At 75.3% G+C, this 57671-nt stretch carries 38 protein-coding genes (2 of these 38 running past the window's edge); 11 read left to right on the plus strand and 27 right to left on the minus strand.

Features of this window, described 5'->3' with window-relative positions; translation table 11 throughout:
* Positions 1–285 carry the final stretch of a TetR family transcriptional regulator gene (locus ACF9IK_RS30870; RefSeq protein WP_395297348.1) on the plus strand. 333 nt of this gene lie to the left of the window's left edge, so the window shows 285 of its 618 coding nt (coding positions 334–618); the start codon falls outside the window, past its left edge; its stop codon occupies positions 283–285.
* A 114-nt stretch (positions 286–399) separates the two neighbouring features.
* Here ACF9IK_RS30870 and ACF9IK_RS30875 read toward each other — a convergent pair whose 3' ends face one another.
* The 3 genes from ACF9IK_RS30875 to ACF9IK_RS30885 all read right to left on the minus strand — a co-directional run bounded on the left by ACF9IK_RS30875 (position 400) and on the right by ACF9IK_RS30885 (position 4296).
* Positions 400–1122 (minus strand): transglycosylase SLT domain-containing protein, encoded by a 723-nt coding sequence (locus ACF9IK_RS30875; RefSeq protein ID WP_395297349.1) that lies wholly within the window; start codon positions 1120–1122, stop codon positions 400–402.
* Between the two features lie 566 nt (positions 1123–1688).
* Positions 1689–2660 carry an EI24 domain-containing protein gene (locus tag ACF9IK_RS30880; RefSeq protein WP_395297350.1) on the minus strand — a complete coding sequence of 324 codons (972 nt, stop codon included), beginning with the start codon at positions 2658–2660 and terminating at the stop codon, positions 1689–1691.
* 175 nt (positions 2661–2835) lie between these two features.
* Positions 2836–4296: an amino acid permease gene (locus ACF9IK_RS30885; RefSeq protein ID WP_395297351.1), complete on the minus strand. Its 1461-nt coding sequence runs from the start codon at positions 4294–4296 to the stop codon at positions 2836–2838.
* Between the two features lie 296 nt (positions 4297–4592).
* Between ACF9IK_RS30885 and ACF9IK_RS30890 the strand changes: the two genes are divergently transcribed.
* Positions 4593–5795: a metallophosphoesterase gene (locus ACF9IK_RS30890; RefSeq protein WP_395297352.1), complete on the plus strand. Its 1203-nt coding sequence runs from the start codon at positions 4593–4595 to the stop codon at positions 5793–5795.
* A gap of 93 nt (positions 5796–5888) precedes the next feature.
* On the opposite strand, the gene ACF9IK_RS30895 is transcribed toward ACF9IK_RS30890, so the two are convergent.
* A complete protein-coding gene (locus ACF9IK_RS30895; protein ID WP_395297353.1) occupies positions 5889–6113 on the minus strand; it encodes a hypothetical protein in 225 nt (74 codons plus the stop codon).
* 180 nt (positions 6114–6293) lie between these two features.
* Here ACF9IK_RS30895 and ACF9IK_RS30900 point away from each other — a divergent pair, with 180 nt between their 5' ends.
* Positions 6294–7406, plus strand: coding sequence for a Ku protein (locus tag ACF9IK_RS30900; protein ID WP_395297354.1), 1113 nt, complete (start codon positions 6294–6296; stop codon positions 7404–7406).
* 53 nt (positions 7407–7459) lie between these two features.
* On the plus strand, positions 7460–7741 hold the full coding sequence (locus ACF9IK_RS30905; RefSeq protein WP_395297355.1) for a hypothetical protein: 282 nt from the start codon (positions 7460–7462) through the stop codon (positions 7739–7741).
* A 112-nt stretch (positions 7742–7853) separates the two neighbouring features.
* Here ACF9IK_RS30905 and ACF9IK_RS30910 read toward each other — a convergent pair whose 3' ends face one another.
* The 7 genes from ACF9IK_RS30910 to ACF9IK_RS30940 all read right to left on the minus strand — a co-directional run bounded on the left by ACF9IK_RS30910 (position 7854) and on the right by ACF9IK_RS30940 (position 13559).
* Entirely contained in the window at positions 7854–9242 is a 1389-nt protein-coding gene (locus ACF9IK_RS30910) for an NADP-dependent succinic semialdehyde dehydrogenase (protein WP_395297356.1), read from the minus strand.
* 263 nt (positions 9243–9505) lie between these two features.
* The gene (locus tag ACF9IK_RS30915) at positions 9506–9790 is read right to left on the minus strand and encodes a DUF6158 family protein (protein WP_395297357.1); all 285 of its coding nucleotides are present in this window, start codon (positions 9788–9790) and stop codon (positions 9506–9508) included.
* A gap of 205 nt (positions 9791–9995) precedes the next feature.
* Entirely contained in the window at positions 9996–10589 is a 594-nt protein-coding gene (locus ACF9IK_RS30920) for a dihydrofolate reductase family protein (protein ID WP_395297358.1), read from the minus strand.
* A gap of 65 nt (positions 10590–10654) precedes the next feature.
* The gene (locus tag ACF9IK_RS30925; protein ID WP_395297359.1) at positions 10655–11299 is read right to left on the minus strand and encodes a vitamin K epoxide reductase family protein; all 645 of its coding nucleotides are present in this window, start codon (positions 11297–11299) and stop codon (positions 10655–10657) included.
* Positions 11296–12099 (minus strand): DsbA family protein, encoded by an 804-nt coding sequence (locus tag ACF9IK_RS30930; RefSeq protein WP_395297360.1) that lies wholly within the window; start codon positions 12097–12099, stop codon positions 11296–11298. The genes ACF9IK_RS30925 and ACF9IK_RS30930 overlap by 4 nt, the downstream gene beginning before the upstream one ends.
* A 145-nt stretch (positions 12100–12244) precedes the next feature.
* A complete protein-coding gene (locus ACF9IK_RS30935; protein WP_395297361.1) occupies positions 12245–12907 on the minus strand; it encodes a hypothetical protein in 663 nt (220 codons plus the stop codon).
* 166 nt (positions 12908–13073) lie between these two features.
* The gene (locus ACF9IK_RS30940) at positions 13074–13559 is read right to left on the minus strand and encodes an SRPBCC family protein (RefSeq protein WP_395297362.1); all 486 of its coding nucleotides are present in this window, start codon (positions 13557–13559) and stop codon (positions 13074–13076) included.
* Between the two features lie 165 nt (positions 13560–13724).
* Between ACF9IK_RS30940 and ACF9IK_RS30945 the strand changes: the two genes are divergently transcribed.
* Positions 13725–14594 carry an Fpg/Nei family DNA glycosylase gene (locus ACF9IK_RS30945; protein ID WP_395297363.1) on the plus strand — a complete coding sequence of 290 codons (870 nt, stop codon included), beginning with the start codon at positions 13725–13727 and terminating at the stop codon, positions 14592–14594.
* A gap of 46 nt (positions 14595–14640) precedes the next feature.
* On the opposite strand, the gene ACF9IK_RS30950 is transcribed toward ACF9IK_RS30945, so the two are convergent.
* Positions 14641–15495, minus strand: coding sequence for an SAM-dependent methyltransferase (locus tag ACF9IK_RS30950; protein WP_395297364.1), 855 nt, complete (start codon positions 15493–15495; stop codon positions 14641–14643).
* A 229-nt stretch (positions 15496–15724) separates the two neighbouring features.
* Here ACF9IK_RS30950 and ACF9IK_RS30955 point away from each other — a divergent pair, with 229 nt between their 5' ends.
* From ACF9IK_RS30955 to ACF9IK_RS30975, 5 genes are all read left to right on the plus strand, one after another.
* The gene (locus ACF9IK_RS30955) at positions 15725–16597 is read left to right on the plus strand and encodes a polysaccharide deacetylase family protein (protein WP_395297365.1); all 873 of its coding nucleotides are present in this window, start codon (positions 15725–15727) and stop codon (positions 16595–16597) included.
* Between the two features lie 159 nt (positions 16598–16756).
* Positions 16757–17083, plus strand: coding sequence for a hypothetical protein (locus ACF9IK_RS30960; RefSeq protein ID WP_395297366.1), 327 nt, complete (start codon positions 16757–16759; stop codon positions 17081–17083).
* A 508-nt stretch (positions 17084–17591) separates the two neighbouring features.
* Positions 17592–18671 (plus strand): class I SAM-dependent methyltransferase, encoded by a 1080-nt coding sequence (locus ACF9IK_RS30965; RefSeq protein ID WP_395297367.1) that lies wholly within the window; start codon positions 17592–17594, stop codon positions 18669–18671.
* 102 nt (positions 18672–18773) lie between these two features.
* Positions 18774–19646 carry a sulfurtransferase gene (locus tag ACF9IK_RS30970; protein ID WP_395297368.1) on the plus strand — a complete coding sequence of 291 codons (873 nt, stop codon included), beginning with the start codon at positions 18774–18776 and terminating at the stop codon, positions 19644–19646.
* A gap of 132 nt (positions 19647–19778) precedes the next feature.
* Complete coding sequence (locus ACF9IK_RS30975) at positions 19779–21320, plus strand: M1 family metallopeptidase (RefSeq protein WP_395297369.1); 1542 nt, start codon at positions 19779–19781, stop codon at positions 21318–21320.
* A gap of 49 nt (positions 21321–21369) precedes the next feature.
* Here ACF9IK_RS30975 and ACF9IK_RS30980 read toward each other — a convergent pair whose 3' ends face one another.
* From ACF9IK_RS30980 to ACF9IK_RS30995, 4 genes are all read right to left on the minus strand, one after another.
* The gene (locus ACF9IK_RS30980) at positions 21370–22758 is read right to left on the minus strand and encodes a condensation domain-containing protein (protein ID WP_395297370.1); all 1389 of its coding nucleotides are present in this window, start codon (positions 22756–22758) and stop codon (positions 21370–21372) included.
* A gap of 128 nt (positions 22759–22886) precedes the next feature.
* A complete protein-coding gene (locus ACF9IK_RS30985; RefSeq protein ID WP_395297371.1) occupies positions 22887–23699 on the minus strand; it encodes a class I SAM-dependent methyltransferase in 813 nt (270 codons plus the stop codon).
* 111 nt (positions 23700–23810) lie between these two features.
* Entirely contained in the window at positions 23811–25226 is a 1416-nt protein-coding gene (locus ACF9IK_RS30990) for an MFS transporter (protein WP_395297372.1), read from the minus strand.
* A 143-nt stretch (positions 25227–25369) separates the two neighbouring features.
* On the minus strand, positions 25370–26395 hold the full coding sequence (locus tag ACF9IK_RS30995) for a hypothetical protein (RefSeq protein WP_395297373.1): 1026 nt from the start codon (positions 26393–26395) through the stop codon (positions 25370–25372).
* A 422-nt stretch (positions 26396–26817) separates the two neighbouring features.
* On the opposite strand from ACF9IK_RS30995, the gene ACF9IK_RS31000 reads away from it, so the two are divergent.
* The gene (locus tag ACF9IK_RS31000) at positions 26818–29931 is read left to right on the plus strand and encodes an AfsR/SARP family transcriptional regulator (protein WP_395297374.1); all 3114 of its coding nucleotides are present in this window, start codon (positions 26818–26820) and stop codon (positions 29929–29931) included.
* 57 nt (positions 29932–29988) lie between these two features.
* On the opposite strand, the gene ACF9IK_RS31005 is transcribed toward ACF9IK_RS31000, so the two are convergent.
* The 11 genes from ACF9IK_RS31005 to ACF9IK_RS31055 all read right to left on the minus strand — a co-directional run.
* Positions 29989–30252 (minus strand): hypothetical protein, encoded by a 264-nt coding sequence (locus tag ACF9IK_RS31005; protein WP_395297375.1) that lies wholly within the window; start codon positions 30250–30252, stop codon positions 29989–29991.
* 211 nt (positions 30253–30463) lie between these two features.
* Positions 30464–31333, minus strand: a complete 870-nt coding sequence (ddaH, locus tag ACF9IK_RS31010) for a dimethylargininase (protein WP_395297376.1) — start codon at positions 31331–31333, stop codon at positions 30464–30466.
* 35 nt (positions 31334–31368) lie between these two features.
* The gene (locus ACF9IK_RS31015; protein ID WP_395297377.1) at positions 31369–32655 is read right to left on the minus strand and encodes an MFS transporter; all 1287 of its coding nucleotides are present in this window, start codon (positions 32653–32655) and stop codon (positions 31369–31371) included.
* Positions 32656–32661: 6 nt separating this feature from the next.
* Complete coding sequence (locus ACF9IK_RS31020; RefSeq protein ID WP_395297378.1) at positions 32662–46152, minus strand: amino acid adenylation domain-containing protein; 13491 nt, start codon at positions 46150–46152, stop codon at positions 32662–32664.
* 44 nt (positions 46153–46196) lie between these two features.
* The gene (locus ACF9IK_RS31025; protein WP_395297379.1) at positions 46197–47192 is read right to left on the minus strand and encodes a TauD/TfdA family dioxygenase; all 996 of its coding nucleotides are present in this window, start codon (positions 47190–47192) and stop codon (positions 46197–46199) included.
* A gap of 7 nt (positions 47193–47199) precedes the next feature.
* Complete coding sequence (locus ACF9IK_RS31030; protein WP_238861905.1) at positions 47200–47409, minus strand: MbtH family protein; 210 nt, start codon at positions 47407–47409, stop codon at positions 47200–47202.
* A 134-nt stretch (positions 47410–47543) separates the two neighbouring features.
* Positions 47544–48731: a cytochrome P450 gene (locus ACF9IK_RS31035; RefSeq protein ID WP_395297380.1), complete on the minus strand. Its 1188-nt coding sequence runs from the start codon at positions 48729–48731 to the stop codon at positions 47544–47546.
* Between the two features lie 82 nt (positions 48732–48813).
* Positions 48814–49644 carry a thioesterase II family protein gene (locus ACF9IK_RS31040; RefSeq protein ID WP_395297381.1) on the minus strand — a complete coding sequence of 277 codons (831 nt, stop codon included), beginning with the start codon at positions 49642–49644 and terminating at the stop codon, positions 48814–48816.
* Positions 49641–51452 carry a non-ribosomal peptide synthetase gene (locus ACF9IK_RS31045; protein WP_395297382.1) on the minus strand — a complete coding sequence of 604 codons (1812 nt, stop codon included), beginning with the start codon at positions 51450–51452 and terminating at the stop codon, positions 49641–49643. The genes ACF9IK_RS31040 and ACF9IK_RS31045 overlap by 4 nt, the downstream gene beginning before the upstream one ends.
* A gap of 93 nt (positions 51453–51545) precedes the next feature.
* Complete coding sequence (locus ACF9IK_RS31050; RefSeq protein WP_395297383.1) at positions 51546–55988, minus strand: amino acid adenylation domain-containing protein; 4443 nt, start codon at positions 55986–55988, stop codon at positions 51546–51548.
* Between the two features lie 35 nt (positions 55989–56023).
* Positions 56024–57671: the end of an amino acid adenylation domain-containing protein gene (locus tag ACF9IK_RS31055; protein ID WP_428846388.1), read on the minus strand. Its footprint extends 3089 nt past the window's final position; 1648 of the gene's 4737 nt are visible here — the last part of the coding sequence; its start codon lies beyond the right edge, outside the window; it ends in the stop codon at positions 56024–56026.

Genomic DNA, 57671 nt, shown 5'->3' on the forward strand with positions numbered 1-57671 from the left:
GCCATGCTCGGCAGCGCCGTCCAGGACCCGGCGGTCGGCACCCTGGTGAGCGAGGTCCTGCAGCGGGAGATCGTCGACCGCATCGCGGCCCGGATCGGCGGCGCGGACGCCCGGCGCCGCGCCTGCGACTTCGCCGTCCACCTGGCCGGCCTGATCATGGCCCGCTACATGCTGCGCCTCGAACCGCTCGCCTCGCTGCCGCCTGATGAAATCGCGCGCACCCATCTCCCCCTGCTCCGCCTCGCCCTCCGGCCCCGCCCGGCCTCCCCCCGGCCGGGGAGGTAGCCGGCCGCACGGTACGGCCGGGCGCGGCGGTCCGGCTCCGGTTCGGGGGCCGGGAACGGCCGGAGGCCACCCGCGCGGTTTCGCGGGTGGCCTCGGACGAGCTGCGGGGCCGGCCTAGTACCAGTGGTGCGACTGCCAGAAGGACCAGGCGGCGCAGGGGCTGCCGTAGCGGGAGTTCATGTAGTCGAGGCCCCACTTGATCTGGGTGGCCGGGTTGGTGCGCCAGTCGGCGCCGGCCGAGGCCATCTTGGAGCCCGGGAGGGCCTGGACCAGGCCGTAGGCGCCGGAGGAGGCGTTGACGGCGCGCGGGTTCCAGCTGCTCTCGTGGGAGACGATGTTGCTGAAGCACTGCAGCTGGCCGGCCGGGACGATCTGGGCGGCGATCTCGCGCGGGCTGCCCGAGTAGCTGGGCTTGGCGTTGAGGGCGGAGCGCTGCTGGGAGCGGGAGGCGGCGGCCTTCGCGTCGGCCTTCGCCTTGGCCTCGGCCTGGGCCTTCGCCGCGGCGTCGGCCTGCTCCTGGGCGGCCTGGGCCTGGGCGGCCGCAGCAGCCTCCGCGTCGGCCTGGGCCTGGGCGGCCTGCGCTGCAGCCTCGGCCTGGGCGGCCGCAGCGGCCTCCGCGTCGGCCTGGGCCGCCTGGTCGGCGACCGGCTGCCCGTCCACGGAGACCCCCGCGGCGCCGGTGACGCCGGTGACGCCGGTGACGCCGGCCGCCGGGGCGGCGGCCTCGGCGACGCCGCCGCCCTGCGGGATGGCGAGGGCGGCGGTGGCCGCGCTCGCCACCACGAGGGTGGTGATGCCGGTGATCAGGGAGTTGCGGCGGGCATGGCTGAGCTGCATGGAGCGGGCGATCCTTTTCCGTCGGGGCCGTGTCGGGAGCGCGGGGCGTCCGGCACGCGGGCTCGGGTGAGCAGGCCCGCAATGCCGTCCGGGACGGCCATGGCACCCCGGCGGTGACGACGGGGCGGGCGGGATGCGCGGCGGGGGACAGGTCCGCAGCGCTGCCTGGCGACGGGCCATTCTTGGCAGGGCGCGGCACGGGCGGCAAAGCCGCCCGGTACTACGCGGGGTAGTGGGTCGGCGGGCGGAAACGGCGAAGCGCCCGGCCGGAGCCGGGCGCTTTCGTCCGGTTTGTCCTCTTTGTCCAATCGTCGGCCGGATCGGCCGTTCTGTCGGCGAACGATCGGGCGCAACCCGCCGGCGGCCTGCGTTCTTGCGGGCCGGCGGGGCCGTGGGCGCCTGCCGTGCCGCGGGTCCGGTCCTCGTCGCGGGCGTTCGCGCGGGGGTGCCCGAGGTCTGTCCACTATCGACGGCAGTAGTACGAGAATCCCGTGTGGGCGGCTTCACATTCCGGCGGACGGTCGATGGACGCAGGGTGAGCGGACGGTCACCCCCGACGCTCCGCGTCAGGTGCGGTACGGGTTGTCCGCGTACGGGTTCCGCACGTACGGCCCTTCGGGGGAGCCGCCCCCGGGGTGCCGGCCCTCGGCGGAGGGCCCCTGTGCGTACGGGTTGCCGGGCACCGGCTGCGGGCCGCCGTACGAGGGGTGCTTGGGCTGCGGCGGGTAGGGGGCCGCGCCCGGTGCGGCGGCGGTCGCCTCCGCCGGCTCCGCCGCGTCGTCCCCGTCGGCGGGCTCCTCTTCGACCGGGACCAGCTCGCGGGCCAGTAGGGTCGCCCCGGCGACCGCGCCGGGCATGGCCAGGACGGTCACGAACGGGATCAGGAAGGCCAGGACCAGCGGCACGCCGAAACCGAGCGTGAGGCCGAGCCGGGCGCGCAGCAGGCGGATCCGCTCGCGCTGCGGCACCTCGCGCCGCTGCAGCGCGACGGCCGTCAGCTCGACCGCGAGGAAGAAGCCGGACACCAGGAACCCCGCGACCGGCACCAGGGTCTGCCCGACCACCGGGATGAACCCGCAGGCGAACAGCAGGATGCCGAAGCCGGCCACCCGCACCAGCACGAAGAGGCTGTCGCGGGCCGAGACCACCAGCTCCCGCCAGAGCGGGACGTCCGGCGGGGTGGGTGCGCCGCCCTCGGACTCGTCCACCTTCTCGCAGAGCGACTCGTAGAACGGCTGGCCGACCAGCAGCGTGACCGCGGTGAAGGTGATCAGCGAGATCAGCAGGCCGCCGCCGAAGACGATCGCGGCGAGCGCGGTGCGCAGCATGCCCTGCCAGGGCGAGCCCCAGTCGTCGGCGAACGGGGTGACCCAGGTGGCGAGGTCCTCCGACCAGCCCCCGAGGAACGCCAGCGCCACCACGTATCCGATCAGGGTGATCAGCGCCGGGATCATGCCGAACGCCCACCAGCGGCCGTGCCGCGCCACCCACTTCTGGCCCTTGACCAGGTACCCCGTCCCCGCCACAAGATCTCGCATAGGGGGAAGGGTAGGGGGTGGCCGTCACCGGGTCATATCGGTGCCGTGGGGGTCCGGTGACGGGCCGCGCGCCAGCACGCGCAAGCACGTGCGCCGGGCCCGGAAACGCCGCACCGGGCCCGGGAGCCTCCGCAACGGCTCCCGGGCCCGGCGTTCGCGGCCGGTGTGCCCCGGATCAGGCAGCCGGTTCCACCGCCGCGGCCTGCCGCCGCCGTCGGCCCACCACGGCCGACGCCGCCAGCACGATCGCTGCGGCGACCAGCGACAGGTACATCTGCTTCCGCCCGTCGGCGTCGGTGAACATGTATGCCACCACGAAGCCGATCATGCCGATCGCGGTCCAGGTGAGGTAGGGGTACAGCCACATCCGGACGGTCAGCCGCTCCGGCATCTCACGCTCGATGATCTTGCGCATCCGCAGCTGGGAGAAGCAGATCACCAGCCAGACGAAGAGCGCAACGGCGCCGGAGGAGTTGAGCAGGAAGGAGAAGACGGTGTCGGGGGAGGTGTAGTTGAAGAAGACGGCGATGAAGCCGAACACCACCGAGCACAGGATCGCGACCCGCGGCACGCCGCGGTCGGTCACCGAGGCGAAGACCTTGGGGGCGTCGCCTCGCTGGCCGAGCGAGAAGGCCATCCGGGAGGCGGTGTACATCCCGGAGTTGAGGCAGGAGAGCACGGCGGTCAGGACGATGACGTCCATCACCTGGCCGGCGCCGGGGATGCCGATGTGCTCCAGCACGGCGACGTACGGGCTGCCCTTGACGGCCGCGGAGTCCCACGGCAGCAGGGTGACCACGAGCAGGATGGAGCCCAGGTAGAAGACGCCGATGCGCCAGATCACGCTGTTGGTCGCCTTGCTGACCGCCTTCTCCGGGTCCTCCGACTCGCCGGCGGCCAGGGTGACGATCTCACTGCCCATGAAGGCGAAGACGACTGTCAGCATGCCGGTGAAGACCGCGCCCATGCCGTGCGGGAGGAAGCCGCCGTGGCCGACCAGGTTCTCGGTGCCCACCGCGTGGGTGCCGGGCAGCAGGCCGAACGCGGCCAGGGTGCCGATCACCAGGAAGGCGGCGATCGCCACCACCTTGATCCCGGCGAACCAGAACTCGAACTCGCCGTAGGAGGCCACCGAGAACAGGTTGGTCGCGGTGAGCACCGCCATCACGATCAGTGCCCAGCCCCACTGCGGTACGCCGGGCACCCAGTTGTTGAGGATCTTCGCGCCGGCGGTGGCCTCGACGGCCAGCACCACGACCCAGAAGAACCAGTACAGCCAGCCGATCGTGAAGCCGGCCCAGCGTCCGAGCGCCCGGTCCGCGTACGCGGAGAAGGAGCCGCTCTGCGGATCGGCCGCCGCCATCTCGCCGAGCATCCGCATCACCAGCACGACCAGCACGCCGGCGAGCGTGTAGGAGAGCAGGATGCCGGGGCCCGTGGAGGCGATGCCCGCACCGGAGCCGACGAACAGGCCGGCGCCGATCACGCCGCCGATCGCGATCATCGACAGGTGGCGGTTCTTGAGCCCGGCCTTCAGGTGGCCGTCGCCGCCGTGGCCGGGCGCTCCGTGCTGGAGCTGCTGCTTGGCGGCGTCGACCGGGGGAGAACCGGCCGATGTGGTGGTTTCCGCACTCATGGAGGGTGTCCTGTTGCCTTTCCGGCGCGGCCTGCCCCTCGGCTCGTTCGCCCGAGGGTGGGGGACGGACCCGCGCAATGCGGTGCAACCTAACTTCTACCTACGAGTATCGGAACAACGTCCCGGAAACCGTTCGCTGAGCGGACACGAAAGCCCAGGTCAGCGCGGGTGAAGAGCTGTCGTGGAAAGCTCAAATCTGACACATCGCCAGGTGTTTCGGGGGCCTCGGGCGATCTCGCGGCCGCCCCGGACCCGGCGGCGGACGGGCCCGGCCGGGCGGACATACTGTCCGCGTGATGATCGTCCTCGTCCTGCTCGGCCTCCTCGTGGTGCTCGCCGTGCTGGCCCTCGCGCACTGGTACCTCTGGCGGCGCCTGGTGCGCGACGTGTCCGTGCCCGGCGGGTGGTGGCGCCGGACCGGCACCGTGCTCGCGGTGGCGCTGCCGCTGCTCTCGCTGGGGGCGCTGCTCGGCGGGCGGAAGTTCCCGCTGTCCGTGGAGCGCTGGTTCGCCTGGCCGGGCTTCCTCTGGCTCGCGGTGCTGCTCTACCTGCTGCTGGCGCTCGCGGTCGGGGAGGCGGTCCGTCCGCTGCTGTTGAGGCTGCCGCGCCGGAAGGCGGCGGCACCCGCAGCAGCGGCGGAGGCCGACGATCGGCCGGTACCGGCGGTGCCGTCGCCCGAGCGCCGGCTGTTCGTCGCCCGGACGGTCGCGATCGGCGCCGCCGGCGCGGCGGCGGCCGTGGTCGGCAACGGAGCCTACGGGGTGCTGCGCGGACCGCGGCTGAAGCAGGTCACCGTGCCGCTGGCCAGGTTGCCCCGCCAGGCGCACGGCTACCGGATCGCCGTGGTCAGCGACATCCACCTCGGGCCGATCCTCGGCCGTGCCCACACCCAGCGCATCGTGGACACCATCAACCGCACCCAGCCCGACCTGATCGCCGTGGTGGGTGACCTGGTGGACGGGACGGTGCCCGAACTCGGCGCGGCCGCGGAGCCGTTGGCGCAGCTGCGAGCCCGTGACGGCGCCTTCTTCGTCACCGGCAACCACGAGTACTTCTCCGGCGCGGCGCCCTGGGTGGACTTCGTCCGCGAGCTGGGCGTCCACCCGCTGCAGAACGCACGGGTCGAGCTGGCCGGCTTCGACCTGGCCGGGGTGAACGACCTCGCCGGGAGGAACGAGGGCGACGGGCCGGACTTCGCCAAGGCGCTCGGCGGCCGCGACCGGGCCCGCACCTCGGTGCTGCTCTCCCACCAGCCGGTCACCGTCCACGACGCCGTCCGGCACGGCGTCGACCTCCAGCTCTCCGGCCACACCCACGGCGGCCAGCTCTGGCCCGGCAACTACCTCGCCGAGCTGGCCAACCCGACCGTGGCCGGGCTGGAGCGCTACGGCGACACCCAGCTCTACGTGACGCGCGGCGCAGGTGCCTGGGGTCCGCCCGTCCGGGTGGGGGCGCCGTCCGACATCACCGTCGTCACGCTGGCCTCGCTGCAGGCCTGAGGGTCGCTGCCGGGCGGGCCGGAGGCCGCGAGGCCGGCCGCTCGCGGGCGTGTCCGGTCCGTGCGTCGGCCTCACCGCTCGCGCAGGCCCGCCTCACCGCTCGCGCACGTCGAGCAGGACGATCCGCCGCCCGTCGGCGGGGTTCCCGGTGAGGCGGGCGGCCAGGATGCGCGGGATGTCGCCCTCCTGCGAGTAGCCGGGCACCACCGCCACCTCGGCCCGGCGGACGGCCCGCTCCCCTGCCAGGGTGTACGCCACCCGGTACACCGTCCGATCCGGCGGCGGGGCGGGCGGCGGTGCTGCCTCGGTCCTCGGCATCACGGCTCCTCCTCGGGTCCGCGCCTTCCCCCGGGTCTTCCCGCCGCCCATTCTCCGCCGGCCGGGCCCGGAACGGATCCTGTGGCCGATCCGGGCAAACGCGGGCAGAGTGGGAGTTCCCGGGGCGGGAGGCTCCGGTCGGCGCGAACCCCGGGACGGCTCCGGAGAGGGGCGACCCCCATGCAGACCACCTGGAAGGGGACGATCAGCTTCGGGCTGGTCAGCATCCCCGTGCACCTGTACTCCGCGACCCAGGAGCACGACGTACCGCTGCACCAGGTGCACGCCAAGGACGGCGGCCGGGTGCGGATGAAGCGGTACTGCGAACGGGAGGAGCGGGAGGTCCCGTACGCCGAGATCGCCAAGGGTTACGAGTCGCCCGACGGCCGCACGGTCACCCTCACCGACGAGGACCTCGCCGACCTGCCGCTGCCCAGCAAGAAGATCATCGACGTGCTGGCCTTCGTCGACGCCGGCGAGATCGATCCGCTGATGTTCTCCAAGGCCTACTACGTCGGGGTGGCCGACAAGGCCGCGGCCAAGCCGTACGCGCTGCTGCGGGACGCGCTCACCGAGTCCGGCCAGATCGCGGTGACCAAGATCGCCCTGCGGACCAGGGAGTCCCCTGCGGTGTTGCGGGTGCACGACGGGACGCTGGTGCTGCAGACCTGCATCTGGCCCGACGAGGTGCGGCCGGCGGCCGGGATCGCGCCCGAGGAGGAGGTCGTCGTCCGGCCGCAGGAGCTGAAGATGGCGCGCTCGCTGATGGAGACGCTCTCCGAGGACTTCGACCTCGCCCAGCTCCACGACGACTACCAGCAGGCGCTCCAGCAGGTCATCGAAGCCCGGCTGCAGGGCGTCGAACTGCCGCACGAGGAGGAGCCGGGCGAGGCGCCCGACAACGTCATCGACCTGATGGAGGCGCTGCGCAGCAGCCTCCGGGAGGCGAAGGGGTCCCGGCGCGGTCATCCGGGCGAACCGGCGGAGGACGCCGGGGCGGCAGCGGACGGGCCGGAGGCGGACACCGGGCCGGAGCCGGCGGCGCCGGCGCCCCGCAAACGGGCTGCCGCTCCCCGCAAGCCGTCCGCCGGCGCGGGTTCCGGCGGCGGCACGCGGACCGCCGCCGCGGCCGGGAAGAGCACGGCGGGCAAGACCGCCGCCGAGAACACCGCGGCCAGGAAGACCGCCGCCGGGAAGACCGCCGCGAAGGGCACCGCGAAGGCCACGGCGAAGGCCACCGCCGGCGCCAAGACCGGCACCAGGAAGTCCGCAGCTCCCCGCAAGGCCTCGTGAGGCCTCGTGAGCTGCTCACCGGCAGTCCCGACGACGTCCGGAGGCGATCACAGATGGACCTGCTCACCTACAAGGAACTCGACACCGGCCCCGGTGCCCCGCAGCACCCGGGCCTGGCGCACCGGGCCTGGCACGGCCTGCTCAGCATCACACCCACGGCCGTGGTCTTCCTGCTCGGGCTCTCGCTCGGGCTCGGCGCGGTCGGCGCCCAGATCACGTCGCTGCCGTGGCTGATCGTCTTCAGCATCGTCTGGGGCATCACCCTGATCGTCCTGATGGGCATGGTCGTGCGCTGGATGACGCACGGCCAGGGCAGGCCGCGGACGGCCACCTGACCCGGCCCGGAGGCCCTCCGCCCCGGCCCGGAGGCCGTTCGCCCCGGCCGGGGGACACGTCCCCCGGCCGGGGCGGAGGGTCCGGAACGCTGCGCGGCGCCGGAACGCGGCGCTAGGCGACCCAGACCGTGGTCACGTTGCAGAACTCCTTGATCCCGTGCCCCGACAGCTCCCGCCCGAAGCCGGAGCGCTTGACCCCGCCGAACGGCAGGGCAGGGTGCGAGGCGGTCATGCCGTTGAAGAAGACCCCGCCGGCCTCGATGTCCCGGACGAAGCGCTCCTGCTCGGCCGGGTCGTCGGTCCACACGTTGGAGCTGAGCCCGAACGGCGTGTCGTTGGCCAGTGCCACCGCCTCGTCCAGGTCGGCCACCCGGTAGACGGTGGCGACCGGGCCGAAGGTCTCCTCCTGGTGGATCCGCATCGCCGGGGTGATGCCGGTCAGCACCGTCGGCTCGTAGAACCAGCCGGCGTCGAGGCCCTCGGGGCGGCGCCCGCCGCACTCCACCCGGGCGCCGTGCTTCTTCGCGTCCTCGACCAGCTCCTCCAGGTCGTCCCGGCCCTGCCGACTGGCCAGCGGGCCGACCTGGGTGGCCTCCTCCAGCGGATCGCCGACCTTCAACGCCCGCATCGCCTCGGCGAACGCGGCCGTGAACGGCTCGTAGACGTCCGCGTGCACGATGAACCGCTTGGCCGCGATGCAGGACTGCCCGTTGTTCTGCGCCCGGGCCGTGACGGCGGTGCGCACGGCGGCGTCCAGGTCGGCGCTGGGCAGGACCACGAAGGGGTCGCTCCCGCCGAGCTCCAGCACCGCCTTCTTCACCTCGTCGGCCGCGGCGGCGGCCACCACGCGACCGGCCGGCTCGCTGCCGGTCAGGGTCACCGCGGCGACCCGGCGGTCGCGGATGACGCCGTCCACCGCGCGCGAACCGATCAGCAGGGTCTGGAAGCAGCCCTCCGGGAACCCGGCCCGCACGAACAGCTCCTCCAGCGCCACCGCTGTCCGCGGCACGTTCGAGGCGTGCTTCAGCAGGCCCACGTTGCCCGCCATCAGGGCCGGTGCCGCGAACCGGATCACCTGCCAGAACGGGAAGTTCCACGGCATGACGGCGAGCACCGCCCCGATCGGGCGGTAGCGGACGTAGGCGCGGGCGGCGCCGGCGTCGGCGACGTCCGCGGGGTCGGGGTGCTCGTCGGCGAGCAGTGCCTCCGCGTTCTCCGCGTACCAGCGCATCGCCTTCGCGCACTTCGCGGCCTCGGCACGGGCGGCCGTCAGCGGCTTGCCCATCTCCTCGGTCATCGTCCGGGCGACGGCCTCCCGGTCCTCGTCGAGCAGGTCGGCGGCGCGGCGCAGCAGCTGGGCGCGGTGGGCGAAGGAGGTCGTCCGGTAGGTGCGGAACGCGGCCTCGGCGCGGGCCAGCCGCTGCTCGATGCCGGCGGCGTCCAGCTCCTCGAAGGTCTCCAGGGTCTCGCCGGTCGCGGGGTTGACGCTTGCGATGGGCACGGTCGGGCCTCCCGGGTGTCCGTTGGGGTCGGGGTTGGGGCTTCGGGGTCCTGCTCGGGTCCTGCTGGGGTGCTTCCGGGGTCCTGCTGCGTCGGGGCTCTGCGTCGGGTCGGGCTTCGCGGGGCCGGGCTTCGGGCCGCGCGGGCGGATCCGCGGAGCGCGGGTCGGGGGTCTGAGACCACCCTGGCCGACGGCCCGGCCGTGGGCACGCCTCCACCGCCCGGCGTGTCCCGTCGGGCGGTGGACGAAACGGGGGACGCGACCTACTCCGGCAGCGACTCCACGCGGGCCGCCGCCTCCCGGGCACGGGCGCCGGCCCTGGTCCGCCCGGCCGTGACCAGCCGGTTCGGGAACCGGTGCAGGTACTCCGCCTCCAGCTGCCCGGTGCGCAGGGTGTGCCGCTTCAGCGCCTCCTCCGACCCGTACAGGAACGTCTCGTGCCGGGTCCGGTGCAGCTGCTCCAGCTCGTGCACCAGTGTGTCGTTGCCGAGGGCGTGAGGCGAGATGCCCTCGGGCCTGATGTGCGGAGCGTCGGTGGGGTGCCGCATGTCCACTACCTCCTCGGCCGGTCCCCCCGCTTACCCGGTGCCCGGCCCCCGCCGCCGGTACACCCGTTCGAGTACGGGGACCTGTCCTCGCCGGCGGCCCTTCCGACCGCCGACCGGTGATCGGATCGTACGACGCGCACCCCGCCCACGTCGCGACCGGAACGCGCCGTCGGGGGAGCCCGGACCGGCGCCCCGCCCTGGTCGGCTACTCGGGGACTGCGGCGTTCGCGGAGCTCACGGGCGTGCGGGCGTAGTGGAGGAGGACCACGCCGTTGGGGAAGGAGCGGGTCTCCAGAAGGGTGAGGTCGGTGGACTCCGGGGTGGCGGGGAAGAGCAGGCGCCCGCGGCCCAGGCGGACCGGGTGGACGTAGAGCCGGTACTCGTCGACCAGTCCGAGGCGGAGGAAGGTCTCGGCGAGGTCCGCACCCCCGAGAGCGAGGTCGCCGCCCTCGCCGGCGGTGAGGGCGGCGACGGCGGCCGGGGTCACCTCGGGGAGGACGGTGGTGTTCCAGTCCGCGTGGGTGAGGGTGCGGGAGAACACCGTCTTCGGCAGTTCGCGCCAGATCCGGGCGAACTCGACCACCGCGGGGCTCGCGTCCGGGGCCCGGTCGGCGGTCGGCCAGAAGTCGGCCATCAGCTCATGGGTGACCCGGCCGCTGATCAGGCCGCCCAGCGGGGCGATCACGCTGTTGAGGTGGAGGTGCAGCTCCTCGTCGACGCGGTGCCAGCCGATGTCGTGGTCCGGGCCCTCGAAGTAGCCGTCGAGGGACACGGACATGAAGAGGACGACCTTGCGCATGGTGGGCCTCGCCGGGGGTCGGGCGTGGCCGCCCCGCGCCGCCGGGGTGCGGGGCGGCGAGCCGGTCAGATCAGCGTGCTCCAGTAGTACCAGAACCGTTCCAGGATCAGCAGCACGACCACCGCGTACCAGAGCGCGGGAACCGCCCAGTGGTAGCGGGCGGCCTCCCGGACGACCGGGCGCAGCCGGCGCCCCACCGGGATCACCCCGGAGCGCAGGTTGTGCAGCGCGGTGTACCAGAACAGCGGGATCACGGCCGCCCAGACCACCATGCAGTACGGGCAGAGCGCGCCGATCCGGTACAGCGCCTGGTACATCAGCCAGGTCACGAAGCCGATCCCGAAGACCGTTCCGGCCTGCAGGCCGAGCCAGAACCAGCGCCGGTAGGAGGCCCCGGCCAGCAGTCCGGCGCCGACCGCGATCACCACGGCGAACCCGACCAGACCGAGCAGCGGGTTGGGGAAGCCGAAGGCCTCGGCCTGGTCGCTGCGCATGATCGAGCCGCAGCTGATGATCGGGTTGATGTTGCAGTTGGGGACGTACGAGGGATCCTTCAGCAGCCGGATCTTGTCCAGCGTGAGGACGACCGAGGCGAAGAGCCCGACCGCGCCGCCGATCACCAGCAGCAGGGCGAACGGCCGGCTCGCGCCGTAGGTCCGGGTGCGGGAGGCCCCGGGGGTGACCGGGGTGACGGGGGTGACGGAGGTCATCCGGTCACCTGCTCGACCATCGCCGTGAACCGCTCCGGCGAGACGGGAACGCCGTTGGTGAACACGTCGAGCTTCTGCCCGTCCAGCTTCACCGTCGGGGTGCCGGTGACGCCGCTCCTGTCGAAGGCCTTGTTCACCTGGTCGGCCCAGGGCAGGTAAGTGCCCTCCTGGACGGCCTTGACGAAGCCGTCCGTCTTCAGCCCGGGGACCTGGCCGGCCAGGTCGAGCAGGTGGTTGACGTCGGCGAAGCCGTCCTCGCGCTCGTCCGGCTGGTTGGCGTAGAGCACGTCGTGGAACTGCTTGAACTTGTCCACGCCCTCGTTGAGGGCCGCGCCCGCGGCGGCCAGTGCGGTGCGCGAGCCCTTGCCGCCGAGGCCCTGGTCGAGGAAGGTCGCCAGGTGGTACTCGACCTTGTAGGTGCCGGCGTCCGCCAGCTGCTGGACGGTCTTGCCGGTGGTCGTCTCCAGCCGCTCGCAGTACGGGCAGCGGAAGTCCTCGTAGACCTCCAGCGTGTGCGGGGCGTCGGCCTTGCCGTAGGTGATGACGGTGCCGTCGGCGCCGCTCGCGTTGGCGGGCACGACCAGCGGTCCGCCGGGGCCGCCGGCGGCGGACCCGCCGCCGACCGCGAAGGCGACGCCCGCGGCGAGGGCCAGGACGGCGGCGCTCGCGGCGCCGACGACGGTCCGGCGGCGGATCCGGGCCGACCGCTCGGTGCGCTCGCGTTCCTCGCGCATCCGCTCGGTGGCGGCGCGGGAGGAGGCGTTCCTGGTGGGGCGGGAGGTGTGGGGCTGCTTGCTCACGGGGTGTCGTCCTGTGCTCTCGATCGGGTGCTCGGGGCGCGGGGCGGGGCAGCGGGGTGCCCGTCGGCGCGGAGCGGGGCGGGCGCGCAGGGGCGCGCGGCGGGACGACCGGCGGAGAGGCCGCGGATGTGGGGAGCGACGGTTCTCAGCAGGCCGGCGCGTGCACCGGCGGGCCGCGCCGGACGGCGGGGCCGAGCAGGACGTCCTCGATCGGGACGCGGATCCGACTGGCGCGCGGGAACGGCACCCGGGCCACCGGACGGGCCGGGACGGCCGAGGCGAGCAGGAGCAGCAGCCGGCGGCCGGCCGCGGCGGGGAGGCGCCGGGCGAAGTCGGCGAGGATGCGCGCCGACCGGGCCAGGCCGGTCAGGGCGGCGTCGGCCCGGCGCAGCCAGAAGGCCGCCGCCAGCGCGATCGCGGTGTGCAGGGCCAGCAGCACGAGCACCCCGGTGGAGCGCGCGAGGCCGTGGCCCGCCAGCAGGCCGCCGAGCGAGCCGCCGCCGCAGAGCAGCGGCTCGAACCCGCGGGCGGAGCCCGGCGGGAGGGTGGGGCAGGTGCTCTGGGCGAGGTCGAACAGCGCGCTCAGCCCGAGTTCCAGCGGCAGGAAGACCGCCGCGATCGCGGGGTAGCCGCGCTCGGAGCCGGCGAGGACGAAGGCCACCGCGAAGACGGCGGCGCCGGCCACGGCCAGCGTGCCGAGCGGTAGCGGACGGCCGGTGACCAGCACCTGGCCGAGCCCGGCGAGCAGCACGACCAGCGCGGCGAAGATCGCCGCGCGGAGCGTCCTGGGGGCCGGATCGGTGGTCACGGCATCCGAGTCTGCCACAGGCCGAATCGTGGACGACCAGCCCGGCGGCCCGCTGTGAAGATCCTCACCACCCGCTCTGACCTGGACTTATGCCCGGCTTACGCGGCCGGGAAGGGCCCGCCCGGGTGCCGTACCGCGGCCGGCCCGGCTGATCGGGCCGGCGTGGTCAGGCCTGGCCTCCGGCCTCCGCGGGCTCCTCCGGAGCCGGCTCGGCGGCGGTCCGCACCCGGGCCTCCACCAGCTCCCGGAAGTGCGCGAGATCCGCCCGCACGGTCCGCTCGACGGCCCCGGCGAGCGCGAAGCCGCGCGGTCCGCCGAGCGCCTCGTGGACCGTCTCCGGGTCGTACTCGACCCGGATCTGCACCCGGGTGTGCTCCCGGTCGAGCGGCAGCAGCGCGAACGCGCCCTGCAGCTGGGGGCCGTCCAGTGTCCGCCAGGCCATCACCCGGCCCCGCCCCCGGTCGGTGATCTCGGCCTCGACGTCCCACCGGACGCCGTCCACCTCCACTGCGAGGTGCGCGAGGTTGCGGCCGTGCGGCTGGGCGCTGCGCACCCCGTCGACGAAGGACGGGTAGTCGTGGACCCGGTGCAACTGCTCCCATGCCACCAGCACGGGGGCGTCGACGTCGATCTGTTCCTCAAGCGTGCTCATGGCGGGGCCGGACCTCCTCGGACGGCCTGGAGCCTGACGTGTCGCGGCTCCCTCCAGCCTGCCCCCCGGGGCGCGCCCGGGCAACGGGCGCGCAGGCCCGTCGCCCGGCTCCGGCCCCGGTTCGGACGGTGGGCGGGAGCGGCCGGGCTGCGCGAGACTGGGCGCATGCCGGAGCTGCCCGAGGTCGAGGCTCTCGCCGCCTTCCTGTCCGAGCGGCTGTCCGGGCGGGAGATCGCCCGGGTGCAGCCGGTGGCGATCAGCGCGCTCAAGACCTACGACCCGCCGGTGACGGCGCTCGAAGGCCGGGTGGTCGGCCCGGTGACCCGGCACGGCAAGTTCCTGGACGTCGAGGCCGGCGGCCTCCACCTGGTCGTCCACCTGGCCCGGGCCGGCTGGCTGCGCTGGAAGGACCACCTGCCCGAGGAGCCGCCGCGGCCGAGCGCGAAGAGCCCGCTCGCCCTGCGGGTGCGGCTGGCCGGGGAGGCCGGCGACGGATTCGACCTCACCGAGGCCGGGACCAGGAAGGGCCTGGCCGTGTACGTGGTTCAGGACGCCGGGCAGGTGCCCGGCGTCGCCCGGCTCGGTCCCGACCCGCTGGACCCGGGGTTCACGCAGGCGGACTTCGCCGCCCTGCTGCAGGGCGAGCGGCGCCGCCTCAAGGGCGTGCTGCGGGACCAGAGTGTGCTGGCCGGGGTCGGGAACGCCTACTCGGACGAGGTGCTGCACGCGGCGCGGATGTCCCCGTACAAGCAGGCGTCGAGCCTGAGCGAGGACGAGACGGCCCGGCTCTACGGGGCGCTGGTCGGCACGCTGCGTGAGGCGGTCGAGCGCTCCCGCGGGCTCGCGGCGGGGGAGCTGAAGACCGAGAAGAAGCTCGGCCTGCGGGTGCACGGTCGCACCGGGCAGCCGTGCCCGCTCTGCGGGGACACCGTGCGTGAGGTGTCCTTCGCGGACTCCTCGCTGCAGTACTGCCCGACCTGCCAGACCGGCGGCAGGCCGCTGGCCGACCGCCGGCTCTCCCGGCTGCTGAAGTAGCGCGCCGGGCCGCGGACCGGCCCCCGCCCGGCCCGCGGTCCGGGCCCTACGGCTTCCGGGCGACCGCGCCCCAGTAGTAGGCGGCGTGCGGGTCGGCCGGCGGCTCGCCGTCCGGGTGCCAGGCCATCACCGGGGCGACACCGGGCTCGACGAACTCCCAGCCGTCGAAGAACCGCTCGACCTCCTCGCGGGTGCGCGGCACCAGGGTCATCCCGCCGGCCCGGGCGGCCGCGGTGACCTTGGCGACGCTCTGCGGGTCGAAGTCCTGGGTGGGGTGGGTCAGCGCGAGGAAGCTGCCGGAGGGCAGTGCGTCGCGCAGGGCGGCGACCTTGGCCCACGGGTCGTCCTCGTCGGCGATGAGCATCAGGACGGCGATCATCAGCAGGCCGACCGGCTGGTCGAGGTCCAGGGTGGCGGTGAGCGCCGGGTCGCCGAGCAGCTCGGCGGGTTTGCCCAGGTCGGCGTGGATGTAGGTGGTGCGGCTGTTTGGCGAGGAGACCATCAGGGCCCGGGCGTGGGCGAGCACGATCGGGTCGTTGTCGACGTAGACCACGCGGGTGCCGGGGCTGACCGACTCGGCGATCTGGTGGGTGTTCGGCGAGGTGGGGATGCCGGTGCCGAGGTCGAGGAACTGGCGGATGCCGTACTCCTGGGCCAGGCGGCGCACGGCGCGCTTCTGGAACGCCCGGTTCTCCCGGGCCATCGCCTTGATGCTGGGGACGGCCTCCTCGATGGCCAGGGCCATGGCGCGGTCCGGAGGGAAGTTGGTCTTGCCGCCGAGCCAGAAGTCGTACACGCGGGCCGAGTGGGGGGTGCTGGTGTCGACGCCGAAGCGCTCCCACTGGCTCGGCTCGGCCTCCTGGTCGGCGGGACCGGCGGGGAAGTCCTGACTTGTCGTCATGGCCACGTCCTCTGGGCGCAGATCATCACACTGGGGATGGTCAGCGTAGCGGCCCGGGCCGTAGCGCGGTCACCGCGCGCACCGGCCGGACGGTCTCCGGCGCCCGCGGCCGCCCGGTGTGGGCCGTCGGAGTGACGCTGGGGGCCGTCGGGGTTGCCCGTGGGAGGCGCGGAGGCGGACGGGGGAAGCATCGAAGATGCTGTCTGATCGTCATATTACTTCGCGCAGGTTGCTGCTGGTCGCCGCCGGGATGTCACTGTTGGGCGTCGCCGGCTGCCGGGGGGTCCAGGACGGGGTCGGAGCGCCGGAGGCCGGGGCCGCGGGTGCTCCGGAGACGCCCGGTGCCGCTCCCGGCCCCGCCTCCGGGCCGCCGTCGCCGGCCGGTTCGCCGTCGGCCGGTTCGCCGTCCGCGTCCGCACCCCCGTCCGCCCCGGTCCCGTCCGCCGCCTCGGCGCCGCCCGCCGCGGTGGGCGCGCCGGTGGCGGCGCCGCGGGTGCTGACGGCGGCCGAGTCCAAGCCGGTGTACGAGCTCGACGGCCAGAAGCGGGTCGTCGCGCTCACCATCGACGACGGCCCGGACCCGCGGCACACCCCGACCGTGCTCTCCCTGCTGGAGCAGTACGGGATCCGGGCCACCTTCTTCCTGATCGGCGAGAACGCCGCCCAGCACCCCGACCTGGTGCGGGAGATCGCCGCCCGGGGCCATCACATCGCGAACCACACCTGGACCCACCCGGACCTGCGGCAGCTCACCGAGGGCGGGATCCGCGACGAGCTGGAGCGCACCTCGGACCTGCTGCACCGCACCACCGGGAGGCAGCCGACCTGGTTCCGGGCCCCGGGCGGGGACTGGTCCACGGCGTCGCTCAAGGTGGCCGCCGACCTCGGGATGCGCAACATGGCCTGGTCGGTGGACCCGCGCGACTGGGCCCGGCCGGGCACGAGCGTGATCACCGACCGGGTCCTCAAGGACGTACGGCCGGGCGCGATCGTGCTCAACCACGACGGCGGCGGGGACCGTTCGCAGACGGTGGCGGCGCTGAAGACGTACCTGCCGGTGCTGATCGACTCGGGGTACTACTTCACGGCGCCGCCCAACTGACGGCGGGTGAGGGGAGAGCGCTGCGAGTAGCGGGATCCATGGCTAAACCACTCGAACGAGTGGATCGGAAGAACCGTTTCTGCGGTTTGTGGACATCTAGGGTGATCTCGCACCAATTCTCCCGGTGCCGCTTAATGCCACCCGAAAGGCCCCTTCCCCATGCGTCTCCGCAACACCGCGATCGCCGCCGCCAGCGCGGTCGCGCTCGTCCTCGCCGTGCCCACCTCCGCGAACGCGGCGACCGGTGAATTCCTCTACAAGGTCGGCCCCGGAGTCCCCGCCGGCATGGCCGACCCGCGCAGCGGCCAGTGCATCGACGTGTTCGGTGCGACCGAGGATCACCCCGCGTTCGCGCCCGAGAACTTCACGGCCTCGACCGCCACGGTCTTCCTCGACTTCCAATGTGACGGCGACGTCTTCTACGTCATGAACCCGGGCAAGAGGCTCGGCGACCGCCTGAAGTTCCGGTCCGTCGTCTTCTCCTGAGGCGAACTCAGGAGCAGTTCCGGCGATGGGCGGGACGGTTCGGCGGTCGGTCGGTTGAGACCGTTCCGGTGACTCGACACCGGGAGCGGCCGTGCCCCCGCCGATCGCCGGGCTGCCCGCCCGGGTGTGCGGACCACCGATCCCCCTGGCCGCGCCGGTGCTCGCGGCGGCCGGCTCCGGCGCCCACCGCGTGCTCGGGGGCGGCGCTCCGGGCCGAGACCCTGGACACCCCGCACGAGCCGGACCCGGTGCCGCCGCCCCGGCTGCCCGCCCTCGCCGAGCCCGGTCGGTCTCCGAAGCGGATCCGCGGCCGGGGGCGGTGCGGGCAGCGGCTGGCGGGGGAGGCGCGCGCTGGGGCGCGGTCGGCCTCGCCTACGGGAAGCGCTCCGAGGTGCCCTGGCCGCCGGGGCGGAAGCCGGGCACGGGCCGGCGGCGTGCCCGGGGCGGGGCGGCGGCGTAGCGTGACGGGGGGAGGGTTCGTGAAGGTCCCGCCGGCGGAGGAGGCGCGATGTCCGTTCGGGAACCGGACCCGGCGAAACAGGAGGAGTTCGCGGGTCGCACGGTGCAGGTGCTGAACGACGCCTGCCTGGGATTCATGACGAGCCTCGGCCACCAGACCGGGCTCTTCGACACCATGGCCGGGCTCGAACCGTCGACGAGCACCGAGATCGCCGACGCCGCCGGGCTGAACGAGCGCTACGTCCGCGAGTGGCTGGGCGGGATGGTCGTCGGCGGCTTCGTCGAGTACGACCCCGACGGGGCCCGCTACCGGCTGCCGCCCGAGCACGCGGCCTCGCTGACCCGGGCCGCGGGCCCCGAGAACATGGCCGGCCTGATGCAGTACCTCGCGCTGATGGGCGAGGTGGAGCAGCAGATCGTCGAGGCGTTCCGCAGGGGCGGCGGCCTGCCGTACTCGGCGTACCCGCGGTTCCAGGCGCTACAGGCCGAGGAGAGCGCCCGGGTCTACGACCTGGCGCTGGTGGACGGGATCGTCCCGCTGGTGCCCGGGCTGGCCGACCGGATGCGCGCCGGCATCGACGCGCTGGACATCGGCACCGGTGAGGGGCACGCCGTCAACCTCCTGGCACGGGCCTTCCCGGCCAGCCGGTTCACCGGCGTCGACATCTCGGAGAAGGGCATCGGCACCGCCAAGGCCGAGGCCGCCCGGCGCGGCATCGACAACGCCCGCTTCGAGGTCGTCGACTCCGCCGAGCTGACCGGCGCCTACGACCTGGTGACCGCCTTCGACGTCATCCACGACCTGGCCCGCCCGGCCGAGACGCTGGCGGCGGTCGCGGGGGCGCTGCGGCCCGACGGCGTCTTCCTGATGGGCGACATCGCCGCCAGCAGCCGGCTGGAGGAGAACGTCGACCACCCGCTGGGACCGGCGCTCTACGCCTTCTCGACGTTCTACTGCATGACGGTCTCGCTCGGCGAGGGCGGCGCGGGGCTGGGCACGGTCTGGGGCGAGCAGACCGCCCGGCGGATGCTGGCCGAGGCCGGGTTCGGCTCGGTCGACGTCAAGCAGGTGGAGGGGGACGTGCTCAACCTGTACTACCTGGCGCGGCTGAACGGCTCGGCGGCGTGACCGGAGCGGTGCGCCGGTCGGGGCGCGCCCGCAGGTGGCCCCGCCGGACGGTCGGACGTAGGTTCGAAGGTGTCCGGGCTCCGCACGCGAAGGAGGGCGGCGATGACCGGCAGCGGCTACGCACACCCCGAGGCCCTGGTCCCCACCGAGTGGCTTGCCCACCACCTGGACGACGGGACGATCCGCGTCGTCGAGGTCGACGAGGACACCGCCGCGTACGAGCGGGGGCACGTCCCCGGCGCGGTCGGCTGGAACTGGACCACCGACCTGCACAGCCGGGTGGGACGCGACTACACCGACCGCGAGGGCGTGCAGCACCTGCTGCGCGCGGCCGGCGTGGAGGACGACACCACGGTGGTGCTCTACGGCGGCAACGACAACTGGTTCGCGGCCTACGCCTACTGGCTGCTGCGGCTGCGCGGCTTCGAGCCGGTGAAGCTGCTCGACGGCGGGCGGAAGAAGTGGGAGCTGGAGGGCCGGGAGCTCACCGAGGAGGTCATGGACTACCAGCGCACCGGCTACCGACTGGAGGGGCCGGAGCACCCCGAGGTGCGGGCGCTGCGCGACGAGGTGCTGGCCAAGGCGGAGGTGTTCGCCAAGCCCGGATCCGACGCGGTGCTGGTGGACGTCCGCTCGCCGGCCGAGTTCCGGGGCGAGGCGCTGGCGCCCCCGCACCTCCCGCAGGAGCAGGCGCAGGTGCCGGGGCACATCCCCGGCGCGGTGAACATCCCCTGGTCGCGGGCGGCCAACGACGACGGCACGTTCCGCTCGGCGGACGAGCTGCGGGCGCTGTACGGCGCGCAGGGCGTGGAGTCCGAGCGCGAGGTGATCGCCTACTGCAGGATCGGGGAGCGCTCCGCGCACACCTGGTTCGCCCTGACCGAGCTGCTCGGGTTCCCGCACGTCAAGAACTACGACGGATCGTGGACGGAGTACGGCTCGCTGGTGCGTGCACCGGTGGCGCTCGGGGCCTGATGCGGCGCGCGGGCGGCTACGCCATTTCGGCCTGTTTCTTCGCATGAACATTTCAGAAGACAGGAGTGCGCCCGGGCTCACCGGGACAGGGATCGTTGCGACCCACTGTCCCAGTGACCCCGGAGGACCACCGTGCGCAAGAGGCTGATCGTCTCTGCCGCCGCCAGCGCTCTCGCCCTGCTGCTCGCCGTCCCCGCCTCCGCCGCCCAGGCCGGACCGGGCGCCGCGGGCATCGGCGACGCCTACTACCCGAACGCCGGCAACGGCGGGTACGACGTCTCGCACTACGACCTGCGCCTGAAGTACCAGCCCGCCACGGACGAACTGGAGGGCACCGCGACCATCCTGGCCACCGCGACCCAGGACCTCACCCGGTTCAACCTGGACTTCGTGCTCGGGGTGAAGGAGGTCCTGGTCAACGGGCGCACCGCCGGGTTCGCGAGCACCGGCGAGCAGGAACTGGAGATCACCCCGGCCCGGACGCTCGCCAGGGGCAGCACGGTCACCGTGGTGGTCCGCTACGCCGGCAGGCCCGGGGAGGTGGAGCGCGGCGGCTACTCCGCCTGGCTGCGCACCCCCGACGGCGGCGTCGCGGCGAACGAGCCGGAGGGCTCGGCCTGGTGGTTCCCGAGCAACGACCACCCCACCGACAAGGCCACCTACGACGTCTCCGTGCTGGTGCCCGACGGCACCCAGGCGATCAGCAACGGCCGCCTGGTCGGCCAGAGCTCCAAGGCCGGCTGGACCCGCTACAGCTGGCGCGAGACCGACCCGCAGGCGACCTATCTGGCCACCCTGGCGATCGGCAGGTTCGACATCCGCACCGACACCACCCCGGGCGGGCTGCCGGTCACCACCGCGTACAGCAGGGACCTCGGCGACAACGACGGTGCGGCGCGGGCCAGCGTCGAGCGCACCGGCGAGCTGGTGGACTGGCTCAGCGAGTACTTCGGCCCGTACCCGTTCAAGTCGGCCGGCGGCTACGTGCCCAACGTGCCCACCGGCTACGCGCTGGAGACCCAGACCCGGATCTTCTACAGCCCGGCCCAGTTCGCCCGCGGCTCCAACACCTCGGTGGTGGTCCACGAGCTCGCCCACCAGTGGTACGGCGACAGCGTCTCCGTCCAGCGCTGGAGCGACATCTGGCTCAACGAGGGCTTCGCCCGCTACTCGCAGTGGCTCTGGTCCGAGCACGAGAACGAGGGCACGGCGCAGGAACTCGCCGACTACGTCTACTCCTCCCACCCGGCCGGCGACGCCTTCTGGACCGTCAAGCCCGGTGACCCGGGACCGGACCACCAGTTCGCGGGCGCCGTCTACGACCGGGGCGCGGCGGCGGTGCAGGCGCTGCGCAACGCCGTCGGCGACGAGAAGTTCTTCCGGATCCTCAAGGGCTGGCCGGCCGAGCGCCGCTTCGGCAACGCCACCATCCAGCAGTTCCAGGCGTACGCCGAGCGGATCTCCGGCAGGCCGCTCGCGGACCTGTTCCAGACCTGGCTGTTCACGTCCGCGAAGCCGGCCGCCTCCTCCGCGGGCGTCCCGGCGGCCGTGGCGGCCGCAGCCGGGGCGCCGGGTGCGGCGGGCCTGGCGCCGGGCGCCGGGGAGCAGCCGCGGGAGCCGAAGTCGTGGAAGAAGATCCAGGAGACCAACTCGGTTCACGGGCAGCGGCACTGACCGGGTGACGGGTGCGGGGCGCCGCCGGGAGGCGCCCCGCACCGCGGATCTAGAAGGAGCGGGCCTCGGTGACGATGAGGTCCTCGATCCCGTAGAGGAACCGCTCCATCCCGGCCCTGGGCAGCACCGAGCCGTCGGCCGTGAGCGCCAGCCGCAGCGCGTCCGCGGTCCGGAGGGCGTCCAGGGCGTAGGTGAGCCCGGGGCGCGGCTCGAACACCCGGGGCCAGTCGAGGGTGGTCCGGGCGAGCGCCTCGGCGAGGGTCTCGCCGCCGGCCGCGCACTCCGCGGCGCCGGGTGCGGCGCCGCCGTCGGCGGGGACCACCGGGAGCAGGTCGCGGGTGTCGTTGACGATGCACGAGCGGTCGGCGAGCGGGCCGTGCTCGGCGGTCAGCCGGGCGATCTCCTCGTCCAGCAGGCGCTTGTCGAAGTAGGCGTGCCGGTAGGTGGCGATGGCGGCGGCGTGGGTCCGCCGGACCAGTGCGCCGAACTCGTCCCCGACGTCGGGGAGGTGGAGCAGGCCGTCGCCGGCCACCACGCTCACCGCGTGGGCGAGACCGGGCAGGAAGCGGTTGTTGACGACGACCTGCAGGACGGCGTCCGGCGATCCGGACAGTCGCGCCGTCATCGCCGCGACCGCGGCGAGCAGGACGGAGGAGCCGCTCGCCCGGTGGCCGGCCGCGACGAGGTCGACGGCGCGCAGCAGCGCGGGCGAGTCGAGCACGGCGTTCGGGAAGGGTGACGCAGCATCCTCCAGGGCCGGGGGGAAGAGCCGCGGCGGGCCCGAGCGCAGCTTGCGCACCGCGTGCGCGCGGGCGTTGGCGTCGCGCCGCAGGCCGCGCGGGGAGGTCTGGAACTCGGCCTCCTCCAGCGGCTGCTGGGCGGGCCGGCGGTCGCGGATCCCGGCCGGCGGCACCCCCAGGGACAGTTCGGTGAGGTCCGCCACCAGCAGTCCCATCCCGGCGCCGTCCACCGCCGTGTGGGAGAGCACGAGGGAGATGTGCCGGACGTCGCCGCCCTGCTCGACCAGGCCGACCCGGATCGGCCACTCCCGGGCGCAGTCGAACGGCAGCGCCGCCAGCTCGTCGTGCAGCGCGGCGCCGGCCGCGGCCGCGCCGTCGGGGCCGCCGTCGGCGCGGCGGAGGTGTACCGCCAGCCGGCCCGCCGGGTCGACGGTCTGCCGCAGCCTGCCGTCCGCGTCCGGGTGGAGCCGGGTGTGCAGGGAGTCGTGCAGGTGGAGCAGTTGCTCCAGGGCGCCGAGCACCACCGGGAGCGGTAGGCCCGGGTCGAGCGGGGCGGCGGTGGTGATGTTGTAGCGCGGCGCGTCGGCGGGCGCGAGCCGGTTGACGGCGTCCCAGACGGCCTGCTGGCCCCAGGTCGCCGGTCCGGTGCCGGACCGGCCGGACGAGAAGGTGATCTCCAGCTGCTGACTCGTGGTCACGTGTGCTCTCCGATGGGCGGTTCTGGGTGCGGTCGGTGCCGGTGCGTGGGGAGCGCAGGTGTCGTCCGGGAAGAGTCTGGCGCACCGCCCGCCCCGGCGTCGAGAGCGGTGCCGGCCGGCCGGCGGCCTCAGGCCCGGTCGGCCGTGACCACGTGGTAGTCGATCAGGCCGTCCTTCCAGGCCGTCAGGAAGTGGCGGGTCCAGTGGCCGGGCGGGACGGTGTCCTCCAGGTAGCGGTCGAGGCCGGGCCAGACGTGGGCGCCGATGGAGTCGGCGGTGACGCCGGTGAACCCGGCCGCGGCGAGGTCGGCGGTGAACGGGCCGAGCGGGTGGGCGACGTCCAGGCCGTCGGCGAAGCTGCCGAGCAGGATGGCCAGGCGCTCGGCGACGTCGGGGCCTTCGGCGGTGAAGAAGGTGGTGACGACCAGCCGGCCGCCCGGGCGCAGGACCCGGGCGGCTTCGTGGGCGAAGCCGGTGAGTTCACGGAAGTGCTGGGCCGCCTCGACGGAGTAGAGGCCGTCGAGGGCGGCGTCGGGGAAGGGCAGTTCGTCGGCGGCGCCGAGGGCGTAGGCGAGCCGGTCGGGGTAGGTGGCGAGGGCCTTGGCGTTGACGGCCCGGGCGCGCTCGATCTGGTCCGGGTGGATGTCCACGCCGGTCACCGCGGCGAAGCGGAACTCGCGCAGCGCCAGGGCGGAGCCGAGCCCGCGGCCGCAGCCGACCTCGGCCAGCCGCCGCCGTTCGTGCGGCTCCGGGAAGCTCCGCAGCACCCGCCGGTAGAGCTGCTCCTGGCTGTGCACCCGGTCCTCGGGGCCGACGGCGGTGAGGTCGATGCCGCTCCAGTCGCCGAAGTTGATGAAGCCGCCGGCGAAGCTGGCCGCCTTGGACAGGTCGTCCACGCCGTAGGTGCGGCGCACGGCTGCGGGAATGCGGTCCTGGTTCATGGGCTGCTCGGCTTCCTCGTCGGTCGGTGCCCGGCCCCCGGGCGATGACGTACGTACCCAAACCGGTGTGCGTCCGAACGCGCCCTGTGACGGGTGGGGTGCGGGGCGGGGTCAGCCGTCCGACCGGGCGGGCGGCGTCGTGGTGCGGGGGGTGCGCGAGCTGCGGGCCACGCCGAGGAGGAGGAGGCCGCAGGCCGCCACGAGCAGCCAGCCGGGGCGGGAGGCCCGGGCGAGGTCGGCCGGGTCGGTGCCGGAGACCAGCGCTCCGGCGACGGCGATCCCGACCGCCGAGCCGAGCTGGCGCGCGGTGGAGGTGATGGCCCCGGCCACCCCCGCACGGGACGGCGGGAGGCCGCCGACCGCGGTGTTGGTGATCGGCGCGTTGGCGAAGCCGAAACCGATGCCGATCAGCAGGAGGGCGAGCACCAGCAGCGGGGTGACGGTGTCCGGGCCGAGGACGGCGAGGCCGAGGCCGCCCGCGGCGGTGAAGGCGCCGGCGAGCAGCAGCGGCAGCCTGGGGCCGTGCCGCCCCACCAGGGTGCCGGACCACGGGGCGCAGACGGTGGCCCCGAGGGCCATCGGCAGGGTGGCCAGGCCGGTGGCGAGTGGCGTCCAGCCGCGGGCGTGCTGGAGGTAGAGAGTGTTGAGGAGCAGGGCGGCGCTCAGCGCCGTGAACACGGCCACCGCGCCGAGCGCGGCCGCGGCGAACGGCGGGCGGCGGAACAGCCCGAGGTCCATCAGGGGTTCGTCGCGGTGCAGTTCGACCCGGACGAACCCGGCCGTCGCCAGCGCGGCCAGGGCGTAGCCGGCCACCGCCCAGGGCGATGCCCACCCGAGCCGCGGGCCCTCGATGAGCAGGCCGACCACGGTGCACAGGGCCACGGTGAGGAGCGCCTGGCCGGGCGGGTCGAGCCGCCTGGCGCGCTCGCCGTGGGACTCCGGCACGTACCGCGCGACCAGCACGAGGGCGACGACGACGACCGGGGCGTTGATCCAGAACACCGACCGCCAGCCGAGCGCCGCGATCAGCGCGCCGCCGGTCACCGGGCCGGCCGCCAGGCTCAGCCCGAACACCGAGGCCCAGATGCCGATCGCCCGGGCCCGCTCCCGGGGGTCGGGCAGCGCGGCCACCACGATCGCCAGGGCCACCGGGCTCAGCATCGAGGCCCCGATGCCCTGGACGGCGCGGGCCGCGACCAGGACGCCGAGCGACGGGGCGACCGCGCAGGCCAGGGACGCGGCGCCGAAGACCAGCAGCCCGCAGCGGAACACCCGGCGCCGTCCGAAGCGGTCCGCGAGCGCGCCGGAGACGATCAGGAGGCTGGCCAGGACCACCGTGTAGGCGTCCACGACCCACTCCAGGCCGCGGGTGCCGGTGCCCAGGCCCGACCCGATCGCGGGCAGTCCGACGTTGACGATGGTGGTGTCCAGGCCCACCAGGAACATGCTGAGTGCGCAGACGGCCAGTACCGTCCAGCGCCGGCGCGCGTCCGATGCAGGTGGCGCAGCCGCGATCGTCGTGGTCAAGGGTGGTCCTCCGGTCCGTGACGGGGTGTCGCCCCATGCTCGGACGGTCCGGCGCCGTGGGCCCAGAGAGTTTGCCGTGACGGCAAATCGATTTTCCGCAACGGGCCTCACGGGTGCCGGCGGGCCGCACCCCGGCCGGGCGGTCAGCAGAGGGCGTCCCAGTGGTGGAGGGCGGCGAAGGCGGCGGTGCGCTCGGCGGACGTGGCGCTTCCGGGTGCGGCGGTCAGCAGGTAGTCGGCGACCGGGGTGAGCAGCACGGTGGCGTCGGGGGTGGACAGCAGCCGCGCCTCGTCCCAGTCGTGGCGGATGACCGTGCGCCGCAGCAGGCTGCCGTGCCGGGCGAGGACGCGGGGGGCGACGCCGACCTCCGTGCGGCGGCGGTGCTCGGGCGCGAGCTCGGCCTCCAGGGCGGCGCGGACCGGGCCGAGCCGGCCGAGCGGGGTGTGGGCGGCGGCGAGGTCCAGGAGCGCGGCGGCCTCGGGTGCGACGCGGTAGGCGGCGATGACGGCGGCGGTCTCGTCCGGTTCGAAGGGCTGCTCGGCGAGCGCCGCGACGTCGACCACGTCGTCCGGGCGGAACGCCCGGGTGAGGCCCTCCTCGGCGAGCGCGATCAGGCACTCGACGTGGTCGTCGGCGACCAGGTACGGGCGGACGGGCACCCCGGCGCCGTCGCCGGCGAGTGCGGCGGTGACCAGGCGGACCCGGTACCACGGATCGACCAGCGGGTCGTCGGCGGGCCACTGGACGGTGACGGCGGTGTGGTGCGGGCGGTCGCCGAGCAGGGTGACCTCGATCCGCTCCACGGGGTGCTCGGTGACCAGCCGGATCACCGCCTGCCAGAGTGCCGCCTCGCCGGGGGCGACGAGGTCGAGGTCGTTCTGCGGCCGGAGCAGGCCGGGCGGGTAGTACCCGGCGATCGGCAGCCCGCGGATGGCACGGATGCCGGTGGCGCGGGCGAGGTCGCGGGCGAGCCGGACGTAGTGGTCCGCGCGGGCGCGGGCGCGGCGGAGCTCGGCACGGGCGGGCTCGCCCATCCGGACGTCGTCGCGGGCGAGGGAGGAGAGCACCAGGTAGGGCAGGCGGCGGCTGGCGCGGGCGCGGCGGAGCAGTTCGGCCGGCCCGTCGGCCGGGTCGACGTCGAGCAGGTGGTACAGCAGTGCGGTGTTCACGGACGTCCGCCTCCGAGGATCTCGTCATGGCCCGATGCCACCGGCGGCCGACGGCGGGGCGGGCGGATCCGGGGCGCGGGCCCCCGGCCGTCAGGGCGGCGGCCGGGGCGGGGTGTGCCGACCCGTGGCGCAGCGGCCTTGGGCGGTGGGGGAGTTCGGGGCACGGAGGTTCTCCCCGCGCCGGGGGTCAGGGCGGTGCCGGGGCCGGGCCGGACCGTCCCCGGCGGCCCCCGGTACGGTTCGATTCTGCCGGGTGGGGTTCAACGTCCGGTCACCGCACGCTCAACGGTGTCTCGACACCGGGCGCGACGCTGTGATTAATAGGTGAAACAGATGTGACGTGTGCACGGGCGGGGGCGGGCACGGTCCGGGGTGGCTGGGGGCTGGATTTGGGCGATCTCCGTTTTTCGTTACTCGGTCTGATGCGCGCTCACCGCGGCGCGGCGGTGCTCAAGGTGGGCAGTCCGCAGCAGCAGGCCATGCTGGCCGTGCTGCTGCTGCGGCCCGGGCACGCCGCGAGTGCCACCGACCTGATCGCGGCGCTGTGGGGCGAGGAGCCGCCGAACGCGGCGATGACCACCGTGCGCACCTACGCCTGGCGTTGGCGCAAGATCCTCGACGAGGGGGCCGAGGCCGGCGCCGGCGGGGAGGGCCGGGCCGCGCCGAGCGTGCTGGTCTCGATGGGCGACGGCTACCGGCTGCTGCTGCCGAAGCTCGCGGTGGACGCGGCGGAGGCGGAGTCGCTGGCCGCCGAGGCCGAGCGGACCGCGGCGGCCGGGCAGCCGCTGCGCGCCCGCGACCTGCTCAACCAGGCCCTCGACCTCTGGCAGGGCGAGCCGCTGGCGGGTATTCCGGGGCCGTTCGCGGAGCGGCACCGGCAGCGGCTGGAGGAACTGCGGCTGACCCTGCTGGAGGAGCGGATCGGCCTGGACCTCGGGCTCGGCCGGTACTCGCGCTGCATCCCCGAGCTGACCGCGCTCACCACCGAGCACCCGTTGCACGAGCGGGCGTACGGGCTGCTGATGCGCGCGCTCTACCAGGCGGGGCGGCAGGCGGACGCGCTGGCGGTCTTCCGGGGCGTGCGGCAGTTGTTCCTGGCCGAGCTGGGGGTCGGGCCGGGCGCCGAACTGGAGCTGTTGCACCGGCGGATCCTGGAGGGCGACCCGTCCCTGGCCGCGCCCGAGCGGGTGCGCGCCGAGTCCGCGGCGGCCGGGAACACGGGGCCGGAGGCACCGGCCGCCGAGGCGGAGGGGCCGGCGGAGCCCGCGGCGGAAGCGGAGGGTTCCGGCTGGGCGGACCGGCCGGCCGCCGTGCCGAGACCCGCCCAGCTCCCGCCGGACGCAGCCGACTTCACCGGCCGGACGGCGACCGTCCGGGTGCTGGACGAGGCGCTCGGCACGCCGTCTGCGCAGGCCCTGGTGGTGGCCACCGTGGTCGGCATGGGCGGCGTCGGCAAGACGGCACTGGCCCTGCACGTCGCACACCGCGTCCGGGACGCCTACCCGGACGGCCAGCTGTACGTGGACCTGCGCGGCTCGGATCCCGTCCCGGCGGATCCGGAGGCGGTGCTGAGCGGGTTCCTGGTGGCGCTCGGCGTGGCCGCGGACGCGGTGCCGGACGGGCTGGACGCCCGCTCCGCGCTGTTCCGCTCGGTGGTGGACGGTCGGCGGCTGCTGATCGTGCTCGACAACGCCAAGGACGCCGCACAGATCCGGCCGCTGCTGCCGGGAGCCGTGGGCTGCGCGGTGCTGACCACCGGCCGCATCCGGCCGGCCGGGCTGCCGGCCACCGTCCAGGTCGACCTGGACGTCTTCCAGCCCGACGAGGCGCTGGACCTGCTCGGCCGCACCATCGGCGCGGAGCGGCTGGCCGCCGAGCCCGAGGCGGCGCTGGAGCTGGTGGTGGCCTGCGGGCACCTGCCGCTGGCGGTGCGGATCGTGGCCGCCCGGCTGGCGGCCCGGCCGAGCTGGACGGTGGCGACGCTCAGCCGCCGCCTGCAGGTGGAGCGGCGGCGGATCGACGAGCTGCGGATCGGTGACCTCGCGGTGGCCGCGGCCTTCGAGCTGAGCTACCGCCAGCTGACCGCCGACCAGGCCAGGGCCTTCCGGCTGGTCGCCTCGGTGGACGGGCCGGACATCGGCCTGCCGGCCGCCGCCGCGCTGCTCGACCTCGACGAGTACGACGCGGAGGACCTGCTGGAGACGCTGGTGGACGTGGCGATGGTGGAGTCGCCGTTCCCCGGCCGCTACCGATACCACGACCTGCTGCGGGCGTTCGCCCGGCGGCGCCCGGCCGAGGGGGCCGGTCCGGTGGACGGCGAGGCGGAGGCGCCGGCCGCCCGGGACCGGCTGCTGGACCACCTGCTGGCCACCGCCTGCACCGCGTTCCAGCACGCCGTGCCGGGCGACCCGGCGGCCGGCGCGCTCGGTCCGGCCCGGTCGGCCGGCGTGCCGCTGGCCGGTCGGGAGGCGGCACGCGAGTGGGCGGCGGCCGAGGGCGCGGGTGCGGTCGCGCTCGCCGCGCAGGTCGCGGCGCTCGCCGTCGGCCCGGCCGGGGGAGCTCCGCAGGCCGGCGCCGGGGAGGCCGGCGCAGCGGCGGTGGAGCAGGCCGGGCCGGGAGGCGCCGACGGGCGGGCACTGCGGGCGGCGATCGACCTGCTGATCGCACTCACACCGTTCGTGCTCACCCCGCCGAGCCGTCAACTGTCCGCCACGGCCGAGGCGCTGGCCGCGGCGGCGGCCCGGAACCAGGATGCGCGCTCCGAGGGACGGGCGCACTTCCTGCGCGGCAACGTCGCGCTGGCTGCGACCCGGCTGGACGCCGCCGAGGCGTCCTCCCGGCAGGCGGCCGAACGGGCGCGGGCCGCGGGGGACACCGTGATCCTGCGGCAGGCGCTCAACGACCTCGGCCTGATCTGCCAGTTCCTCAGCCGCTTCGACGAGGCCGTGGACCACTACGACGAGGCGCTGCTGCTGGCCAACCGGCTGGGGCACCGGTCGGGCGCGCTGGTGACGACGGTGAACGCCGCGCTGGCCAGGGTCCGCAGCGGCCGGGCGGACGAGGCGGTGGCGATCTGTCACGAGGTGCTGGCCGAACTGCGCACCCGGCAGGACGATCCGGGCCGGGCGTACACGCTGTACGTCCTGGGGCTGGCGTTGCACGGGCTGGGCCGGCACGAGGAGGCGGTCACCTGGTTCGGCGAGTGCCTGGCGGTGGCGGTGTCGGCCGGACTGCGCGACCGGGCCGCGCACGCCCGCTACCGGCTGGCGGACAGTCTGCGCTCGCTCGGGCGGGCGGGGGAGGCGTTGGAGCAGGCGGGGCAGGCGCTGGAGCTCTGCGAGGAGCTGGGGGCGGAGCGGGACCAGGCGCAGGCGCTGGTGGTGCTGGGCCGCTCGCTGGCCGAGCTCGGACGCGGGGCCGAGGCGGGGGCACGGCTGCGGCAGGCGTTCGAGATCTTCCGCCGGCTGGGGCTGCCCGAGGCGGACGAGGTGGCCGGGCTGCTGCGGGAGCCGGCGTTCGCGCTGGCCGATCCGTAGCGGCCGGGCGGGCCGGGGAGCGGGACGGAACGGAACGGGCCGGGACGGCGCCGGTGCTCAGGAGCCGGTGCTGTTCCAGTCCCCGTGGCCGCCGCCGTTGCCCGGGTCGGTGGTGCCGGTGCCGGTGCCGGTGCCGGTGGACCCGGTGCCCGTCGAACCGGTACCGGTGCTGCCGGTCGTCGTGGTCGTGGTGGTGGTCTGGCCGGTGCCGGCGGTGTCGTCCGCCGCCGCGGTTCCGGCGGTGCCGAGGGCGATCACCAGGCCGAGGCCGGCGGCGGCCAGGCGGATCCGGGTGCTACCGAGGACCGAGTGCTTCGCCATGACGTCTCCCTATGGTGTCTTCCCTGGTGGGAAGGGGTCTTCCGGGCTGGTGGGACCAGCATGGCAAGCGGCGTTCAACGGCCGATCGACGCGCGAGCACCGTGCGTCGACCGGCCTCGTTGATCGGCCGGTCGACCGTCCGGCCCCGTGTCCGGCCCCGTGTCCGGCCGCGTGCCCGGAGCGGCTCCCGCGCGCGCCGTCGGGGACCGGCCTACTCGCGGATCTCCAGCGTGCAGCACTTCACGCTGCCACCTCCCTTGAGCAGCTCGGAGAGGTCCATCGCGATCGGCCGGAAGCCCCGCTCGCGCAGCCGGGCGGCCACCCCGGCGGCCGGCTCCGGGTGGATGACGTGCAGGCCGTCGCTGACCACGTTGAGCCCGAACGCCTCCGCGTCCGCCTCGTCGACCAGCACCGCGTCCGGGAAGAGCTGCTGCAGCACCCGCCGGCTGCCCGCGGAGAACGCGCCCGGGTAGTACATGATCTCCTCGCCGTCCAGCACACTGAGCGCGGTGTCGAGGTGGTAGAAACGCGGGTCGACGAGGTCCAGGCCGACCACCGGCCGGCCGAGGAACTCCTGTGCCTCGGCGTGCCCGGCGGAGACGCTGCGGAAGCCGCGCCCGGCGAGCAGGTAGCGGCCGGTCAGCAGGATGTCGCCCTCGCCCTCGTTGACGTGCGCCGGATCGTGGGTGGCGAAGCCCCGGGCGCGGAACCACTCCAGGTACGCCGGCCCCTCGGCGGCCCGCTCGGCGTTGCGGAACCGGGCGCCGAGCACCCGGCCGTCGACGACGGTGGCGCCGTTCGCCGCGTAGACCATGTCGGGCAGGCCGGGCAGCGGGTCGATCAGGTCGACCCGGTGACCCAGCTCGCGGAAGAGCCGGTACAGCCGCTCCCACTGGGCCACCGCGAGGCCGGTGTCCACCGGCTCGGCCGGGTCCATCCACGGGTTGATCGCGTAGCTGACCTCGAAGTGGGTCGGACGGCACATCAGGTACCGCCGCGGGCGGGCGGTGCGGGCCGTGGCGGCCGGGGCGGACGCGGTGCCGGCGCTCGCGCCGGGACGGCTCAGCGTGGTGGCGGTCATGGAAACTCCGGAGGACGAGGGCGGGAGGGAAGGGGTCAGGAGGAGGCGGGGCGCTCGGGGAAGTTCCGCAGGCCGCGCAGCGGGCTGGCCAGCAGCACCCCGCCGGCCGACATGAGCACGCCGGCCATGATCCAGATGGTGGTCCGGGCGCCGAGCACCTCGCCCAGCCAGCCGCCGAGCAGGGCGCCCAGCGGGATCGCACTGAAGTTGACGGTCGAGGCGCTGGCCCGGATCCGGCCGATCATGGCGGGCGGGCAGTACGCCTGGTAGAAGCTGCCGGCGATGACGTTCCCGGCGATCACGCCGCAGACCGCGACCGACCAGGCGACCGCGCTGACCGGCAGCGGCAGCCGCTCTCCGGCCAGCGGCAGCAGGAAGATGAACGGCGCCACCACCAGCTCGCAGAGCAGCAGTCCGCGCGCCGTGCCCAGCCGGCGGGCGATCCGCCCGGCGAGCGCGGCCCCGGCCAGGCCGCCGATCGACACCACCGCGAAGACCGCGCCGACGCCGCCGGGCGTCACGCCCACGCTGCGGACCAGGAAGACGGTCTGCACCGCCTGGATGCCGTTCAGGCCGAGGTTGCCGACCGCGGCGAAGGAGGCCAGCGTGCGCAGGTACGGGTCGCGGACCAGGAACCGGACACCCTCGCCGATCTCGCGCAGGATGCCGCGCCGCTCGGAGGCCGGCGGCGGCTTCTCCTCGGTCTCGATGGTGGCCACGCAGAGCGCGGAGACCAGGTAGGTGACCGCGTCCGCGAGCAGCCCGCTGGCCGCACCGAACGCCTGGGAGAGCAGGCCCGCCACACCGGGCCCGGCGATCTCGGCCGCGGACTCCCCGGAGCGCAGCTTGACGTTGGCCTCCAGCAGGTCGGGCTTGGCGACCAGCGAGGGCAGGGCGGCGCTGTACGCGGTGGAGAAGAACACCTTCACCGACCCGGCCAGCAGCGCCACCGCGATCAGGTGGGCCATCGTCAGGGCGCCGAACCAACCGGCCACCGGCACGCTCCCGAACAGCACCAGCAGCAGAAGGTCGCAGACCAGCATCACCTTCAGCCGGGGCCAGCGGTCCACCCAGGCGCCGGCCAGCAGGCCGAGGAAGAGCCAGGGCACCCAGGCGGAGGCGGTCAGCACGCCGACCATGAACGGGCTGGCGTCCAGGGTGACGACGGCGACGAGGGCGAGCGCGACGTTGCCGACGGCGGTGCCGAGGCCGCTGGTGGTCTCACCGATCCAGAGCTTGCGGAAGTCGCCGTGCGCCCAGAGGCCCCAGCGGCTCTTCGGCCGGTCCGCCTGCGGGGGCGGCTCGACGGAGACAGTGGTCATGACGGTCTACTCTCCAAGCTTCTGGGCGAGCACGGCGGCGATCCGTGCGACGGGCTCGGGCTGGGTCATCGCGCCGTGCTCGCACGCGACGCGGTGGTGCTCGATGCGGCCGTCGACGTACGGCCGCCAGGCCTCCTCGTAGGGCCAGTCCGCGGGTTTGCCGACGGTGGCGCCGAAGAAGACGGCGTCCCCCCGGTAGCGGTCCGGCACGTGCTCGGCCATCAGCTTGCGGTGGTGCTCGAAGACGTCGGGCAGGACGGCGGCGGCCTCGCCGAGCAGGGCGGTGAGGTCGGCCTGGCCGCGTCCGTCGGCCGGGTCGTAGCCGAGCGAGGCGAGCAGTTCGGAGAGGGTGTCCACCGGGTCGTCGGAGGGCGCGGCCGGGCGGGCGGGCCGGGCGGCCGGCGCGCCGTCCAGCAGGGCCAGCAGGGCGACCTCGCCGCCCTCGGCCTGGAGCCGGACGGCCATCGCCTGGGCGACCACCGCGCCGAAGGACCAGCCGAGCAGATGGTAGGTCCCGTCCGGCTGGACGGCCCGGATCTGCCGCACGTAGTCCTCGGCGATCTCGGCGACGTCGGCGGGGGAGCCGCCGCGCAGGCCGCGGGCCTGGAGGCCGTAGACCGGCTGGTCGGCGCCGAGGTGGCGCAGCAGCCCGGAGTAGACCCAGCTGATGCCGGCGGCCGGGTGGACGCAGAACAGCGGGGCCCTGCCGCCGGTGCCGTCACCCCGGCGCGGTGCGGCGGTGCGCAGCGGCAGGAGGACGTCCAGGGCGTCGGCCGCCGGACCGGCGGCGTCGAGGCGCCGGGCCAGGCCGGCCACGGTGGGGGCCTCGAAGAGCGCCCGCATCCCGAGGTCGGTGCCGAGCGCGGTGCGGATCCGGCCGAGCAGCTTCATCGCCAGCAGCGAGTGGCCGCCGAGGTCGAAGAAGCCGTCGTCGACGGAGACCGCGGGCAGGCCGAGGACGTCGGAGAAGAGGCCGCAGAGCAGCTCCTCGCGCGCGGTCCGCGGGGCCCGCCCGGCGGGCGCGGCGGTGAAGTCGGGTGCGGGCAGGGCGCGGTGGTCGACCTTGCCGCTGGCGGTCAGCGGCAGGGCGGCGAGCGGTACGAACGCGGCCGGGAGCATGTACCCGGGCAACGACTCGGCGGCGAAGGCGCGCAGGTCGGCCGGGTCGAGCGGCCCGTCGGCGACCACGTAGGCGACCAGTCGGGGGCCGGCCGTGCCGTCCTCGCGGGCCACCACGGTCGCGGCTCTGACCAGCTGGTGGCCGGTCAGCACGTGCTCGATCTCGCCGGGTTCGATCCGGAAGCCGCGGATCTTGACCTGCTGGTCGGTGCGGCCCAGGTACTCCAGCCCGCCCGCACGGGTGCGCCGGACCAGGTCTCCGGTGCGGTACATCCGGGCGCCGGGCGTGTACGGGTCGGCGACGAAGCGCTCGGCGGTCAGGCCGGGGCGGCCGAGGTAGCCGCGGGCCAGGCCGGCGCCGCCGAGGTAGAGCTCGCCGGGGACACCGGCGGGGACGGGGGCGAGGTGCTCGTCCAGGACGAGGGCGCGGGTGCCGGGCACGGTCCGGCCGAGCGCGGGCCGCTCGGTGTCCGCGAACGGCTGGGTGAGTGCGTCGACGGTGGACTCGGTGGGGCCGTAGAGGTTGTGGCCCGCGGTGTGCGGGGCCTCGCGCAGACGGGTCCAGAGCGCCTGGCCCACGGCCTCGCCGCCGAGCAGCACCAGCCGCGGCGCCGGGGCTTCCAGCAGTCCCTCCTCCAGCAGCAGTTCGGCGTAGGAGGGGGTGACCTCCAGGACGCCGATGCGCTCCGCGCGGACGTGCCCGACCAGTGCGGCGGCGTCGCGGCGGACGTCGTCGGCGACCAGGTGCAGCTCGTGGCCGGCGATCATCCAGAGCAGGCCGTCCCAGGAGGCGTCGAAGCAGAGCGAGGCGGTGAGGGCGACCCTGAGCCGGCCGTGGGCGCGTTCCGCCGTCCCGATCGGGCCGGCCCGGTGGGCGGCGAGCAGCGCGGCGATCGAACCGTGGCCCACCACCACGCCCTTGGGCCGCCCGGTCGAGCCGGAGGTGTAGATCACGTAGGCGGCGTCGGCCGCGGTGGCGCGCGGGGCGGGGTCGGCCGTACCGGTTCCGCTGCCGGCGGGGTGGCCGGCGCCGGCCCGGTCGAGCTGCTGGACGGGCAGGCCGTCCAGCAGCTCGGGCCACGGCCAGCGCTCGTCGGTGAGGACCAGGGCCGGCGCGGCGTCAGCCAGCATGGCGGCGGTCCGGTCGGCCGGGTACTCGGCGTCCAGCGCGAGCGAGGCGGCACCCGCCTTGAGCACCGCGAGCAGGGCGACCACGGTCTCGGCGGAGCGCGGCAGCGCCAGGGCGACCACCGCGTCCGGGCCGGCGCCCGCCTCGATCAGGCGGTGGGCGAGGCGGTTGGCGCGGGCGTTCAGCTCGGCGTAGGTCAGTGCTGTCGCGCCGGAGACCATGGCGACGGCGTCCGGGGTACGGGCGGCCTGCGCCTCGAACGCGGCCGGCAGCAGCGGAAGCCGATCCGGCAGGTCGGCCCCGGGGACCAGCAACTCGGCGCGCTCGGACTCGGCGAGCAGGTCGGCCCGGCCGACCGGCCGCGCCGGGTCGGCGGCCACCGCGGCGAGCAGGCGGCCGTACCGGACGGCGATGGACTCGGCGGTCTCCCGGTCGAACAGGTCGGTGGCGAAGTCGACGGCGCACTCCAGGCCGGCGGGGGCGCCGTCGGCGTCGAAGGACTCGCCCATGCCGATGGAGAGGTCGAACTTGGCCGCGTAGCCGCCGACCGGTTCGACCTCGGCCCGCAGGCCGGCCAGGTCGAGCGGCTCACCACCGGTGCCGCCCTGGAGCAGCAGCATCACCTGGAAGAGCGGGTGGCGGGCCAGCGAGCGGGCCGGGTTGAGCTCCTCGACCAGCCGCTCGAACGGCACGTCCTGGTGGGCGTGGGCGTTCAGCTGGGTCTCCCGGACCCGGCCGAGCAGTTCGGCGAAGTCCGGGTCGCCGGAGGTGTCGGTGCGCAGCACCAGGGTGTTGACGAAGAAGCCGACCAGGTCGTCCAGTGCCTCGTCGGAGCGGCCGGCGACCACCGAGCCGATCGGCACGTCGGTGCCGGCGCCGAGCCGGGTGAGCAGTGCGGCCAGCGCGGCCTGCAGCGTCATGAACATCGTTACCCGGTGCTCGCGTGACAACTCGACCAGCGCCCGGTGGAGTTCGGCCCCGAGCGGGACGACAACCCGGTCCCCGTGGTGTCCGCCGTCGGCGCGCCGGGGCCGGTCCACCGGCAACGCCAGCTCCTCGGGGAGACCGGCCAGCGCCTCGCGCCAGTAGGCGAGCTGGCGGGAGACCGTGCTGTCCGGGTCGGCCTCGTCGCCGAGCAGGTCGCGCTGCCAGAGCGCGTAGTCGGCGTACTGGACCGGCAGCGGCCGCCAGGCCGGCGGCTCGCCGCCGAGGCGGGCGGCATAGGCCTCGGCGAGGTCGGCGAGCAGCGGGCCCATCGACCAGCCGTCGCCGGCACTGTGGTGCAGCACCAGGAGCAGCAGGTGCTCGTCGGCGGCGAGCGGGAGCAGGTGGGCCCGGACCGGCAGGTCGGCGGCCAGGTCGAACGGGACGCCGGCACACGCGGCCAGCTCGTCGGCGAGGTCGGCCGGCGCCTCGGTGCGGCGGTCGAACGGGATGCGGGCCGCGGCGGGTTCGACGATCCGCTGGTGCGGCTCGCCGTCGTGCTCGGTGATCACGGTGCGCAGGCTCTCGTGCCGGGCGGCCAGATCGTCCAGGGCGGCCGCCAGCGCGTCGGCGTCGAGGGCGCCGGTCAGACGCAGGGCGAGCGGGAGGTTGTAGAGGGCGCTCGGGCCCTCCATCCGGTCGATCAGCCAGAGCCGCCGTTGGGCGAAGGAGAGCGGCACCCGTTCGGGGCGTTCGGCGGCCGCGGTGAGCGGGGGGCGGGCCTCGGCGCCGTCCAGCCGCTGGGCCAGGCCGGCCACCGTCGGCGCCTCGAAGACGTCCCGGATGTCCAGCTCGGAGCCCAGGGCGGTGCGGACCCGGCTGACCAGCTTGATGGCGAGCAGCGAGTGGCCGCCGAGCGTGAAGAAGTCGTCGTCGACGCCGACCGCGGCCAGGCCGAGGACCTCGGCGAAGAGGCCGCAGAGCAGCTCCTCGCGGGCGGTGCGGGCGGCCCGGCCGCCGGCGAAGAGACCGAAGTCCGGGGCGGGCAGGGCCCGCCGGTCGACCTTGCCGCTGCCGGTCAGCGGCAGCGCGGCGAGCGTGACCACGGCGGCCGGGACCATGTGGCCGGGCAGCGCCTCGGCGGCGAACCGCCTCAGTTCGAGGGCGAGTTCGGGACTCGGTGCGGAGGTCGCGCAGTACCCGACGAGCCGTCGGTCACCGTCGGCCTCGTGCAGTACGACCACCGTCTGGCGGACGGCCTCGTGGCGGGTCAGCACCTGCTCGATCTCGCCCGGCTCGATCCGGAAGCCGCGCACCTTGACCTGGTGGTCGGTGCGGCCGAGGTAGTCGAGGCCGCCGTCCCGGGTGCGCCGGACCAGGTCGCCGGTGCGGTACATCCGGGTGCCGGCCGCGAAGGGGTTCGCGACGAAGCGCTCGGCGGTCAGGCCGGGGCGGCCGAGGTAGCCGCGTGCCAGGCTGTCCCCCGCCAGGTAGAGCTCGCCGGGTACGCCGACGGGGACGGGGTTCAGGTGCTCGTCCAGGACGTGGGCGCGGGTGCCGAGCACGGTGTGGCCCAGGGACGGGCGCTCGGATTCGGCGTAGGCCTGGAGCAGCGTGTCGACGGTGCACTCGGTGGGCCCGTACAGGTTGTGGCCGGTGGTGTGCGGGGCCTCGCGCAGGCGGGTCCAGAGCGCCTGCCCGATCGGCTCCCCGCCGAGCAGCACCACGCGTGGTGCGGGGGCGTCCAACAAGCCCTCGGCGATGAGCTGTTCGGCGAAGGACGGGGTGAGGTTGAGGGCGTCGACGCCGACCTCCCGCAGGTGCCGGACCAGGGCCGCCGGATCCCGGCGCAGGTCGTTGCCGATCAGGTGCAGCTCGTGGCCGGCGACCATCCAGAGCAGGCTGTTCCAGGAGGCGTCGAAGCAGAGCGAGGCGGTCAGCGCGGCGCGGAGCCGCCCGTGCATCCGCTCGGGCTCGCCGAAGGTCTCGGCCTGGTGCGCGGCCAGCAGCCCGGCGATCGACCCGTGGCTCACCACCACGCCCTTGGGCAGGCCGGTGGAGCCGGAGGTGTAGATCACGTAGGCGGCGTGCGCCGGGCCGACCCGGACGGGGAGCGCGCCGGCGGGCTGCGCCGCCCACAGCTCCTCGTCGGTGCGCAGCACGGACAGGCCGTCCAGGACGTCGGGCAGCGGCCAGCCGTCGGCGGTGAGGACGGCGACCGGGCGGGCGTCGGCGAGCATGTGGGCGGTGCGCTCGCGCGGGTACTCGGCGTCCAGCGGGAGGAAGGCGGCGCCGGCCTTGAGCACCGCCAGCTGCGCGACCACGGTGTCCACCGAGCGGGGCAGGGCGAGCGCGACCACCGACTCCGGGCCGACCCCGGCGGCCGCCAGACCGTGCGCCAGGCGGTTGGCCCGGGCGTCGAGCTGGGCGTAGGTCAGTCGGGTGCCCTCGAAGACCAGGGCGGTCAGGTCGGGGGTCCGCGCGACGCGCTCGGCGAAGGCCGCCGGGACCAGCGGCAGGCCGGCCGGCAGCGGCCGGTGGCCGCCCGGCAGGTCGGCGCGCTCGTCCTCGGCGAGCAGGTCGACCCGGCCGATCCGGCGCTCGGGCGCGGCGGCGACGGCGGTGAGCAGGCGCCCGAAGCGGGCCGCCAGTGACTCGGCGGTCTCCCGGTCGAACAGGTCGGTGGCGAAGTCGATCGCGCAGTCCAGGCCGGCGGGGGCGCCGTCCGCCCCGAAGAACTCCTCCAGGGTCACGTTGAGGTCGAACTTGGCGACTCCGGTGCCGGCCGGCAGCGCCTCGGCGCGCAGCCCGGCCAGCTCCAGCTCGGCCTCGGCGTTGGACTGCAGGACCATCGCCACCTGGAAGAGCGGGTGCCGGGCGAGCGAGCGGGCCGGGTTGAGCTCCTCGACCAGCCGCTCGAACGGCACGTCCTGGTGGGCGTAGGCGCCGAGGCCGGTCTCCCGGACCCGGCCGAGCAGTTCGGCGAAGGTCGGGTCGCCGGAGGTGTCGGTGCGCAGCACCAGGGTGTTGATGAAGAAGCCGACCAGGTCGTCCAGTGCCTCGTCGGAGCGGCCGGCGACCACCGAGCCGATCGGCACGTCGGTGCCGGCGCCGAGCCGGGTGAGCAGTGCGGCCAGCGCGGCCTGGAGGGTCATGAACAGGGTGACCCGGTGCTCGCGTGACAACTCGACGAGCCGTCGGTGCAGTTCGGCGTCGATCGGCAGGGCCACCCGGTCGCCCCGGTGGTCGGATCGGGTGCCGCGCGGGCGGTCCACCGGGAGCGCGAGCTCCTCGGGGAGATCGGCCAGCGTCTCGCGCCAGTAGGCGAGCTGGCGGGAGACCGTGCTGTCCGGGTCGGCCTCGTCGCCGAGCAGGTCGCGCTGCCAGAGCGCGTAGTCGGCGTACTGGACCGGCAGCGGCCGCCAGGCCGGCGGCTCGCCGCCGAGGCGGAGCGTGTAGGCCTCGGCGAGGTCGGCGAGCAGCGGGCCCATCGACCAGCCGTCGCCGGCGATGTGGTGCAGGGCGATCACCAGCACGTGGTCCTCGGGCGCGATCCGCAGCAGGGTGGCGCGGATCGGCGCCTCGGCGGCCAGGTCGAACGGGCGCCGGGCGAGCCGCGCGACCTCGGCGTCCACCGACTCCGGTGCGCAGTCGAGCAGGTCGACCGGCAGCGCCGCGGCGGGCGGCAGGATCCGCTGGTGCGGCTCGCCGTCGTACTCGGCGATCACCGTGCGCAGGACCTCGTGCCGGCCGGCCAGGTCGCCGAGGGCGGCGGCCAGCGCGTCGGTGTCCGGCGCCCCGGTCAGACGCAGGGCGAGCGGCATGTTGTAGAGCGCGCTGGGGCCCTCCATCCGGTCGATCAGCCAGAGCCGCTGCTGGGCGAAGGAGAGCGGTACCCGCTCCGGCCGGGCCCGGCCGGCGGTGAGCGGCAGGCGGGCCTCGGCGCCGTCCAGGCGCTGGGCGAGGCCGGCCACGGTCGGTGCCTCGAAGACGTCGCGGATGCCCAACTCGGCGCCGAGGGCGGCGCGGACCCGGCTCAGCAGCTTGGTGGCGAGCAGCGAGTGGCCGCCGAGGGCGAAGAAGTCGTCGTCGACGGTGACGCCCTCGACGCCGAGGAGCTCGCCGAAGAGGCCGCAGAGGATCTCCTCGCGCGCCGAGCGGGGGGCCCGGCCGCCGGCGGCCGCGGCGAAGTCGGGGGCCGGCAGGGCGGCGCGGTCCAGCTTGCCGTTCACGGTGAGCGGCAGCTCGGCCAGGGTCACCACGGCGGCCGGCACCATGTAGTCGGGCAGGGCGGTGCCGGCGTGGGCGCGCACCGCGGCCGGGTCGAGGTCCGTGGTGCCGACCGCGTAGGCGACCAGCCGGGTACCGGTGGTGCCGTCCTCGTACGGCACCACGGCGGCCTGGAGGACGTCCGGGTGGGCGGTGAGGACGGCCTCGATCTCACCGAGCTCGATCCGGAAGCCGCGTACCTTGACCTGGTGGTCGGTGCGGCCGAGGAACTCGATCGTGCCGTCGGGGCGGCGGCGCACCAGGTCGCCGGTGCGGTACATCCGCGCTCCTGGCCCGCCGCCGGGCCGGGGGTTCGTTCCGGCCTCCGGGCCGGGGGAGAGGGTTTCAGCGCCGGGCGCGTACGGGTCCGCGACGAAGCGCTCGGCGGTCAGTGCGGGGCGTCCGAGGTAGCCGCGGGCCAGGCCGGCGCCGCTCAGGTAGAGCTCGCCGGGGACACCGGCGGGCACCGGCCGCAGGGCCGCGTCCAGGACGTGTGCGCGCAGGTTGGGCAGCGGGCGGCCGATCAGCGGGCGCCCGGCGCCGGCCAGCCGGTGGAACAGCGCGTCGACGGTGCACTCGGTGGGGCCGTACATGTTGAGCGCCACGGTGTCCGGTGCGGCCGCCAGGGCGGTCCACAGGGCCTGGCCGACGGCCTCGCCGCCGACCATCACCAGCGCGGGCCGGCAGCGGGTCAGCAGGCCCTCCTCGACCAGCCGCTCGGCGTGGCCGGGAGTGAGGTCGAAGACGTCGAGGCCGTTCCGCTCGGCGTGGCGCACGACGGCGGCGGTGTCGCGGCGCAGCTCGTCGTCGAGCAGGTGCAGCTCGTGCCCGGCGACCATCCAGAGCAGCGATTCGAGTGCGGTGTCGAAGGACAGCGAGCCGACCTGGGCGAACCTGAACCGGCGGCCCGGGTGGGCCCGCTCGGCGGCGCCGACGGTCTCCTCGCGGTGGAAGGCGAGCAGGTTGGCCAGGCCGCCGTGGCGGACCACGACGCCCTTGGGGCGGCCGGTGGAGCCGGAGGTGTAGATGACGTAGGCGGCGTGGTCGGGGCCGATCCGCACCGGCGGGGCGCCGGCGGCCAGGTCGGCCCGGCCGTCGGCCCGGGCCAGGTCGTCGGTGGCGAGCACGGGCAGTCCGTCCAGGACGTCGGGCAGCGGCCAGCCGTCGGCGGTGAGGACGGCGGCCGGGCGGGCGTCGGCCAGCATGTGGGCGATCCGGTCCCGCGGGTACTCGGCGTCCAGCGGGAGGAAGGCGGCGCCGGCCCTGAGCACGGCGAGCACCGCGACCACCGACTCGGCGGAGCGGGGCAGCGCGAGGGCGACCACCGCGTCCGGGCCGACCCCGGCGGCCCTCAGGCCGTGCGCCAGCCGGTCGGCCCGGGCGTCCAGCTCGGCGTAGGTCAGCCGGGTCTCCCCGGAGACCAGGGCGACGGCCTCGGGCGTGGCGGCGGCCTGGGCGGCGAACGCCGCCGGGACGAGGGCGCCGGCGCCCGGCCGGTCGGTGTCGTGCCAGCGGGCCAGGGCGGCCCGGCCGTCCTCGTCCAGCACCTCCAGGTCGGCGACCGGGCGGTACGGGTCCGCTGCGACCTGGCGCAGGATCAGGGCGAGCGCGGCGGCGAGCCGCTCGGCGGTGCTCCGCTCGAACAGGTCGGCGGCGAATTCCAGGCCGCCGTCCAGGCCTGCCGGGGAGCCGTCCGGGTGGTGCCGCTCGGAGAGGTTGAGGGTGAGGTCGAAGGCGGTGGTGGGCAGGCCCAGCGGCTCGTACGCGGCGCGGGTGCCGGGGAACTCCGGGTGGCCGCCCGAGGTGTTGTCGAAGGCGATCATCACCTGGAAGAGCGGGTGCCGGGACAGCGTGCGGGCCGGGTTGAGCTCCTCGACCAGCCGCTCGAACGGCACGTCCTGGTGCGCGTAGGCGGCCAGGTCGGCCTCCCGGACCCGGCCCAGCAGCTCGGCGAAGACCGGCCGGCCGGAAAGGTCGGTGCGCAGCACCAGGGTGTTGGCGAAGAAGCCGACCAGCTCGTCCAGGGCCTGGTCCAGGCGGCCGGCCAACGGGGTGCCGATCGGCAGGTCCTCGCCGGCGCCGAAACGGTGCAGCAGGGTGGCGAAGGCGGCCTGGAGCACCATGAACAGCGTCACCCCGTGCTCGGCGGCCAGCGCGGCCAGCCGGGCGTGCAGGGCCTCGTCCAGCTCCAGCGGGACGACATCGCCGCGGTGCGAGGCGACCGGCGGACGAGGGTGGTCCAGCGGGAGCGCCAGCTCGTCCGGCAGGCCGGCCAGGGCCTCGCGCCAGTGGGCGAGCTGGCCGCCGATCAGGCTCTCCGGGTCGGAGTCCGCGCCGAGCAGCCGGTGCTGCCAGAGGGTGTAGTCGGCGTACTGCACCGGCAGCGGCTGCCACGCCGGCCGCTCGCCGCCCAGCCGGGCCGTGTAGGCCTCGGCGAGGTCGCGGAAGAGCGGGCGCAGCGACCAGCCGTCGCTGGCGATGTGGTGCATCACCAGGAGCAGGACGTGCTCGTCCGGGCCGTCCGGGCGCAGGTAGGCGTGCAGCGGGACGTCGACCGCCAGGTCGAAGGTGTGGCCGACCAGCTCCTCGGCCGGGCGGTCGGTGACGGTCAGCAGCGGCGCGGGCGGGGCGGCCAGCACCCGCTGGTGGGGGACGCCGTCGTGGGCGCCGAACACGGTGCGCAGGCTCTCGTGCCGCCCGGCCACGTCGCCGAGGGCGCGTTCGAGGGCGCCGGCGTCGAGCGGGCCGGTCAGCCGCAGCGCGAGCGTGACGTTGTAGGTCGCGGCGGGGCCCTCGGCCTGGCCGAGGAACCAGAGCCGGCGCTGGGCGAAGGACAGCGGCAGCCGCTCGGACCGGGGCTCGGGACGCAGCGCCGGGCGGGCCGGCCCGGTGGACAGCCGGGCGGCCAGGGCGGCGACGGTCGGGGCCTGGAAGAGGTCGGCGATGGCCAGTTCGGCGCCGAGTTCGGCGCGGGCCCGGCCGACCAGCCGGGTGGCGAGCAGGGAGTGGCCGCCCAGCTCGAAGAAGTCGTCGTCGATGGTGACGCCCTCGATGCCGAGGATCTCCCCGAACAGCTCGCACAGGGCACGCTCGCGCGCGTCGCGCGGGGCGCGGCCGGTCGAGTCTCCGCCGAGGTCGGGGGCGGGCAGCGCCCGGCGGTCGACCTTGCCGTTGGCGTTGAGCGGCAGCGCCGGCAGCACCAGCACGGCGGCGGGGACCATGTAGCCGGGGAGCGTGCGGGCGGCGAACCTCCGCAGCTCGTCGGCGAGTCCGGGGTCGTCGTCCGCGGCCGCGCAGTAGCCGACCAGCCGGGTGTCGCCGGGCCGGTCCTCGCGGGCGACGACGATGACCTGGCGGACGGCCGGGTGGCCGGAGAGGACGGCCTCGATCTCGCCCAGCTCGATCCGGAAGCCGCGCACCTTGACCTGGCCGTCGATCCGGCCGAGGAACTCGATCGCGCCGTCCGTGCGGCGGCGCACCAGGTCGCCGGTGCGGTACATCCGCGCTCCTGGCCCGCCGCCGGGCCGGGGGTTCGTCCCGGCCTCCGGGCCGGGGGAGAGGGTTTCAGCGCCGGGCGCGTACGGGTCCGCGACGAAGCGCTCGGCGGTCAGCCCCGGCCGGCGCCAGTAGCCGCGCGCCGGGCCCGCCCCGGCGATGTACAGCTCGCCGGGCACGCCGGGCGGCACCGGCCGCAGCCGGGCGTCCAGGACGTAGGCACGCATGTTGTCGAGCGGGCCGCCGATCGGGGCCCGGGGGCCGGCCAGGTCGGCGGGGACGAGGTGGTGGTGAGTGGCGAAGGTGGTGGCCTCGGTGGGGCCGTAGACGTGGGCGAGCAGCAGGTCCGGGCAGCGGTCGAGGACCCGCTGCATCAGGGTGCCGGAGGCGGCCTCGCCGCCGGTCAGCACCACCCGCAGGGCGCGGAAGGTCTCCGGCGCCTGCTCGGCGACCAGGTCGAAGAGCGCCTTGGTGAGGAAGACCGCGGTGACGCCGTGCCGGGTGGCGACGGCGTGCAGCGCGGCGGCGTCCAGCCCGCCGGGCGGGGCGACGACCACGCTGTCGCCGGCGAGCAGCGGCGTCCACAGCTCGTAGGTGGCGGCGTCGAAGGCGTGCGGGGAGTGCAGCAGGATCCGCTCGTGCCGGCCGTCCCGCCAGCGGCGGTCGGCGGCCAGGTCGACCACGTCCCGGTGCCGGACGGCGACGCCCTTGGGGGTGCCGGTGGAGCCGGAGGTGAACATCACGTAGGCGAGCCGGTCCGGGTGGACGGGCAGGCCGGGGTCGTGTTCGGGCGCGCCCGCCTCGTCGCCGGGGCGGACCACGGCGGCGGTGTGCGGGAAGCCCGGGTCCGCCCGGTCGGTGAGCAGGACGGGGGCGCCGGTGTCGGCGAGCAGTGCGGCCATCCGCTCGGGTGGCAGGCTCGCGTGCATCGGGACGTAGCAGCCGCCGGCCTTGAGCACCGCGAGGGTGGCGACGACCAGCTCGACCGAGCGCTCCATCAGCAGCGCGACCGGGCTCTCCGGGCCGACGCCGCAGGCGAGCAGGTGGTGCGCGAGCCGGTTGGCGCGGGTGTTGAGCTCGGCGTAGCCGACCGTGCCGCCGTCGTGGACCAGGGCGGCCGCGTCCGGGGTGCGGGCCGCCTGTGCCTCGAACAGCTCGGGCAACGAGCCGGGGCGCACGGGCGCCGCGGTGGCGTTCCACTCGTCCAGGATGCGGGTCCGCTCCTCGGCGCCGAGCACCTCCAGGGCGCCGATCGGGGCCTGCGGGTCGGCGGCCGCGGCCGCCAGCAGCCGGCCGAGCCGCTCGAACAGGGTGGTGACGGTGGCCCGGTCGTACAGGTCGGCCGCGTACTCGACCGAGCCGGTGAGGCCCGCCGGGGCGCCGTCGGCGCCGCGCTGCTCGGTGATGCCGATGTTCAGGTCGAACTTGGCGACCCGCAGGCCGAGCGGCTCGGAATCCGACTCCAGCCCGGGCAGGCCGAGTTCGCCCTCCTCGTGGTTCTGCAGCACGAGCAGGGTCTGGAACAGCGGGTGGCGGCCGAGCGCACGGGCCGGGTTGACCTCCTCCACCAGCCGCTCGAACGGCACGTCCTGGTGGGCGAACGCGTCCAGCTGCGCCTCCCGGACCCGGTCGACGAGTTCGGCGAAGGTCGGGTCGCCGGAGGTGTCGGTGCGCAGCACCAGGGTGTTGACGAAGAAGCCGACCAGGTCGTTCAGCGCCTCGTCCGAGCGGCCCGCCACGCCGGTGCCGAGCGGGATGTCGGTGCCGGCGCCGAGCCGGGTGAACAGGGCGGCCAGGCCGGCCTGGAGGACGGCGAACAGGGTGGAGCGGTGCCGGTGGGCCAGGCCGAGCAGGGCGGCGTGCAGCTCCGCTCCGTACGCGAAGGCGACGGCGTCCGCGGCGCCGCTCGGGTCGGCCGGCCGGGGGCGGTCCGTCGGCAGCTCCAGCTCCTCCGGCAGGCCTGCCAGGGCCCCTCTCCAGTAGTCGAGCTGGCGGCTCATCAGGCTGTCCGGATCGGTCTCGTCGCCGAGCAGGTCGCGCTGCCAGAGCGCGTAGTCGGCGTACTGGACCGGCAGCGGCTCCCAGTCGGGGGCGGTGCCGGCCAGCCGGGCCCGGTAGGCGGTGGCGAGGTCGCGCAGCAGCGGGCCGAGCGACCAGCCGTCGCCGGCGATGTGGTGGAGCACGACGAGCAGCACGTGCTCGGCCGGTGCGAGCGAGAAGACCGTGACCCGGATGGGCAGTTCGGCGCTCAGGTCGAAGGTGGCGGCGGCGGCCCGGTCCCGCAGGCCGGGGTAGTCCGCCGGCGCGCAGTCCACCGTCTCGAAGGAGGGCTTCGCCTGCGCGGACGGCAGGATCCGCTGCACCGGGACGCCCCCGTCCACCGGGAACACCGTGCGCAGGGCCTCGTGCCGGTCGACCACGTCCGCCGTCGCGGCGCGCAGCGCGGCGGTGTCGAGCGGGCCGCGCAGGCGGACCGCGAACGGCAGGTTGTAGAGCGCGGTCGGTCCTTCGATCTGGTCGATCAGCCAGAGACGCTGTTGTGCGTACGAAACCGGGATCACGGTGCTTCCTCTGCTCACGTCATGGCGCGGTTGGTGGTGGGGCGTCAGGCGGGCACTGCCGTGGGCAGCACGGTGGGGCGGCAGTCCAGGACGTCGACCGGACGGCCCATCGCGACGGCGATCCTCCGGTCGCCGCGGTACGGGTCGCGGCCGTGCGCGCAGAGCACGTTGTCGACCAGCATCACGTCGCCGACCTGCCAGGTCTCGCGGACGGTGGCGGCCTCGTAGGCGGCGTTCAGCGCGTCCACGTCCTCCCGGGAGAGCGGATCGCCGTCCCCGAAGCCGGTGTTGAACGGCAGGCCGTCCGGGCCGAACTCGTCGACCATGGCCTCCCGGATGTCCGGGTCCAGCGACCACTCGTTCCAGAAGGCGAGGTGGTTGAACCAGACCTCCTCGCCGGTCCGGGGGTGGTGGACGGTGGCCGGCCGCAGCTGGCCGGTGCGCAGGTTGCCGTCCGGCTGCCACTGCCAGGAGATGCCGTTCTCCTTGCAGTACAGCTCCACCTCGGCGCGGTCCTCGGTGCCGAAGGCGGTCCGCCAGCCGAGCGAGACGTAGTCCGAGTAGGTGCGGGTGAGCGTCCAGCCGGACGCCCGGCCGCGGGCCGCCAGGTGCTCCGGCAGGTGGGCCAGGACCTTGCGGACGTCGGCGGTCGGGGTGGCGCCGCCCTCCTCGGGGGCGGTCAGGCAGGCGAAGAGCAGCCGGCCGGGGAAGGTCAGCGTGTAGCTGTTCTCGTTGTGCATCCGGATCGACTGGGCCGGCGGCAGGTCGGTGGACGAGAAGACGCCGTGGCCGAAGTCGCTGCGCGGGGTGGCCTTCTCCCGGTACGGCGTGGGCTCGGGGATCAGCACGTCGCGGACGGCGGCGACGTCCTCGGTGGAGGCCACCGGCAGGCCGCGCAGGAAGATCGTGCCGTGCTCGTGCAGCGCGGCGGTCAGCTCGGCCTCGTTCTCGCGCAGCCAGGCGCAGCCCTCGGCGAGGTCGGCGCCGGCCGGCACCCGGGTCAGGGCGGGGCGGCCGGGAGTCAGCTCCCAGGTCGGCATCGCGCGCTCACCGGTCCAGGGTGGCCAGCAGGCCGGCCGGGCGGATGTCGGTCCAGTTGGTCTCGATCCAGTCGAGGCACTCCTGGCGGGACGCCTCCCCGTGGACGCTGGTCCAGCCGGCCGGCACGTCGATCCAGACCGGCCAGAGCGAGTGCTGGTTCTCGTCGTTGACCAGCACCAGGTAGCCGGCGTTGTCGTCCTCGAACGGGTTGGTCATGGTGCTCTCCTCGGTGTGGTGTGGACCGGTGGGGCGCGGCCCCCGGTGTGCTTCGAAGCTATCGGCGGCGCGGCGGCCGGAGCGGCACAAGGCCCGGCAGGTGGGCGGCAGTTAGCGCCTGCCGGTGCGCGCGGTCAGCGGGGGGCGAGGCGGACCGGGAAGCGGTCCAGGCCGAAGTTGATGATCGAGCGGTTGTACTCGACCGGACCGGCCGGCTCGATGGCGGCGGCCTTCTCCAGCGCCGCCGAGTACAGCGCGCTCAGCTCGGCCTTGGCCAGCGGTGCGCCGATGCAGTAGTGGGCGCCGAGCCCGAGCGCCAGGTGCTTGTTGGGCGAGCGGTCGAGCAGGATCTCCTCGGGCCGGTCGAAGGCCTCCGGGTCCCGGTTGGCCGACCAGACCCAGACCGCGACCCGGTCGCCGCGGCGGATCTGCCGCCCGGCCAGCTCGACGTCCCGGCTGGCGGTGCGCAGCGTGTGCAGGCCGACCGAGGTCCACCGCAGCAGCTCGTCCACGGCGGAGTCCATGTCGACCTCGCCCTGCTGGAGCGCGCGCCACAGGTCCGGGCGCTGGACGAGGGTGTGCAGGCCCATCGCGGCGGTGTGGCGGACCGTCTGGACGCCGCCGACTACGATGTTGTCCAGGTTCAGCACGACGTCCTCGACCGGCAGCAGCCGGCCGTTGACCTTGTAGGTCGCCATCATCGAGATCAGGTCGTCGCGCGGGTCGCTGCGGCGCAGCATCACCTGGTGCAGCAGGTACGGGATGAGCTGTTGGTGGCCGGCCCGGCGCTCCTCGGGGGTGCGGCCGAGGAAGGCCACGTCGCAGACCCGGACCACCATGTCGCGGTCCTTCTCGGGGACGTCCAGCAGGTCGCACATGACCGCCAGCGGCAGAGCGGAGACCACGTCGACGAGGTCCACCTCGCCCTGCTCGACGGCCCGGTCGAAGAGCTCGGCGGCCCGTTCGGCGATCGAGCGGGCGGCGCCGCGCACCCCGCCCTTGGAGAAGAACGGGTTGGCGGGGGCGCGCAGTTCGCGGTGCCGGGGCGGGTCGGTGAGGGCCATCATCCGGCCCGAGCCGACCGGTACCTTGCCCTGGCCCGAGCCCAGCAGCGAGCCGGATTCCGAGCTGAACACGGTGGCGTTGCGCAGCACGTCCGCGGACTCGCGGTAGGTCAGCACCGACCAGACCGGCCCGTCGTCCACCGTCTCGGTGCGGTGGACGGGGGCGGTCCGGCGCAGTTCGGCGACCAGCGCCGGGGTGTCGGGGCGGGCCCACAGGGCCGGGTCGGTGAGGTCGACGGAGGTGGTGGTGGTCGTCAAGACTGCTCCCTGGGGGTGGCCTCGGGCCCGCGCCCGAGGGTCGGAGTGGGCGGGGCGGGACGGGGCCGGCTGCGTCCGGCCCTCACGGGCGGGGCCGGACGGCGGGCCGCAGCGGCGGCCGGGCCGGCGCCGGGGCGCGGACCCGGTCCGTCGCGGGCCGGGCCGGGGCGGCGGCCAGCAGCGAGGACAGCAGGGCCACCGGGCCGGGCCGGTCGACGGTGGCCAGCAGGTGCCCGCCGGGCAGGACGTGGTGGCCGAAGGCGCCGCCGGTGAAGGCGGCCCAGCCGGTGAGGTCGGTGGTGCTGAGCATCGGGTCGTCGGCGCCGGCCAGCGCGTACAGCGCGGAGCCGATCGGCGGATGCGGGCGGTGGTGGAAGGTGGCGCTGACCGCGAGGTCGGTGCGGATGCCGGACAGGGCCAGCTCGACCAGGTCCGGATCGGCCCGGACCAGCTCCTCCAGGCCGGTGAGGCGAAGGAGTTCGCCGGCGTCGAGGTCCCTGCTCTCCCGCTCGGCCCACTCCGCGGGGCACGGTGCGCCGGCGGCGACCACCAGGTCGGGGCGCCGGTCGGCGGGCAGCGCGCGGGCCACCTCGTACGCCAGCAGGGCGCCGAAGCTCTGCCCGTAGAAGCCGAACCGGCCGCCGGCCAGGTGCGGCGTGATCGCCTCGACGACCGCCGCCACCAGGGCGGCGAAGTCCGGCGGCATCCGGTCCCGGCTGCGGCCGCCACGGGCCGGCGGGCGCAGCGCCCAGACCTCGGCGGCGGGTGCGAGCGCCCGGGCCAGCGGGGTGAAGGCGGTGGCGTCGCCGCCGGCGTGGGGGAAGCAGAACAGCCGCAGCGGACGGTGGGGTTGGGGCGCGGGGACGAGGAACCAGTCGCCCTCGATCCGCGGCCGGGCGGCGGTCGCGCTCATCGGGCGGCCCGGCGGGCGGTCAGGGCGGGTCGCGGCGCGGCCGGGCCGGCCTCGGCGGCCCGGCGGACGGCGGCGGTGAACCCGGCCAGGTCGGCGGCGTCCAGCAGGTGCCGCAGCTGGAGCTCGACGTTCAGCCTGCGGCGCAGCAGGTGCACCACGCGCAGCGCGGCCAGCGAGTGGCCGCCGAGCGAGAGGAAGTCGTCGGTGGGCTCGACCGCGGGGACGCCCAGCACGGTCCGCCAGACCTCGGCGACCTGCTCGTCGATGCCGCCGGCCGGCGCGGCCTCCGCGGCGACGGCCGGGGCGGGCAGCGCGCGGTGGTCGACCTTGCCGTTGGGGGTGAGCGGGAGCGCGTCCAGCACGGTCACGGTGGCCGGCACCAGATGGGCGGGCAGGGTCCGGCGCAGCGCGGCCAGCAGCGCGGCGGCCTCGGCCCCGGCTCCGGCGGTGGTGACGACGTATCCGGCCAGCCGGAGGTCGCCGGGCGCGGCCTCGTGCACGGTGACCGCCGCTGCGGACACCCCGTCGAGGGCGGCCAGGGCGTGCTCCACCTCGCCCGGCTCGATCCGGAAGCCGCGCAGCTTGACCTGGCGGTCGACCCGGCCGACGTACTCCAGCAGGCCGTCCGCGGTGCGGCGGGCCCGGTCGCCGGTGCGGTACATCCGGCCGCCCGGCGTGAACGGGTCGGCCACGAACCGGCCGGCGGTCAGCCCCGGGTGGCCCGGGTAGCCGTGTGCCACGCCAGGCCCGGACAGGTACAGCTCGCCGACCGCCCCGGGCGCGGTCACCGGGGCCAGCCGGTCGTCCAGCAGGTGGGCGCGGACGCCGGGCAGCGGCTCGCCCAGGTGCGGGCCGGGGCCGGTGATCGGGGCGGTGATCGCGTCGACGGTGCACTCGGTGGGCCCGTACAGGTTGACCGCGTCGATGCCGCCGTCGGCCAGCTCGCGCCAGGTCCGTTCGGGGACCGGTTCGCCGCCCATGAACAGGCGCGGCACCCGGGCGCCGGCCAGCGGCTCGCGGAGCAGCTGCCAGTGCGAGGGGGTCAGGTCGAGGTCCGTGACGCCGTGCTCGGCGAGCAGGACGGCCAGGCGGGCCGGGTCGGCCCGGTGGGCGTCGTCGATCAGCACCAGAGTGTCGCCCCGGCAGATCCGGACCCACTGCTGGACGGAGGCGTCGAAGGAGACGCTGGCGTTCCAGCCGACGACGGCCGGCTCGGGGCGGTAGGCGCCGCTGCGCTCCAGTGCGGCGGCCAGGTGGGCGACGGCGCCGTGCGGCACCTCGACGCCCTTGGGGCGGCCGGTGGAGCCGGAGGTGTAGATGACGTAGGCGGAGTCGAGCGGGCCCGGGGTGGAGTCCGCCGCGGCGTCCGCGGCCCCGGCCGCCCCTGCGGCCTCGGCGTCCGGGCGGAGCACCGGGACGCCGGCCGGGACGGGCGGCGCGGCGTCGGTGCTGATCACGGCCGCGAGGCCGGCGTCGGCGGCCATGAAGGCGATCCGCTCGGCCGGGTAGGCCGGGTCGAGCGGGACGTACGCGGCACCGGCCCGCCAGGCGGCGAGCAGCGCGACCGGCAGGTCGGCCGTGCGGGCCAGGTGGATGCCGACCCGGTCGCCGCGCCGCACGCCCCGGGCGCGCAGGGCGCGGGCGAGGGCGGCGGTCCGCCGGTCCAGGGCGGCGAAGTCGAGGCTGCCGTCGACGGCGTGCACGGCCGGCCGGTCGGGGTGGGCGGCGACGGCGGCGCGCAAGCGGGTGAGCAGGTCGGCGGGGGCGGTGGGCTGGGCGGTGGCGGCCGGTTCGGTGGTGGTGGTCATGCGGGGGTGCTCCTCGGTCGGGACGGGTGGTGGCGCGTCGGGGCCGACGCGGTCGTACGGGAGCCGCGGTGCGCGGCGGGGGGCGGCGCGGCGTCAGACCGACGCCGCCAGGGCCGCGAGGGCCGCCGCGTAGGCGTCGATGAACTCCTCGGCGGTGGCGTCGTCCACCACCGCGCGCTGGTGGTCCACGGCCAGCAGCACCCGGTCCGAGACCGGGTCCTGGATCAGCGAGGCGCCGAAGGCGAAGCTGTTGGGCTCGTGCCGCAGGGTGGGCTCACAGCCGATCCGGCCGTCCTCGATCCGCGCCGAGCTGAGCCGGCCCAGGGCGTGGAACCGCAGGTAGCCGAACTGGCTGTCGAGCGCGGTGTCGGCCATCAGCCGGGCCAGCCGGGCGAACGGCACCCGGCGGTGCGGCATCATGTCCAGCTCCTCCCGGTGCACGTGCCGGACCAGTGCGGCGAGGTCCGCCCCCGGCTCGGCCACCAGCGGGACGGTGTTGAGGAAGAGCCCGTAGACCTCGGTGCCGCCCAGCCGCTCCAGCCGGCCGTTCATCGCCAGGCCGGTGGTGACCCGCTCCCGCCCGGTGATCCGGGCCAGGGCGTGCAGGTGGGCGGCGAGCGCCACGGACTTGACCGGCACGGCGAGCGCGTCGGCCACGCCGCGCAGCTGCCGGGGGGCGTCCGGCAGTACCCGCTCGACCGTGCGCGGCAGGTCGTGGACGTCCTCGCTGCCCGGCCAGAGCTGGCCGGTGGCGCCGTCCAGCCGCTCGCGCCAGAAGGCCAGCGAGGCCGGCTCCCCGGCCGCCGCCCGCTCCACGGCGACGAAGTCGCGGAAGGCGGTGCGCGGCGGCGGGGTCGGCGCGGACGCCGGGTCGGCGGCCAGCGCGGAGTGCCGTTCGAGGATCTCGGTGAGTAGCGAGGTGAAGCTCCAGCCGTCCAGGATCGCGTGGTGCTCGGAGATGGTGAGCTGGAACGCGCTCGCCCCGAGCCGCTGTACGGTGATCCGGAACAGCGGCGGCTCGGCGAGGTCGAACGGCCGGTCCCGGTGGTCGGCGAAGACGGCCCGGACGGCCGCGTCCTGGGCCTGCTCGTCCGCGCCCCGCAGGTCGGCGAACTCGACCGGGGCGGGCAGCGTGCCGTGCACCAGCTGGAGCGGTTCGCCGTACCCGGAGATGTCGAGGCCGGTGCGGAGCACGGCGTGCCGGGCCATCGCCTCGTTGACCGACCGGACGAAGGCGGTCTCGTCCAGATCACCGGAGATCCGGTAGGAGTTGACGTTGTGGTAGCTGTCGGTGCCGCCGGCCACCTCCATGTGGAAGACCATGGACAGCTGCATCGAGACCATCGGGTAGGCGTCGACCACCTCGGGCGGGAGCTCGGCCCGGTCCTCCTCGGCGATCAGCGCGAACGGCCGGTCCGCCCCGGGGTCCGCCGCCACCGGGCGGGCCGCCGGCAGCAGCGCGGCGACGGTGGGGGCGTTGAAGACGTCCCGCAGGCTGACCTGCCAGCCGCGGTCGTGCAGCGCCCCGGCCAGCTGGACGGCGCGGATGGAGTCGCCGCCGAGGTGGAAGAAGTCGTCGTGCACGCCGATCCCGGGCAGGCCGAGCACCTCCGACCAGACGGCGGCGAACAGCTCCTCCTCCGGGGTGCGGGGCTCGGCGTGCCGGCCGGTGGCGGGCGCGGCCCGGCCGGGCGCGGGCAGCGCCGCCCGGTCGACCTTGCCGTTGACGGTGAGCGGCAGCGCGTCCAGCACGGTGACGCTCGCCGGGATCATGTACTCGGGCAGCGCACGGCCCAGGAAGGCCCGCAGGTCGGCGGGCTCCCGCCCGGTGACGTACGCGGCGAGCCGGTCGTCGTGCACGGTGACCACGCAGGTGTCCACGTCCGGGTGGGCGGCGACGGCGTTCTCGATCTCGCCGAGCTCGATCCGGAAGCCGCGCAGCTTGACCTGGAAGTCCGCCCGGCCGACGTACTCCAGCCCGCCGCCGGGCAGCCGTTTGGCGACGTCGCCGGTGCGGTAGAGCCGGGCTCCGGGCGGGCCGTACGGGTCGGCCACGAAGCGGCCTGCGGTGAGGCCGGGTCGGCCCCAGTAGCCGTGGGCGAGGCTGCCGCCGCCGATGTACAGCTCGCCGGGCACGCCGGCCGGGCAGGGGCGCAGCCAGTCGTCCAGGACCGCCGCGGTGAGGTGCGGCATCGGCTCACCGATCAGGCTCCGCTCGAAGCCCTCGCCGCCGTCGGCGACGTCGTGGACGGTGACGTGGACGGTGGTCTCGGTGATCCCGTAGAGGTTGCAGAGCCGGGCGGGCGGCAGCGGGTCGAGGGCGGACCAGCGCTGCACCACCCCGGGATCGAGCGCCTCGCCGCCGAGCATGATCCAGCGCAGCGCGGGCAGCGCGCGCGGGTGGCGGCGCAGCGCCGGTTCGAGCTGGCGCAGCGCGGACGGGGTGAGGCAGAGGTGGGTGACCCGCTCCCGGTCGACGAGTTCGGCGAACTCGTCGGGCGAGCGGCTGGTCAAGTACGGCACGACGACCAGGCGGGCGCCGTGCAGCAGGGCGCCCCAGAGTTCCCAGACGGTCCAGTCGAAGGCGTAGCTGTGGAAGAGCGTCCAGACCGCGTCGGAGCCGAAGCCGAAGTGGGGGCGGCCGGAGTCGAGCAGCCGGCTGACGTGCTCGTGGGCGACGGCCACGCCCTTGGGGCGGCCGGTGGAGCCGGAGGTGAAGATGAGGTAGGCGACGTCGCCGGGGCGCCCGGTGGCCGGGAGCCTGGTGTCGGGCAGGGCGGCGAGCTCCTCGGCGCGAGCCGCCAGGTCGAGGGTCTGCCAGGGGCCGTCCGGGGCGCGGTCGGGCCGGTCGGTGACCACCACGGAGACGGCGGTGTCGCCGAAGACCAGGGCGGCCCGGTCGGCCGGGGCGGCCAGGTCGACCGGCACGTAGGCGGCGCCGGTCTTGAGCACCCCGAGGATCGCCGCGGGTACGGCCGCGGTGCGCTCCAGGAGCAGACCGACCCGGTCGCCGGGGCGGACCCCGCGGGCGCGCAGCGCGTGCGCCAACCGGTTGGCCCGGCGGTCGAGTTCGGCGTAGTCGAGGGTGCCGTCCGGGTCGCTGACGGCGGGCCGGTCGCCGTACGCGTCGGCGGCCTGCTCGAAGAGGTGGTGCAGGCAGTGGCCCGGGTCGAGGCGCGCCGGGCGGTGCGGCGCAGGGGCGGAGGTGAGCCGGAGCACGGTGGCGTCCGGATCGGCGAGCGCGGCGTCCAGCAGGCCGGCGTAGTCCGCGGCGAGCCGGCGGACGGTGCCGGGGTCGAAGAGGTCGCTGCTGTACTCGGCCTCGCCGCGCAGCTCGGCGCCCTCGCCGCCGTCGAAGAGCGACCAGGTGAGGTCGAACTTGCTGGTGCCGTTGGATCGGACGGTCCGCTCGGCGGTGGCCGCGCCGAGGACGAGTGGGGCGCGGTCCTCGGTGTGGGCGCCGAACACCACCTGGACCAGCGGCGGGTGCTGGGCGGTGCGGGCGGTGCCCAGCCGGTCGACCAGCTGGTCGAAGGGAACGTCGAGGTAGCCGAAGGCGTCGAAGGCGGCGTCCTGGACGTGCTCCAGCAGGGAGCGGAAGCTCGCGCCGGGCGAGAGCCGGATCCGCAGTGGCAGCAGGTTGACGAAGTAGCCGATCAGGTCGGCGAGTTCGGGCCGGTTGCGGGTGGTCACCGGGGTGCCGACGAGCAGGTCGTCGGCTCCGCTCCAGCGGCCGACCAGCAGCGCGAACGCGGCCAGTTGGACGGTGAACGGGGTGACGCCCTCCGCTTCGGCGAGCGCCCGGACCCGGGCCGCGGTACCGGGGGAGAGGTCGAACGGCTCGGTGGCGCCGCGCTGCCCGCGCTCGGCCGGGCGGGGCCGGTCGGTGGGCAGCTCCAGCAGTGCGGGAGCACCGTCGAGACGGTCCTTCCAGTAGGCCAGGTGCTCCTCGTAGGAGGTGTGCTGCTCCTCCAGCGCCCAGTCGGCGTACTGGGCGGCGAGTTCCGGCAGCCGGGGCTCCCGCTGCTCGGCCAGGGCTCCGTACAGCTCGACGAGCTCGCGCTCGAAGAGGTCGGCCGACCAGCCGTCCCAGACGATGTGGTGGACCACCAGCAGCAGGGTGGTGCGCTCGTCGGCGAGCCGGACGGCCTCGGCGCGCAGCAGCGGGCCGGCGGCCAGGTCGAACGGCTCGGTGGCGCGCTCGGCGAACAACCGGGCGGCGCGGTCGGGCCGTTCGGCATCGGGCAGGCCGCGCAGGTCGGTGACGGCGAGCGGGACGGCGAGGCCGCGGTGGACCTGCTGGCGGGGGCCGTCGGGGTGCAGCGCGAAGGTGGTGCGCAGCGTCTCGTGCCGGGCCACCACGCCGTCCAGCGCTCGCTGCAGCAGGTCGAGGTCGAGCGGGCCGGTGACGTCGTACGTCCAGGGGGTGGTGTAGGTGGCGGCCTCCGGGTTCAACCGGTCGAGGAACCACAGGCCGCGCTGGAGCCCCGACACGGGGGCGGTGCGGGCCGGATCGGCGGACGGGCTCACGGCCATGTTCCCTTCGTTCGGGCGATCGGTCTGACGGTCCGTCATCGTGCGCCCAGCCGTTCCGCGATGGCGCCGACGGTCTTGCCGCGGAACACCACGTGCGGCGGGACGCGGGTGCCGGTCTGCTGGGAGAGCCGCATGGCGACCCGGACGGCGGCCAGCGAATTTCCGCCGACCCGGAAGAAGTTGGCGTCCGGGCCGAGGTCCTCGGTCAGCTCCAGCACGGCGCGGACGGCGTCGGCGACCAGCCGCTGGTCCGGGGTGAGCCGGTCGGCCGGCGTGGTGGCCCGGCGCTCGGCCGGTGCGGGCAGGGCGCGCCGGTCGACCTTGCCGTTGGGGTTGAGCGGCAGGGCGTCCAGCACGTCGAGGGTGGCGGGCACCATGTGCTCGGGCAGCAGCGCCGCCAGGTGGTCGAGCAGGGCGTCCGGTCCGGGCGCGTCCGGCCCGGTGGTGACGTAGGCGGCCAGCCGCCGGTCGCCCGGGGCGGGTTCGTGGACGGTGACGGCGGCCTCCCGGACGGCCGGGTGGCGGGTGAGCGCGTCCTCGATCTCGCCGGGCTCGATCCGGAAGCCGCGGATCTTGACCTGGTCGTCGATCCGGCCGGTGATCTCCAGCACGCCCCCGGCGCCGCGGTGCCCGAGGTCGCCGGTGCGGTAGAGGCGCTCGCCCGGAGCGCCGAACGGCGAGGCGACGAAGCGCTCGGAGGTCAGCCCGGGCCGGCCGACGTAGCCGTACGCCAGCCCGCCGCCGGCCGCGTACAGCTCGCCGGTGGTGCCGTCCGGGACCGGACGCAGCTGCTCGTCCAGGACGTGGACCGCCTTGCCGTGCAGCGGGTGGCCGATCGGGATGGAGGCGCCGGCGGCGTCCTCGGGGGTGGCGCGGTGGCAGGTGGTGAGTCCGAGGCTCTCGACCGGTCCGTAGCCGTTGGCGACGACCAGCTGCGGGTACTGCTCCAACGCCTTGCCGACGTGGGTGACGGAGGCCCGCTCGCCTGCGGTGAACGCCACCTTGAGGTCGTCGTAGGTGTCCGGGAACTCCTCCAGCAGGAAGTTGAACAGGCTGGCGGAGAGCTGGAGCTGGGTGACGCCGTGGCGGCGGGTGAGCTCCGCGACGGCCTGCGGGTCGGGCCGCTGGCCGGGCTGCAGGACGCAGGAGCCGCCGAAGGCCAGCGCGCCGTAGAGCTCCAACGCGAAGGCGTCCCAGGAGACCGGGGAGCACTGCAGCCAGACCTCGTCGGGGCCGAACCGGGCGTAGTCCTGGCCGAGGTAGGTGGTGGTCAGGGCGCGGTGCGGGACGGCGACGCCCTTGGGACGGCCGGTGGAGCCGGAGGTGAACATCACGCAGGCGAGGTCGGCGCCGGTGACCGGCAGCCCCGGGTCGTGCGCAGGCCGGGCGGCGACGCCGGCGGCCTCCGCGTGGAGGTCCAGGTGGTCCGCGACCGGGAACGGCGGGCCGGTGCGGCGGTGCGTGACCAGCAGGGCGGCGCCGCTGTCGGCGACCGCGCCGGCCAGCCGCTCCGCCGGGAAGTCGGGGTCGAGCAGGGTGTAGGCGGCGCCGGCCTTGAGCGCGGCGAGCAACGCGGTGACCAGGTCCGGCCCGCGCTCGACCAGGACGGCCACGGTGTCGCCCCGGCCGATGCCCCGGTCGGTCAGGTGGTGCGCGAGACGGTTCGCCGCGGTGTTCAACTCG

The sequence above is a fragment of the Kitasatospora hibisci genome, assembly GCF_043950205.1.
In the GTDB taxonomy this organism is placed as follows: Bacteria; Actinomycetota; Actinomycetes; order Streptomycetales; family Streptomycetaceae; genus Kitasatospora; species Kitasatospora hibisci.

Coding starts and splice junctions, on each gene's coding strand:
- ACF9IK_RS30875 (WP_395297349.1), bottom strand. CDS start 1,122: ATGCAGCTCAGCCATGCCCGCCGCAACTCCCTGATCACCGGCATCACC.
- ACF9IK_RS30880 (WP_395297350.1), bottom strand. CDS start 2,660: ATGCGAGATCTTGTGGCGGGGACGGGGTACCTGGTCAAGGGCCAGAAG.
- ACF9IK_RS30885 (WP_395297351.1), bottom strand. CDS start 4,296: ATGAGTGCGGAAACCACCACATCGGCCGGTTCTCCCCCGGTCGACGCC.
- ACF9IK_RS30890 (WP_395297352.1), top strand. CDS start 4,593: ATGATCGTCCTCGTCCTGCTCGGCCTCCTCGTGGTGCTCGCCGTGCTG.
- ACF9IK_RS30895 (WP_395297353.1), bottom strand. CDS start 6,113: ATGCCGAGGACCGAGGCAGCACCGCCGCCCGCCCCGCCGCCGGATCGG.
- ACF9IK_RS30900 (WP_395297354.1), top strand. CDS start 6,294: ATGCAGACCACCTGGAAGGGGACGATCAGCTTCGGGCTGGTCAGCATC.
- ACF9IK_RS30905 (WP_395297355.1), top strand. CDS start 7,460: ATGGACCTGCTCACCTACAAGGAACTCGACACCGGCCCCGGTGCCCCG.
- ACF9IK_RS30915 (WP_395297357.1), bottom strand. CDS start 9,790: ATGCGGCACCCCACCGACGCTCCGCACATCAGGCCCGAGGGCATCTCG.
- ACF9IK_RS30920 (WP_395297358.1), bottom strand. CDS start 10,589: ATGCGCAAGGTCGTCCTCTTCATGTCCGTGTCCCTCGACGGCTACTTC.
- ACF9IK_RS30925 (WP_395297359.1), bottom strand. CDS start 11,299: ATGACCTCCGTCACCCCCGTCACCCCGGTCACCCCCGGGGCCTCCCGC.
- ACF9IK_RS30940 (WP_395297362.1), bottom strand. CDS start 13,559: ATGAGCACGCTTGAGGAACAGATCGACGTCGACGCCCCCGTGCTGGTG.
- ACF9IK_RS30945 (WP_395297363.1), top strand. CDS start 13,725: ATGCCGGAGCTGCCCGAGGTCGAGGCTCTCGCCGCCTTCCTGTCCGAG.
- ACF9IK_RS30950 (WP_395297364.1), bottom strand. CDS start 15,495: ATGACGACAAGTCAGGACTTCCCCGCCGGTCCCGCCGACCAGGAGGCC.
- ACF9IK_RS30960 (WP_395297366.1), top strand. CDS start 16,757: ATGCGTCTCCGCAACACCGCGATCGCCGCCGCCAGCGCGGTCGCGCTC.
- ACF9IK_RS30965 (WP_395297367.1), top strand. CDS start 17,592: ATGTCCGTTCGGGAACCGGACCCGGCGAAACAGGAGGAGTTCGCGGGT.
- ACF9IK_RS30970 (WP_395297368.1), top strand. CDS start 18,774: ATGACCGGCAGCGGCTACGCACACCCCGAGGCCCTGGTCCCCACCGAG.
- ACF9IK_RS30985 (WP_395297371.1), bottom strand. CDS start 23,699: ATGAACCAGGACCGCATTCCCGCAGCCGTGCGCCGCACCTACGGCGTG.
- ACF9IK_RS31000 (WP_395297374.1), top strand. CDS start 26,818: ATGCGCGCTCACCGCGGCGCGGCGGTGCTCAAGGTGGGCAGTCCGCAG.
- ACF9IK_RS31005 (WP_395297375.1), bottom strand. CDS start 30,252: ATGGCGAAGCACTCGGTCCTCGGTAGCACCCGGATCCGCCTGGCCGCC.
- ddaH (WP_395297376.1), bottom strand. CDS start 31,333: ATGACCGCCACCACGCTGAGCCGTCCCGGCGCGAGCGCCGGCACCGCG.
- ACF9IK_RS31015 (WP_395297377.1), bottom strand. CDS start 32,655: ATGACCACTGTCTCCGTCGAGCCGCCCCCGCAGGCGGACCGGCCGAAG.
- ACF9IK_RS31025 (WP_395297379.1), bottom strand. CDS start 47,192: ATGCCGACCTGGGAGCTGACTCCCGGCCGCCCCGCCCTGACCCGGGTG.
- ACF9IK_RS31030 (WP_238861905.1), bottom strand. CDS start 47,409: ATGACCAACCCGTTCGAGGACGACAACGCCGGCTACCTGGTGCTGGTC.
- ACF9IK_RS31040 (WP_395297381.1), bottom strand. CDS start 49,644: ATGAGCGCGACCGCCGCCCGGCCGCGGATCGAGGGCGACTGGTTCCTC.
- ACF9IK_RS31045 (WP_395297382.1), bottom strand. CDS start 51,452: ATGACCACCACCACCGAACCGGCCGCCACCGCCCAGCCCACCGCCCCC.
- ACF9IK_RS31050 (WP_395297383.1), bottom strand. CDS start 55,988: ATGGCCGTGAGCCCGTCCGCCGATCCGGCCCGCACCGCCCCCGTGTCG.